Raw genomic sequence first — 54,655 nt, 5'->3', positions numbered from 1 at the left:
CACCCCGCCAGCCCGCAGCAATCCTGCCGTTGCCGTTGCCGTTGCTGTTGCTGTTGCCTCTGCAGGTGCAGGGCTGCAAGCCCTGCAAAGCAACTACGTCACCCAGCCTGCAATCACCAGCAGGGCCAGGATCGCCAGCCACAGCAGCAGCATCCGCCACACCAGGCTCATCGCATCCCGCAGGTCCGGCAACCGCTGCCACACCGGCAACAGCCCCGCCTCGGTGTAATCGTGCGCATCCTCGCGCAGCTCGGCATTGACGCTGGCCCGCGCCACCGCGCCGAGGAAGCCGATGTTGCCGGCCAGGCGCTCGCCGTGGGCCTGGCGCCAGGCCTTCCACGCCGTATCGAAGTTGCCCACCAGCGCCATCGAAAATGCCATCAGCTGCGCCACCGGCCACTCGATCCAGCCCAGCAGGCGCTGCGCCAGCGCCAGCGGCTCCACCGGCACGCGGGCACGCATCGGGCTTTCCGCCATCAGCGCCAGCAGCCGGTAACCGAGAGCACCGGCCGGGCCCAGCAGCAGGAACCAGAACAGCACCGCGAACCAGCGCCGCAAGGCGTTGAGCACGGTTGCCTCGACCAGTGACGGAATGTCCTCGCGCAGGCTGCCACCGGCCGCCTGCAGGTTACGCACCGCGGCCTGGCGCGTCGCCGCGTCATCGGCATCGATGATCGCTTCGATATCGCGGTCCAGATCGCGCGGGCCCCAGCACCACGCCAGCACCGCCACGCCCAGCAGCAGCGACGGCAGGCCGAACAGCACCCCACGCAGCAACCACGCCAGCAGCGCCATCAGCAGCAGCGGCGGCAGCAGTGCCAGGGCAACGCCGGCCGGCCCCTGCCAGGCCTTGCCACCGCGCGCGTCCAGCCAGCCCAGCCAACGCCGGAAGCCGTCGAAACGGCGCAGCGAGGCGGCAGCGGCCGGGGCAACATGGCCCAGGGCCAGTGCCACCAGCACGGCGGCCAGAGTGGTGAACATGGCAGGTCTCCCTACGAAACAGAACGCTCGGCGTCGCTACCTTACCTGTCGCAGCGGCGCCCTCAGCGGTGAACCGGACTGTAACCCGGGCCGTGTTCAGGTGGCGGCAATACAGGCGCCACCGTCAGCCCCGCTCAGCCCTTCTGCTGCCGGTACCAGTGTTCGATCAGGCCGCGCGAAATCGAGATCGGCGGCGACAGGCGGATGCCCTGGCCATCGTCCTCCACATCGCGTGCCAGTGCCGCGCCGACCTCGTCGGCACTGAACCAACGCGCATCTTCCAGCTCGCCATCCACGGTCGGCAGGTCATCCTGCGCCTGTGCACGGAAACCGATCATCAGCGCACCCGGGAACGGCCACGGCTGCGAACCGAGGTACTGGCAGGCGGTCACCCGTACCTTGCTCTCCTCGTGCACTTCACGCACCACGGTCTGCTCGAAGGTCTCGCCGGGTTCGACGAAGCCGGCCAGCACCGAGTAACGCCGCGGTGCCCAGTTCGACTGCCGGCCCAGCAGCAGCCGGCCCTGGTTTTCCACGGCGACGATCACGGCGGGATCGACACGCGGGTAGTGCTCGGTGGCGCACTGCGCGCAGCGACCGACGAAGCCGCCACGGGCAAACGCCACGGCACCGCCGCACACGCCGCAGAAGCGGGTGCGCGAGTGCCAGTAGGACATGCCCCGGGCATAACTGAAGGCGGTCGCATCGGCCATCGGCCACAGCAGTGCGGCCTGGCGCAGGTCGAGGCGGCGCGGGGCCGTGACGGTAACGTTGGCGGCTTCGACCGAGAACCAGGCCTGCTCGCCACGCAGGCCAAGGAAGATCGCGGCACCGGGGCCGCCGCCGATGTCGGCGCCGGTCAGCGCCAGCGGCTGGTCGTCATCGCCGGTGAAGGCGCTGCCGTCCTGATCGAGCACGAGAATGCGCGCGCCCGGCCACAGGCGCGCCAGTGCATCGGCATCGTCGCGCAGGGCATCGGCGCGCTCCAGCGGTTCGCCAACGAAAGCGAAACCGGAAAGCGGCGAAGGAGTATTGGGCATCCGGCAAGCGTGCCGCCAATCGATGCAGGTGGCAAGTTCGGCGCTGTGCGCAATCTGCCGGTGTGGGCGTGCAGGCACAGCATCCACGCATGGCGTGGATCTACTGAGGTGCCAACCTTGGTTGGCACATTCCGGCCACAGGCCTCTTACATGCTGAAGCTGCTGCCGCAGCCGCAGGTGGTCTTGGCGTTCGGGTTGCGGATCACGAACTGGGCACCGGTCAGGCTCTCGGTGTAGTCCACCTCGGCGCCCATCAGGTACTGCAGGCTCAGCGGGTCGACCAGCAGGGTCACCCCGCTGGTCTGTACCGCCAGGTCATCCTCGGCACGGTTCTCGTCGAACTCGAACCCGTACTGGAAGCCCGAACAGCCACCGCCTTCGATGTACACGCGCAGGGCCAGGTCGGGGTTGCCCTCTTCCTGGATCAGGGATTTGACCTTGGCGGCCGCCGACTCGGTGAAGTTCAGCGGGCGCTCCAGCGACTGGTAATCGGGCGCGGCAACCGGGGTGGCGCCGGGCAGGGAGACTAGCGTGCTCATGGTGTCAGCATGGGGGTGCCGACGATGGCTTTCAAGCCATCGCCTCGGCCAGCTTGCGGCGTGCGGCGGTGTCACCCTTGCCGCCATTGGCCTCATCACCTTCCGGGGCCGGCAGGGCCGCCATCGGGGCGCTGGCATGGATCAGGCGGCCGTTCAGCTGGGCACCCGCATTCATCTCCACCACCTGGTAATGGACGTTGCCATTGACCCGCGCGCTCGGGGTCAGTTCGACCTTCTCGGTGGCATGCACGTCGCCGTCCAGGCGGCCACTGATGACCACCACCTGGGCACGGATCTCACCTTCGATCACGCCATGCTCGGCGACCGTCAGGGTCGCGCCGCTGGCGCCTTCGGCGGCGATCACCTTGCCGTGGATGCGGCCTTCCACATACAGGCCACCACTGAATTCCACATCACCGCGGATCACCACCTGGTTGCCGATCAGGGCATCCACCACCAGCTGGCCTTCACGGTTGGATTTGCTGCTTCCGAACATCTGCCTACTCCCCTTTGGCGGCCGGCGCACCGGCCTGTTTCCAGTCGAATACCTGGGTGGTACCCCCCGTACCACTCCCCAATGTCACCCGCACGCGTTGCGGGGTGAAGTCAGCCGGCAGCATCACGCTGCCGGTGAGCTGCTGGAAGTACCGGAACGAGTAATCCTGTCCCGGTACCTTGCTGCGCTGGTGCAGATCATCCCAGCTGATCGTGGCCAGCTTGCCGTTCTTGACGCCTTCCACGGTGAAACGCATCTGCCCCTGGCTGATGGCGCCGCGGTTGAGGTTCTGTGTCAGCACGGCGGTGTACTGCCAGGTGCCGGCCGCTTCCGGGCTGAACTCGATCGAATGGGTGTTCAGGCCCTTGCGCTGGCTGGTCGAACCCACCAGGCGCTCATAGAAGGCAACGTCGGCACGCAGGCCGGCGATTTCCTCATCGCGTTCGGCCAGCGAGGACTGCACCTCGGTGTTGGCGGCGCGGCTGATGCGGTCGGAGGCTTCCAGCGTGGCCTGCTTCTGGCGCAGTTCGGTCAGCTGCGCCTGCAACGTCTCGGCGCGCTTCTCGGCGGCCTGCAGGCGCTGGCCCTGTGCATCGCGCGGCGTGGCCATCCAGCAGCCACCCAGCACGGCCAGCACCAGGCTGAGCAGCCAGATGCCGCCGATCACCAGCAGGCGGCGACGGTCGGCCGGCGGTTGCGGCGCGCCGGGCAGGCGCACCTGCACGCGCATGGGAGGACGGTTGGTCATGGGTGGATTCCGGGGCATCGCGAGGGCGACACCGGTACGGCCCCTGTGGCAAACGACGGGCTAGTGTATGACAGGACGGGTGGGTTTCCTGCGCAGTGGCGAGCCACCGTCTGTGGCGTTCAGGCATGCCATCGTCGATAGTGTGGTCCCCTGCACAGTTCCGTCGCCGGAGCATCGCCATGACCGAAGCCCACCTGTTCGTGATCGGCATCCTGCTGGCCTGGCTGGCCGGCATCCGCGTCTACCTCACCGTGTTCGGTGTCGGCCTGGCCGGCCTGCTCGGCTGGGTCGACCTGCCGCCGGCCCTGCAGGCCACGGAATCGTGGTGGGTGCTGGGCACCTCGGCAGCGCTGGCGGTGACCGAATTCTTCGCCGACAAGATTCCCGGCGTCGACTCGGCGTGGGATCTGGTGCAGACCCTGGCACGCGTACCCGCAGGGGCCTTCCTTGCCGCAGCCACGCTGTCGCCGGATGGGCAGCTGGGCACCGGCGCACTTGCTGCCGGTGCCGGTGTCGCGCTGGCCAGCCATGGCCTGAAGGCCGGCACCCGCGCCCTGCTCAATACATCGCCCGAGCCTGCCAGCAACTGGGTGGCCTCCGCCGCCGAGGACACCGTGGTGGTCGGTGGCCTGGCCATGGCCCTGGCACACCCGTGGATCGCGCTGATCGTGGTGCTGGCCTGCAGCCTGGCCGGCGCGCTGCTGGTGTGGCTGGTCTGGCGCACCTTGTGGAAGGGCGTGCGCTGGCTGGCACGCAGTGCGTCGCCCGACAGTCCACGCCAGCCCGGTACCGGTTGATCGCCGGGCTTGTCGCATAATGGACGCGAACACCAGGAGCACCGATGGCCGCAAACGAATCCCCCGCGGGCGCCCGCCCGGGACGCGCTGAAACCCCTCCGGCCGATCATTGGCAACGCTGGACCGCTGAACCGGCGAGCGCGGTCGCCGCAGCGCCGGCCGCGGTTCCGCCGCTGGCCGCCTCCGACGCACCCGCATCGATCGGCAGCGCACCGCCGCCGTTGCCGGCCCCGGCCGTGCTGGCCGAGGCTGGCAACAACGACCAGGCGCCGCCGCCCTCCGATTCGCCCTACCGCGTGCTGATCGTCGAGGACGACCGCGCGCAGGCCCTGTTCGCACAGAGCGTGCTGCATGGCGCCGGCATGCAGGCGATCGTGCACAGCGATGCCGACGGCGCGCTGCAGGCGATCAAGGAGCATCGGCCCGACCTGATTCTGATGGACCTGCACCTGCCCGGCCTGGACGGCATGCGCCTGACCGCGCTGATCCGCCAGCAGCCTGGCCTGCAGTTGCTGCCGATCGTGTTCCTGAGCGGCGATCCGGACCCGGAACGCCAGTTCGAGGTGCTCGACAGCGGCGCCGACGATTATCTGAGCAAGCCGATCCGCCCCCGCCACCTGATCGCCGCCGTGGCCAACCGCATCCGCCGCGCACGTGCGCAGGCAGCGACCCTGCCTGGTGCTACCGGCGCACCGGCCACCAGCAATCCGGAAACCGGCCTGCCGACACGTCACCACGTGCTGCAGCAACTCAACGCCACCCTCACCCATCGCGACCGGGGCGGCGTGTTCTTCATTGAAGTGGCCAGCGCGCTGGGCCTGCGCGAACGCTATGGCTACGCCGCCTTCGAGCGCCTGATGGTGCAGGCCGGGCAGCGCCTGGCCGAGGCCGGCCATCCGCACCTGCTGGCACGCCTGAACGACAACAGCTTCCTGCTGCTGGCCCGCAATACCGATGAAGACAGCCTGGAAAGCATCGCCGCGACCCTGCGTGAGCAGCTCTCGGCACGCGCCTTCGTGATCCGTGATGATGAATCGGTGCATCTGCGCGGCGTGGTGGGTTACGCGCCGCTGTCGCCGGGCTTCGACGATGCCAACGCTGCACTGGAAGCGGTCGAGCGCACCACCCTGCAGGCACGCCTGCTCAGCGCCGGCGTGGCGGGCCACGTGCATCGCCAGGCCGTCACCGAACAGGAACACCTGGCACTGCTGGAAGGCCAGCTGGAGCTGGCCTATCAGCCGATCGTCGCCGTCGCCGGTGGCAACACCGCGCAGTACCAGCTGCTGCTGCGCCTGCGCCAGGCCGACGGCACGGTGCTGGCGGCCGGCCAGGTGATTCCCGCCGCCGAAGCGGCAGGCCGCATCGCCGACCTCGACCAGCAGGTGATGGACCATGCGCTGGGCCTGCTGGACCTGTACCGGCACGCAACGCAACCGCTGAACCTGTTCGTTTCGCAGTCGCTGCGCACCCTGCAGCGCGATGCCTTTGGCGACTGGCTGCTGGAATCGCTGCAGCAGCGTGACCTGCCCGGCAGTGCGCTGGTGATCGACGTGCGCCTGCCCGACGCGCTGATCCACACCGTGCCGCTGCAGCAGTTCTGCCAGCGCATGGCCGGCGCCGGCGTGCGCTTCTGCCTGAGCCAGTTCGAACCCAGTGGCGAAGCCGATGCACTGCTGACCCACCTGCCGCTGTCGTTCGTGCGCATGGCCGCGCGGTTCTCCAGCAGCCATTCCAACCCGGCCACGCGCGAGGAACTGCGCAAGGCGATCGAACAGGCGCATGCCGCCGGGCTGCAGATCATCGGCCAGCAGATCGAGGACCCGCAGGCCGCGGCAGCGATGTGGGTCGGCGGCGTCGATTACATCCAGGGCAACATGGTGCAGTCGGCCGGCAGTGACCTGAACTTCGACTTCCACAACGCGGTGCTCTGAGGTGCCGCTGTGGGGCGTGCTGCTGGTTGCCCTTGCTGCGGCCGTCGCACTGCTGCTGTTGGGCCTGCGCCTGCGCGCGCGCAGCCGGGCACTGGCCCAGCTGCAGCGCGAGCACAGCGCGCTGGCCGCCGAGCGCGACCAGCTGCGCCATACCACCGAACGCCAGGGCCAGCTGGAACAGCAGCTGCTGCAGGCCAAGCAGGCCGCCGAAGCGGCCGTGCTGGCCAAGGGCGAGTTCCTGGCCACGATGAGCCACGAGATCCGCACGCCGCTCAACGGCATCCTGCCGATGCTGGAGCTGATCGCGCGCGGGCCGCTGGGTGAAGACCAGCGGCAGATGCTGGCCACCGCTTCGGCCAGTTCACAGCAGCTGCTGCGCATCGTCGACGACATCCTCGACTACTCCCGGCTGGAAGCGCAGGCGCTGGAACTGGAGATCACCAGCTTCAACCTGCGCGACCTGCTCGATGGCGTGGTGCAGCTGATGCAGCGCGCCGCCGATGCCAAGGGCCTGTCCCTGGCCCTGCAGCTTGACCCATCGGTGCGCCTGCCGGTGCGCGGCGACCCGGTACGCCTGCGCCAGGTGCTGAGCAACCTGCTGGCCAATGCCATCAAGTTCACCGCCCGCGGCCAGGTGCAGCTGCGCGTGCAGCGCCTGGGCGAAGGTGCGGCCCAGCACCAGCTGCGCTTCGAGATCATCGACACCGGCATCGGCATCGATGAGGCACTGCAGGCACGCCTGTTCCAGTCCTTCAGCCAGGCCGATGCCTCGACCACGCGCATCTACGGTGGCACCGGCCTGGGCCTGGCCATCTGCAAGCGCATCATCGACCTGATGCACGGGCAGATCGGCGTGCAGTCCACGCCCGGCCAGGGCGCAACGTTCTGGTTCGAGATCCCGCTGCTGAAAGTACCCGGCGACCTGCCTGCGATGGCGCGCGCCCCCGCAGCGCTACTGTTGTTCAGCGCCGATGCAACGCTGCAGGCACGCATCGAGCGCATCGCCGCCCATCATGGGCTGCAGGTGCAGGTGCTGGCACAGCTGGATGCCGTGGTCGAGCGCCTGCGCGCTCCCGCGCGGCCCGGACAACCAGCACCGGCATGGCTGATTGTCGATTCCCGCACCCGCCGCAACGGCGAGGTCACGCTGCAGCAGGCGCTGGCCGAGCGCGGCGACGATGATGCACTGCAGGTACTGTGGCTGCAGGAAGACACGCCTGCACAACGCCCGCGCCAACGCCAGCTGCTCCCGCATTTCGATGATGCAGCCCTGCATGCACTGCTGGCGGCGCCCGCCACGCCTGCCCGCCCTGCCGCCCTGCTGGCCAATGCCGAAGACGGCTTGCCCGCACCGACGCTGCCGCCACTGCACCTGCGCGTGCTGCTGGTGGAAGACAACACGGTCAACCGGATGGTGGCCGAGCATCTGCTGCGCGTGTTCCAGTGCGAGGTGCGCAACGCCGCCGACGGCGAGCAGGCACTGGCCGCCCTGCGCGAGGGCGGCGTGGACGTGGTGCTGATGGATTGCCAGATGCCGGTGCTGGACGGCTACGCCGCCACGCGCCGCTGGCGTGCGGAAGAAACGGAAACAGGGCGCTCGCGGTTGCCGATCATCGCGATGACGGCCAACGCCATGGCCGGTGACCGCGAACGCTGCCTGCAGGCCGGCATGGACGACTACCTGTCCAAGCCGATCGCACGCGCCACCTTGCATGCGCTGTTGAGGCGCTGGGGGCAGCGATCACGCAATGTCGTAGCGTCGAGCTTGCTCTACGGCGATGCATCCGGGGCCAGTGGGATCCCGCCAGCCGAGCATGGCCCGGCTCTACAAGAGACGAAAAGCCAATCGGTGACGCAACCGGTGCTGGACCGTGATGTGCTGGACGAACTGCAGGCGGTGATCGGCGATACCGCCCTCCAGATCGTCTCGGTGTTCCTGGAGGATGCGCCGGCGATGGTGCAGCAGCTGCAGCAGGCCGCGCAGAGCAGCGACGAGCCGCGACTGCAGGCAATCGCCCACAGCCTTAAATCATCGAGTGCGAACGTGGGGGCGTTGTCGCTGTCGGCAATCGCGCAGCGGATCGAGCACGAAGCCCGTAGTGGCAGCCTGCAGCGCCCCGCGGTGGCGGTGGCGCTGCTGGTTGCCGAATTCGCCCGGGCGCGCGTGGCGCTGACGGGCTACCTGGCACAGCATCGGTAGCGTCGAGCTTGCTCGACCATCGCCATGCTGATCACAGTCGAGCAAGCTCGACGCTACGTCACTCTTCCAGCTTGCTGAGCAGGTACTTCGGCTCGCCGATACGCTCGATCAGGTCGAGCTGGGTTTCCAGCCAGTCGATGTGCTCTTCTTCCGAGTCGAGGATCTTCACGAACAGCTGGCGGCTGACGTAGTCGCCTACCGAATCGGAGTAGGCCACGGCCTCGCGCAGGGTCACCACGCCGTCGCGCTCCAGCGACAGGTCGCACTGCAGGATCTCGGTCGGGTTCTCGCCGATGCGCAGCTTGCCCAGCGCCTGGAAATTCGGCAGGCCTTCGAGGAACAGGATGCGGTCGGCAAGCATGTCGGCATGCTTCATCTCGTCGATCGATTCCTTGTACTCGTGTTCGGCCAGCTCCTTGATGCCCCAGTTCTTCAGCATCTTGGCGTGCAGGAAGTACTGGTTGATCGCGGTCAGCTCGTTGTAGAGGACCTTGTTGAGGAATTCGATGACCTTGGTGTCGCCCTTCATGGGGGTGCTCCTGCACGCTGAAAACGCAGGCACTTTAACGCCTTGCGCGCGGCCGTGAAGGAACGCGAATCGTGCGCATTGGCCTGTGCGGCCGCACGTGAAGGATGCGAAAGCGCGGCGTCAACGCGCCGCGAAAGAGACGATCAGGCGACCTGGGCCAGACCGAGGACCGGCAGCGGCAGATCGTGGGTGGCACGCGCCTTGGCCAGCAGATCGCCGGCCATGTCCAGGCAGGAACCGCAGGTGGCACCACAACCGGTACGCATGGTCAGTTCGGCCACCGTGCTGACGCCATGGCTGGCGGCTTCGCGGATCTGGTGGTCGGTGACTCCGTTGCAGATGCAGACGTACACAGGCGTGAACCGGGCTGACAGGCCAAGAGTGGCCTGTTGGCTATTCCAATGGAAACGAGAATGGTTGTCAATCAGAGACCTGAACCATTCTCGATACGGTTCAGCCGGTCACGTGGCCGGACCATCGCCGGTGGCCTTCTTCGGCCAGTAGCCGCGGGTCCGTGGGCGCTTGCGTGGGCGGTCATGCCCGGCGGTATGGCCCGGCATCCAGGCCTCCGCAGCGCTCTTGGGCATGGCGGTCACGCCCTGCCCGGCCACCCCGCGCGCCAACGGCGCCAGATGTCGCAAGGCGCGCGCATAGACGCCACGCTTGAACATCACCACGTGCTCCACCGGGTACCAGAAGTCCACCCAGCGCCAGTGGTCAAACTCGGGTGAGTCGGTGTGGTCCAGCTTCACGTGGGACTCGTCGCCGGTCAGGCGCAGCAGGAACCAGACCTGCTTCTGGCCGATGCAGACCTGCCGCTCGTTGCGGCGGATGGCCCGCGCCGGCAGCTTGTAGCGCAGCCAGCCGGGCGTTGCCCCGAGCACTTCCACGTGCTCAGGCAGCAGGCCGGTCTCTTCCTGCAGTTCACGATACATGGCCTCGACAGGCGTCTCGTCGGTATTCATGCCACCCTGCGGGAACTGCCAGCCGTCCCGGCGCACACGTCGTGCCCAGAACACCTGGCCGTCCTGCCGCATCAGCACAATGCCGACGTTCGGTCGATAGCCGTCCGGATCGATCACGATGCGGACTCCTAAAAAATCTACTGGTCGGGACTATCCCATGCCGCCTGTCGGCCCACAAGCACGATACAAAAGTGTTGACAGGGGCGATACACATCCGCAGAATAGCGGGCTCACCAAGGCTATGTAGCTCAGCCGGTTAGAGCACAGCACTCATAATGCTGGGGTCGGTGGTTCGAGTCCACCCATAGCCACCACACTGAAAATCAAGTTGTTTTTCAGCGTGAAAAGTGAGAAAATAGTTGCACGTTTTGCCCCGTCGCCAAGCGGTAAGGCACCTGACTCTGACTCAGGCATTCGGTGGTTCGAATCCATCCGGGGCAGCCAAATTAAAAGCAAAAGGCCAGATCGAAAGATCTGGCCTTTTGCTTTTAATTTGGTCGCGCATTCCACCTTATCCCCGCGCCTGTCGGCGCACCCCCTTGAACAACAAGGGGGCTCTTCTCCAGACAGAGACCGTGGTCAGGCATGCGGACCACGGGTAGTGCCGGCCGCTGGCCGGCAACCAGGAAATCCACGACCCCAGAACGACAAAAGCCCGGCCGAAGCCGGGCTTTTGCTTGTCCAACCAGCGGGCTCCCGAAGGAGCCCAACCAGGCGCGGTAGATCAGCGCTTGGAGAACTGGGTGGCGCGGCGGGCCTTGTGCAGACCGACCTTCTTACGCTCGACTTCACGGGCGTCACGGGTCATGAAGCCAGCCTTGCGCAGCTCGGACTTCAGGGTTTCGTCGTACTCGACCAGAGCACGGGCGATGCCCAGACGGATCGCACCGGCCTGGCCGGTGGTGCCGCCGCCAGCGGCGGTGACCAGGATGTCGAAGCTTTCGGTGTTCTTGGTCAGCTCGAGCGGCTGGCGCACGATCATGCGCGCGGTCTCACGACCGAAGAACTCGTCCAGCGGACGGCCATTGACGGTGATGTTGCCCGAACCCTTGCGCAGGAACACGCGAGCGGTGGAGGACTTGCGGCGGCCAGTGCCGTAGTTTTGAGTGATAGCCATGATTAGATATCCAGAACCTGCGGCTGCTGTGCGGCGTGCGGATGCTCAGTGCCGGCGTAGACCTTGAGCTTGCGGTACATCTGGCGACCCAGCGGGCCCTTCGGCAGCATGCCCTTCACGGCGATCTCGATCACGCGCTCCGGGTGGCGCTCCAGCGCCTGTGCCAGGGATTCGGTCTTCAGGTTGCCGATGTAACCGGTGAAACGGTGATACATCTTGTCCTGCAGCTTCTTGCCGGTGACGGCAATCTTTTCTGCATTGATGACGACCAGGTAGTCGCCGGTATCAACGTGCGGGGTGTAGACCGGCTTGTGCTTGCCACGCAGACGGCGGGCCAGCTCGGTGGCGAGACGGCCCAGGGTCTTGCCCTCGGCGTCGACGAGGTACCAGTCGCGCTGGACGGTCTCGTTCTTGGCAGTGAAAGTGCTCATGAAGAACTCTAGGTTAGGTCGGGCTCATTGCGGCGAAAGGCTCGCCGGAACTCTGCCACGCGTTGTGAAAAGGTGAAGCGTAAGAGGCGGGATTGTACGCAGGTCAGCCCCCCGTTGCAAGCCGTCCCTTGACCGGGTTGGCAGGGGGACGGGGTCGGGCGAGAATCGCGGGGTCTTCCGCCCCACCGTGTACCGCCATGACCGTGCTCCGCCAGATCACCCCGCTGGACCACCTGCTGACCGAGGCGCAGCGCGCCCTGGACACGGTGTTCGGCAACCCGCCGGCGGCCCGCCCCTATCCGGCTGCGGACACCGACGAGCCGGGCATGGACAGCACCGAACGCCGCCACGCGGCCGGCCTGATGCGGATCAACCACGTTGGCGAGGTCTGCGCACAGGGCCTTTACTTCGGCCAGGCGGCCGTGGCCCGCGACCCGGCCACGCGTGAACACCTGCTGGAAGCGGCCCAGGAAGAAACCGACCACCTGGCCTGGTGCGCCACCCGCCTGGGCGAACTGGACAGCCGTCCGAGCCTGTTCAACCCGCTCTGGTACGCCGGCAGCTACACCATCGGCACCCTGGCCGGGCTGCGCGGCGACGGCTGGAACCTGGGCTTCGTGGTCGAGACCGAGCGCCAGGTGGAAGCCCATCTGGACGAGCACCTGGTCGACCTGCCGGCCGGCGACCTGCGCAGCCGCGCGGTCATCGCCGTGATGAAAGAAGACGAGGCCCGCCATGCGGACCACGCCGAGCAGGCCGGCGCACGCCGCCTGCCGTTCCCGATCCCGGGCGCGATGGCGCTGGCTTCAAAGGTCATGAAGACCATCGCTTACCGGCTGTGACCGCCAGGTAGTGCCGGCCGCTGGCCGGCAACCACGCAGACGCCGCAGAAGATCCGGAGGTTGCTGGCCAGCGGCCGGCACTACCAGTTAATTGGGCGAGACCAGCTTCAGGCCGATCACACCGGCCACGATCAGGCCCACGCAGGCCAGGCGGGCCGGCGATGCGCTGTCGTTGAACAGGTAGATGCCCAGCACCGCCACGCCCATGGCGCCGATACCGGTCCATATCGCGTAGGCGGTACCGACCGGGATGCTCTTCATCGCCTGGCTCATCAGGTACAGGCTGATCAGCGCGGACACGACCGTGGCAGCGGTGGGAAGGGGTTTGCTGAAGCCTTCGGAGTACTTCATTCCGAGGGCGAAACCGATCTCGAACAGGCCGGCCAGCAGCAGGTAGATCCAGGGCATGGGTGGGGGCTCCTTACCTTTTTTGAGAAAAACGAAACGGCCCGGTGTTTTCACACCGGGCCGTGGGTCGGTACATCACCGTGGAACTGTAACGCGTGCGGGGCACTGGTTCCACGGGGCGGGTCGTCCCGCCTGGGCGGCGATGCCTGCGGGCATCGCACATGGGGCTTACTCGGACAGGTTCCGGCCGTGGAACAGCTCTTCGATCTCGCGCTTGAGCAGCGCTTCGATCTTCATGCGTTCCTTGAACGACAGGTTCTTGGCCTTTTCCTCGAACAGGTACTGGTCCAGGTCGAAGTCCTTCAGGTGCATCTTCGTGTGGAAGATGTTTTCCTGATAGACGTTGACGTCGAACATCTCGTAACGCGACTTGATGTTCTTGGCCAGGAAGTTCTGGATCGAGTTGATCTTGTGATCGATGTAGTGCTTCTTGCCCTTCACATCGCGGGTGAAGCCACGGACGCGGTAGTCCATGATCACGATGTCCGACTCGAGGCTTTCGATCAGGTAGTTCAACGCCTTCAACGGCGAAATGACGCCGCAGGTGGCCACGTCGATGTCGGCGCGGAAGGTGGCGATACCTTCCTGCGGGTGCGTTTCCGGATAGGTGTGCACGGTGATGTGCGACTTGTCCATGTGCGCGACCACGGCATCGGAGATCAGCTCCTTGCCGGCCTGCTTCTTGTCGATCACCGGTTCTTCGGAGATCAGGATGGTCACCGAGGCACCCTGCGGATCGTAGTCCTGGCGGGCCACGTTCAGGATGTTGGCGCCGATGATCTCGGCGACATCGGTCAAGATTTGAGTCAGCCTGTCGGCGTTGTACTCTTCATCGATGTATTCAATGTAACGCTGACGCTCCTCTTCGGTGCGCGCGTAACACACGTCATAGATGTTGAAGCTCAGCGCCTTGGTGAGGTTGTTGAAACCCTGCAGCCTCAGGCGAGGCAACGGCTTGACCACGGCGGTCGATTCCTGTGTAAGAAGGGAAAGGGGGAATTATGGGGCAAACTGTCCCCGGGGGGAACGTGAAGAGCGCTCACATCTGGCACACTGTTTGCCCTTAACAATTGCGCTGGTTAAGCTCCGCTATCGACCCCGTGAATCCGTTCATGCGCAGAGGGAGCGCTCCTATCGTGTCAACCGTGCGCCTAGCTAGCAGTCCACTGGCCCTGGATATCGCCACAATCGATCGTTTCCTGGCGCACAGCCACAGGCGGCGATACCCCACCCGTACCGACGTCTTCCGACCCGGTGACCCGGCGGGAACCCTGTATTACGTCATCAGCGGCTCGGTTTCGATCATGGCCGAGGAAGATGACGATCGCGAGCTGGTGCTGGGCTACTTCGGTGCCGGCGAGTTCGTCGGCGAGATGGGCCTGTTCGTTGAATCGGACCGCCGCGAGGTGATCCTGAGGACCCGTACCGCCTGCGAGCTGGCCGAAATCAGCTACGAGCGCCTCCACCAGCTGTTCCTCGGCCCGCTGTCGGCCGACGCCCCGCGCCTGCTGTACGCGCTGGGCCAGCAGATCTCCAAGCGCCTGCTCGACACCAGCCGCAAGGCCAGCCGCCTGGCATTCCTGGACGTTACCGACCGGATCGTGCGCACCCTGCACGACCTGGCGCAGGAGCCGGAGGCGATGAGCCATCCGCAGGGCAGCCAGCTGCGCGTCTCGCGCCAGGAGCTGGCCCGCCTGGTCGGCTGCTCGCGTGAAATGGCCGGCCGTGTGCTGAAGAAGCTGCAGACCGACGGCCTGCTGCATGCCCGCGGCAAGACCGTGGTGCTGTACGGCACCCGTTGACCGTTGAGCACCCGGTGGGTGCGGACCTTGGTCCGCACTCTTTCACGCGCTAGGCTCGGTACATGGAACTGAGCAGCGCATTCTGGTGGTTCATCCTCATCGGCCTGGGCGCCCAGCTGGTGGACGGCGCGCTGGGCATGGCGTTCGGCCTGGTGTCGTCGTCAGTGATGCTGGCCATGGGCATTCCGCCCGCGCAGGCCAGTGCAGCCATCCACACCGCCGAGGTGTTCACTACTGGCGCCTCCGGCGTGTCGCATCTGGTCGCCGGCAATGTCGACAAGCGCCTGTTCCTGCGCCTGGCGCTGCCCGGCGCCGTGGGCGGCGCCGTGGGTGCCTACGGCCTGACCCAGCTGCCCGGCGAGGTGATCCGCCCGCTCATCTACCTGTACCTGCTGGTGCTGGCCATCATCATCCTGGCACGTGCCGCCGGCCGCCTGATGCCCAAGGGCGAGGTCAAGCGGGTGCCCGTGCTGGGCTTCGTGGCCGGCTTCCTGGATGCCAGCGGCGGGGGCGGCTGGGGGCCGGTGGCCACCTCCACCCTGCTGGCCCGCGGCGGCCAGGCACGCACCACCATCGGCACGGTGAACGCGGCCGAGTTTGTGGTCACCCTGACAGTTTCAGCAACGTTCCTGCTGTCGATGGGGCTGCATCACCTGCAGATCGTGGCCGGCCTGCTGATCGGCGGCATGATGGCCGCGCCGGTGGCCGCACTGCTGGTGAAGCGCCTGAAGGAGCGCTGGGTGCTGGTGGCCGTGGGCGTGCTGGTGCTGGGCATCAGCCTGTTCCAGATCGGGCATGCGCTGACCGGGTATCTGGCGCGCTGAGCGCTCGCCGGGCGCAGGACCATTTGCCGGCCAGCGGCCGGCACTACCGGGACGGAGAAGGGTAGTGCCGGCCGCTGGCCGGCAGATCCGTCACCGTGCGGCGAGGTCAGGCCTTGTCGCCGCCGCGGTCCACGCAGCCCCAGTTGAGGATGCGGGTGCCGGCCGGCAGCACGCGGCGGAAGAAGTCCACCCTGCCCGGCTTCGGGTTCACCACCACCGGCGCCTTGGCGGCCAGCAGCAGCGGCAGGTCGGCGCTGCTGTCGGAGTAGGCGATATCGATGTCGCCGTAGCCGCGCTCGCGCAGCATGCGCATCTTCTCTTCGTTGTGGCAGTGGCGGGTCGGGCCGACGCCACCCAGCCGTGGGCCGACCTCGGTGCCGATCACCGGTACGTCCTGGTGGGCGACGAAGGCCAGGATCGCGCGTGCCAGCTCTGGTGGCGCGCCCGTGGCAACCACCACGCGGTCACCCTTGGCCCGATGCGCGGCGAACACCTCGAGCGCCTGTGGCAACAGCTTGGCGCGCATCTGCGCCTCGTTGCGCAGCACATAGGCGTCGATGACCTTGTTGAAATCGCGCGCACGGTGCAGGCCGAAGCTGCCGATCCACACATAGACCGAAATGCCGGTACGGCGGGTCGGCAGCAGCGCCACCATCGGCCCGGCGATCGGCGTGACCAGCAGCGCCGCCAGCATGCGCAGCGGGTTGCGCTTGATCAGCGAAGCGAACAGGTGAGTACCCGAATCGCCGTCGTAGAGGGTGTGGTCGAAATCGAAGACCACCAGCGGCGCATCGTCGCGCGGCGTCGGATAGTGCGTTTTCATGCCGCGAAGAATAGCTGACGCAGGCCCTCGCCCGGCTCTTCCACGCGCATGAAGGCTTCGCCCACCAGGAACGAGTGGATGCCGGCATCGCGCATCAGCGCCACGTCCTGCGGGCCGAGGATGCCGCTCTCGGTGACCAGCAGGCGATCGCGCGGCACCGCCTTCTGCATGTCCAGCGTGGTCTGCAGCGACACCTCGAAGGTGCGCAGGTTGCGGTTGTTGATGCCGATCATCGGTGCCGGTACCTGCAGCGCACGCTCCAGCTCGTCGATGTCGTGCACTTCCACCAGTACGTCCATGCCCAGCGACATCGCCAGTTCGGACAGCGTGGCCAACTGCGTGTCGTCCAGCGCAGCGACGATCAGCAGGATGCAGTCGGCACCCAGCACGCGCGCCTCGTACACCTGGTAGGCGTCGATCACGAAGTCCTTGCGCAGCACCGGCAGCGTGCAGGCCTCACGGGCCTGCTGCAGGTAGGCATCGGCACCCTGGAAGAAGTCCACATCGGTCAGCACCGACAGGCAGCTGGCGCCGCCGAACTCATAGCTGACGGCGATGTCGGCCGGGCGGAAATCCGGGCGGATCACACCCTTGGACGGGCTGGCCTTCTTCACCTCGGCGATCACCGCCGGATCGCCGTTGGCCACTGCCGCCTGCAGCGCGCGCACGAAGCCACGTACCGGCGGGGCGCTGGCCACGGCGGCCTGCAGGTCCTCGAGGGGACGCTGGGCACGGCGCTGGGCCACTTCTTCGGCCTTGCGGGCCAGGATCGTCTGCAGGATGTCGCTCATCGTCTTCGATTCGGTGCGGGGGCGGTGAGGACGGCCATTATCGGCCATCAAGAGGGTCAGACTGAACCGCGCGCTCAGGCAACCAGCGCGCGGGTGGTCTCTACATACTGCTGCAGGCGCTGGCGGGCGCTGCCGTTGGCGATGGCGGCACGGGCACGGGCCAGGCCGTCGCCGATGTCGCTGGCCACGCCGGCCACGTACAGCGCGGCGCCGGCGTTCAGGGCCACGATGTCCAGCGCCGGACCGGGCTGGTTGTCCAGCACGGCGCGCAGCATGGCAATGGACTGCTCCGGGCCATCCACGCGCAGGTTGCGGCTGGCCGACATGGCGATGCCGAAGTCTTCCGGGTGGATCTCGTACTCGCGTACCTTGCCGTCGCGCAGCTCGCCCACCAGGGTACCGGCGCCCAGCGAGATCTCGTCCATGTTGTCGCGGCCCCAGACCACCATGGCGCGCTCGGTGCCCAGCTCGCGCAGCACGCGTGCCTGGATACCCACTAAATCCGGGTGAAACACGCCCATCAGCACCGACGGTGCGCTGGCCGGGTTGGTCAGCGGGCCAAGGATGTTGAAGATGGTACGTACACCCATCTCGCGGCGGACCGGCGCGACGACCTTCATCGACGGGTGATGGATCGGCGCGAACATGAAACCGATGCCGGTCTGTTCGATGGCCGCGGCGACCTGCGCCGGCTGCAGCTCGATGGCCGCACCCAGTGCTTCGACTGCATCGGCGCTGCCGGACTTGGACGACACGCTGCGGTTGCCATGTTTGGCCACGCGCGCACCGGCCGCAGCGGCGACGAACATCGCGCAGGTAGAGATGTTGAAGGTGTGCGAGCCATCGCCGCCGGTGCCGACGATGTCGACCAGGTGGGTGCTGTCGGCCACCGGCACCGCCAGCGCGAATTCGCGCATCACCGTGGCCGCCGCGGCAATCTCGTCGATGGTTTCCTTCTTCACGCGCAGGCCGGTGAGGATGGCGGCGGTCATCATCGGCGACACGTCGCCGCGCATGATCTGCCGCATCAGGTCGACCATTTCGTCGAAGAAGATTTCGCGGTGTTCGATGGTGCGTTGCAGGGCTTCCTGGGGGGAGAAGCTCATGGGAATGCTCCTTGGATCAGGCCGCCGGACGCTGCAGGAAATTGCGCAGCAGGGCGTGGCCATGTTCGGTGAGGATGGATTCGGGATGGAACTGCACGCCTTCCACCGGGAACTGGCGGTGGCGCAGGCCCATGATCTCTTCGATCGAGCCGTCGTCGTTCTCGGTCCAGGCGGTCACTTCCAGCACATCGGGCAGGCTGTTCTTGTCCACCACCAGCGAGTGGTAGCGGGTGGCCTGGTAACGGTCCGGCAGGCCGGCGAACACGCCCTTGCCTTGATGGCGGATGGGCGAGGTCTTGCCATGCATGATGTTGCCGGCGCGGATGACCGTACCGCCGTAGACCTGGCCGATGCCCTGGTGGCCCAGGCACACGCCGAGGATCGGCGTGGTCGGGCCCAGGCGCTGGATGAGTTCCAGCGACACGCCCGCTTCGTTGGGCGTGCACGGGCCGGGCGAGATGACGATGCGCTCAGGCTTCTGCGCGGCGATCTCGTCCACGCTCATCGCATCGTTGCGCACCACCTTGACCTCGGCGCCCAGCGTCTGCAGGTACTGCACGAGGTTGTAGGTGAAGCTGTCGTAGTTGTCGATCATCCACAACATGGTCAGGTTCCGTCGCTTATCAGGAAAATGGCGTACACGTTTTCGGTGTAGGTGATGGGGCCGGCTTCGATGGATTCGCGCAGGCGTGAGCCAGTGGTCTCGATCATGTCCATCTGCGCCGCAGGTGACGGCGGCGATGGCGGTGTCACCATGTCGTCGCTTCTGGGCCAATTGCCCGCCTGCACGCCATAGGCGAAGTTCGGCGCCACATCGGAGATGCTGTACAGCCCGCGCAGCTTCGTGCCGTAGGCATTGGCAAGGCCCTGCGCGGATTGGCGCGTCGACGCGGCGGCCTCACCCTTGAGTTCGCGCCGCAGCGCCACTTCGCCCGAGTAGGTCGGGGCCACGCTGCTGACCTGCAGGTTCTCGTTGGCCTTCAGTGCACCCAGCACGTCCTGCATCGCCTTCACGCTGGCGAAGCTGGCACGCAGCTGGCGCGACACGCGGGTGCCGACGAAGACCTGCCGGTTCTGCTCATAGCGCGTGGCCGGGCCGATCCGCAGATTGTCCGCACGCACGCTGCCCTCCACCGCCTTGTGCTGCTTGAACAGCGCCAGCACGCGCGCGACGTTGTCCTGCACGCGGCGGCGCGCGGCGTCGGCATCCATGTCGGTCTCTTCGATGTTCAACTGCAGGCCGAACCGGTCCGGCATCACCTCGCGGCGCGCCTCGCCCTTCACCAGCAGGTGCGGCTGCGAGGGAATGGTATTGGCCTGCGCCCACGCAGACGGGGCCATCGTGGCCAGCAGTGACGACCACAGCAATGCGCTCAGCAGCTTCATGCGGTACTCCTTGTCTTGAACGGGAACGGCGGAACGACCACGGCGCAGCGACCGTGGCGAGGCAGGCTTACAGGCCCTTGGCGGCCTGGGCGACGGCGCGGAACAGCGCGCGGCCCTTGTTCATCGTCTCGTCCCATTCCTTGTCCGGGTCCGAGTCGTAGACGATGCCGGCGCCGGCCTGCACATACAGGCGGCCGTCCTTGATCACGGCGGTGCGGATCGCGATCGCGGTATCGGCATCGCCGTGCCAGCCGATGTAGCCGATGCTGCCGGCGTAGACATTACGCTTGATCGGTTCCAGCTCGCGGATCACTTCCAGCGCGCGGATCTTCGGCGCACCGCTGACCGTACCGGCCGGGAAGGTGGCACGCAGCACGTCGGCATAGCTCAGGCCCGGCTGCAGCTGCCCGGTCACTTCGCTGACGATGTGCATGACGTGGCTGTAGCGCTCGATCACGAACTGCTCGCCCACTTCCACGGTGCCGGCCTTGGACACGCGACCAGCATCGTTGCGGCCGAGGTCGATCAGCATCAGGTGCTCGGCGCGCTCCTTCGGATCGGCCAGCAGCTCGGCTTCCAGCGCCAGGTCCTGTTCGACAGTGGCACCGCGCGGCCGGGTGCCAGCAATCGGACGCACCGTCACTTCGCCATCCTGCAAACGCACCAGGATTTCCGGCGAGGAACCGACCACCTGCAGGTCGCCGACATCAAGGAAATACATGTAGGGCGACGGGTTCAGTGCACGCAGCGCACGGTACACATCCACCGGGCGCGCTTTGAACGGCACGCTCAGGCGCTGGCTCAGCACCACCTGGAAGATGTCGCCGGCACGGATGTATTCCTTGCTGCGCTGGACCGCATCGACGAAGCCTTCGCGGGTGAACCCGGAGACGAAATCGGACTCGTCCAGCACGTCGCTGTTGAGCGGTGCGGGATAGCCGGCCCCCGGTGCGCGCAGCTTGGCGGTCAACGCATCCAGGCGTGCCTGGGCCTGCTCGAACGCACCCTCGACACGCGGGTCGGCATGCACGATCAGGTACAGCCGGCCCTTGAGGTTGTCGAACACCGCCAGCTCGTTGGAGTCCAGCAGCAGGATGTCCGGCGTGCCCAGCTCGTCGCGGCCTGCCGGCGGAGCCAGGCGCGGTTCGATGTAGCCGATGCACTCGAAACCGAACCAGCCGACCAGGCCGCCGGTGAAGCCCGGCAGGCCTTCCAGCTTGGGCACCGAGTGGGCGCTGCGCAGCGCCTCGACTTCGGCGAACGGGTCGGCCACCTCGCGGGTGTCCACCACCTGGCCGTCTTCGCGCACGGTCAGCGTGTGGCCATGGAAGGCATACACGCGGCGCGCCGGCAGGCCGATGATCGAGTAACGACCAAAGCGCTCGCCGCCTTCGACGGATTCAAACAGGTAGGTATTGGGGCCGTCGGCGAGCTTCAGATAGACCGAAAGCGGCGTGTCCAGGTCGGACAGCACTTCACGGACGACGGGAATATGGGTGTGGCCTTCAGCGGCCTGCAGCTGAAACTGAGCGTGCGAGTTCAAGACGACTTTCCTTCCGGGACACAGCGTTATGGGGGCGGACGACGGCAACGGGCCACCATCGCCACCAACGGCGTGCGGAAGAAAGGGTATGCGGGGTCGTCAGGCTGGACACCCCTTGACTGTATCGCAGCCGGGGCGGGAGGGGAACCCCGTCGCGGCGTCGCGGTTCATTCGGCCATTAGCCCATCCGCCGGGCGTTCTCCTGGGCCTCCAGCCCCTGTTGCTGGGCCAGTCCGGCTGCCGTCGCCTGTTCGCGACCGGTGTTCAGGGCGTCAACCTGCGCCGTACTCACGGCCAGCGGCTGGGCCATGCCGGCCGCCACGTCCACATGCGCATGTCGGCGGTGGGCCGCCTGCAGATCCGGGGTGTCGATCGCGAATGCCCGCGTGCGGTCGTCACTGAGCAGCACATGGGAGATGGCCTGCAACCCTTCGCGCTTGGCCTGCGCAGCCAACGCCCCGGCCAGCTGATCGCTCTGCAGGTTCGGGATGCGGCCATGTGCCACATCGAGGCCGTGCACGCCGGTCTGCGCGCCCTTGAACAGATGGAAATCGATGTGCCCCGGATCGTTCAGCGCGGGCATCTTCGCGCCCCCCTCCTGCAGCTGCGCATGCGGCCGCCCAAGCAGCTTGCGCGCGGCCGCCTCCTGGCTCGCGATTGCCGCGTCGAGACTGGGGTTCATCGTCTCGCTCATGCCATGCCGGTCCACCGACTCCCCCATGGTGGCACTGCCGCGCCCGATCACCCACGACGTCTTGGCCAGGTTGACCAGGTTCTGCGGCAGTGCCGGCGTGGGCAGGTGCGTGGCAATGCCCTTGTTGGCCATCGCGCCCAGCCCGACGGTGCCGGCCAGCACGGCCGGCGCCTGCGAGGTCAGCCCGGTGATCTGATGGCTGCTCCAGTTCATGCCCATGTGGAAAGTCGCGCCGTACACGGCATAGCCGTTGCGCAGCCCATTGGCCACGCCATGCACGCCCTGCTGCAGCTGGCCGCCCAGATGATGGCCGCCGGCACGGATGCGGCCGGCATCCGCCGCCGCTTCACGGGTGGCTTCACGGGCCTTGGTTTCGTGTTGATTGCGCGCCGCATCACCGTGCTCACGCATCTGTCTGGCCATGTCGTCGGCACCGAGCGCACCCAGCACGCTGGCCCCGATGTTCCAGCCGTAACTGCCCTTGGCCTGCACGCGGTGGCTGACCGATTCGACCAGACCCTGCAGCTCGCGACCCTTGGCAATGACCGTCGCACCGCCTTCGATGCCCACCCGCATGCTCTTGCCACCGTAGTCGACCACGGTGCCGATCGCATTTCCCTGCAGGGTCGACGCACGCTCGACGGCCACGCCGGACAAGCTCATGCCCCGGCCCGCCAGCGCGCCGACCTGCTCGACATGTTCACCGGCAACCCGTCCGGCACGCATGCCGCGCGCACCTGCGATCAGCACCTCGGCCAGCGGGCCACCGTATTCGGCAAGCTGGCTTGGCGCTTCTCGATGACGGCGATCCACCACCTTTCCGTTCACTTCGGTCTTGGCGTCCAGCAACAGTTCCATCCTGCCCGCGGCCACCGGAACATTGCGCAATGCCTCTGCCCCGGATTTCGACGCCAGCTGGTCAACCAGCTGGGCCGTGGCCGTCTGCGCACCCGCCGGCATCATCTCCTGCAGCTTGCGGGTAACCATCTGCTGCACGCCGGGCTGACGCAGCAGCTGGCTGGTCTCGCTGGCCAACAGGCCAAAGCCCTGCCGGTGATGCTCGTTGAGCCGCTTCAATCCATTCTGCACATCGTTGAGCACTTCACCCGACGTCTGGTAGGTGTGCACCGTGTCGCGCGTGTTGAATACCGGCAATCCGTGGGATTTCGCGTAGCGATCGGCGGTGGCCGGATGCAGCCCGGCCGAATTGAAGGTGGTCGCACGTACACCGGTAACCGCCGAAGCGGCAGAGGCCATGCCGCCGCCAAGCGAATGACCGGCGAGTTCAAACTGGGTACCAGAGGTCTTCAAGCGACTCGCCAGTGCCATGGCCCGATCGTAGTAGTCACTCTGCATGCCTACGCCCTGGCGTCCATTGTTGAGGAAATCCTCGCCTCCGGATTCACGCCGCCCGCCTTTCGCCCGGGGATCGATGATTTCGCCCGTTGATCCCTTGAACACCAGCACCGGCTTGGCGTCATCACCGAACACCCTTTTGTCCGGAATGTAGATCTCTGCGCGGAAGCCAGAATCGTTCGGCCGCATCAGCTTCTTCAGGTCGGCCGCTCCCAGGCTGATGCCCGCCGCTTTGAGCGTGTCCGGGTCGGTCACGGCACTGGCTCGCGTCCACCCGACCGGCGGCTCACCTTTGCCCTTTGCCGAGGCATACACATCATCAGCAAGCGAACCCAGCTCGCGGGCGTGATAGGTCTCGCGCAAGCGCGCCGCCTCGGTGGCATGTCCACCTCCCTGCAGTTGCTCGACCAGGTGCTGCTGCGCCTGGACGCTCTTGGCGCGGGCCTGCAACAGGCGTTCCTGCTGCTCGGGATCGTGACCGCTCATGGCAGACTCCATTGCTCATCAGTGAAGACACGGTCATCCAGGACCTGCTGGAATGACCACGGCCAACGCTATCATCCCCCGAACGCGTCCATGTCAAGGGATCACATGCACCGTCACCCTCACAGTTCCTTTACGCCATTTTCCTGCCTGGCGCTGATGCTGCTGATGCTGCTGAGCGCCTGCGCGCGCACGTCTTCACATGGCGCGGAGCGCTATTTCGAGGGCAAGGCACTTGAACTGGCCATCGCCGCCGAACAGGGTGATGCAGCGACGATCACGCGCCTGATCAAGACCGAAGGCGTGAACCCCGACAAGGAGTTCTCGAAGCAGGATGGCATTCCGCTCATCGCGTGGCCGTTGCGCGCACAGAACCTGGAAGGCCTGCGCGCGATGCTCGACAACGGCGCCGACCCGAATGCACGGCGTATTGAAACGCTGGACGGCGAGACGTTCCGCCACAACAACGCCATGGTCTATGCCGCGAAGATGGACGATCCGCGCTACCTGGCCCTGCTGCTGGATCATGGCGGCGACCCGGACACGCGCACCTCCAACACCGAAACGCTGCTGTTCCAGGCTTTCATTTCCGGCAACCTGTGGAAGAACATCCAGCTGCTGGTGGAGCGAGGCGCGCACGTCAACGAATCCAACATCGGCCAGGCCGATACCGTTCTCAGCTGGTACACCGGCCGTGGCGGCTTCGAGCAGGCTTACTGGCTGCTTGAGCATGGTGCGGACCCCACGATTGCATCGCCGTCATCGGCGCAACCGGGCGCGCCGGATCGGATGGCCATGGTCGAAGCCATCTACTGGGAAATCACCACACCGGACCTGCTGCCCTGGCAGAAGAAGTGCCAGCAGTGGCTGATCGATCACGGCATTGCCCGGCCGCCGCTGCCGCAGTACATCCGCGAGAAGCGTGAAGCATTCGGGTTCCCGGCGAAGGAGCAGGACATCCCCCCGTTGTAGGACTTCCGGTCCGGCTCAGCGCGGCTCGGACAACAGGGCACAGCCCACGGGCAGGTGCATCCGCACCCTGCCCGGCACGCACGCGATGCGGAACTGGCGCGCCTGTACCGGTTCGCCGTCCAGGTTGAGCGTCAACGGACGCTCGGATTCCACCTGCAGCCACGGCAGGCGCGCGCGCGTCGCCAGTTGTTCCAGCGCGGCCTGGGTGCCGGACTTCAGCATCTGGCCAAGCGTGGCGGTGACTTCACCTTCCAGCTCCGGAAGCACCGTCACGTCCAGCTGCCCATCATCGATCAGCGCCTGCGGGCACAATTGCTGGCCACCACCGGCCTGGCGGCCATTGCCGATGCCGAGCGCGATGAAGTCGCCTTCCCACGCGAAATCCGGGCCCGACAGGCGCGCATGGATCGGCTCGATCCGCCCCAGCTTGGCAATGCCGGTGATCACGTAGGCCAGCCCGCCCAGCATCTTCTTCAGGCCGGCATCGGTCTCCACCGTCACCTGCGTGCCGAAGCCACCGCTGGCGAGGTTGGCGCACCACCATTGCGTGCCATCGGCGTCCACGCGCAGCAGATCGATGGCATGCGGCGTGGCCTGCCCGATCAAGGCCAAGGCCGCCTTCGGCTCGGTCGGGATGCCGGCCGCAGTCGCGAAGTCGTTGGCGGTCCCCATCGGGATCAGCGCCAGCGAGGGCAACGCATCTGCCGGCTCCTCACGATGCGCCAGTGTCTCGGCCACCGCGCTGAGCGTGCCGTCGCCACCGGCGGCCACGATCACGTCCACGCCATGATCGATCGCCTCGGCCACGTAGCGTTCGGCGTCACCGTCTTCCCAGGTCACCCGCACTTCCAGCTGCACGCCCTGCCCACGCCAATGACCGACCGCGTCGCGCAGCTCGTCATTGCCTGCGGATTTTCCGTTGAGGATCAGGCGCCAGCGCGGGGTGGTCATGCGGTGCTTCCAGGACGGGGGTGGCACAGGCTAGCAATGCGCCGTTTGTCCGCAGTGAATGTCACGCAGGTGTCATTCAGCTGCTGGAGAATGGAAGGCCATAGCAGGGACGACGGATGGAGGCAGGATCAGCCTCCCACGCATGCAGCGAGGCCACGCCAGTGATTGGCGTGGCTTTTTTTTGGTGCGTAGGGAGTGCGAACCAAGGTTCGCACCCACCGGGTTGCGGTTCGCGCACACCAGGCTGCGGTTCGCGCACACCAGGTGGGTAGATCCACGCCATGCGTGGATGCACTTCGCCTCAACCGTTGGCGAAATCGTGCAATGCCTGGCCCTGCAGCCGGTACACGGTCCACTCGTCCTGCGGCGTGGCGCCAGCGGCGGTGTAGAACTCGATGGCCGGGGTATTCCAGTCCAGCACCGACCATTCGAAACGACCGCAACCCTCGGCCACGGCCTGGCGTGCGATGTACTTCAGCAGCGCCTTGCCGGCGCCTGCGCCGCGCTTTTCCTGGCTGACATACAGGTCTTCCAGGTAGATGCCCTTGCGGCCCAGCCAGGTGGAGTAGTTGTAGAAATACACGGCGTAACCAATGGGCTCGCCGTCGGCTTCGCAGATCAGCGCGCGCGCCGTGGCATCGGCACCGAACAAGCTCTCGGCGATGCCGATCTCATCGGTCTGCACCGAATGCTCGGCCTTCTCGTAGATGGCCAGTTCGCGGATGAAATGCAGGATCAGGCCGGCATCGGCCACGGTGGCCGGACGGATGTTCAACAGAGCCATGGGCGGAAAAGGGAGACGGAGGGAATCAGGCGAGCTTAATCCCCTCCGTCCCTTTTTTGTCAGCGCGCCGCAGCGACGTTCGCGCGCATCTGCGCGATCACGTCCTGGTAGCTGGTCTTGGCGTTGAAGATGGCCGAACCGGCGACGAAGGTGTCGGCACCGGCCGCAGCGATCTCGCCGATGTTGTCGGCCTTCACGCCACCGTCGATCTCCAGGCGGATGTCCTTGCCGCTGGCATCGATCATCTTGCGCACCACGCGCAGCTTGTCCAGCGCCGAGGGAATGAAGGCCTGGCCGCCGAAGCCCGGGTTGACCGACATCAGCAGCACCAGATCCAGGTCGTCCAGTACCCAGTCGAGGATATCCACCGGGGTGGCCGGATTGAGCACGATGCCCGGCTTGCAGCCCAGCGAGCGGATCAGCTGGATGGTGCGGTGCACGTGGCGGCTCGCTTCCGGGTGGAAGCTGATGTAGGTGGCACCGGCTTCGGCAAAGTCCGGGATGATGCGGTCCACCGGCTCGACCATCAGGTGCACGTCGATCGGCGCGGTCACGCCGTGCTTGCGCAGCGCCTGGCAGACCATCGGGCCGATGGTCAGGTTCGGCACGTAGTGGTTGTCCATCACGTCGAAGTGGACCCAGTCCGCGCCGGCGGCGAGGACGTTGTCGACTTCCTCGCCGAGGCGGGCGAAGTTGGCGGACAGGATGGAGGGGGCGATGAGGCAGTTGGACATGGCCGGGCCTTGCAACGGTAGGAAAGAGGGTCAGCGCTTGCGCAGGGTCTTGATGCGGTCGTAGGCGGAGTTGATCCGCCGCGACTTCTGCTCGGCCTGCTGCTGCAGCTCGGGGGCCGCGCCGCCGAGCTTGTCGGGGTGGTACTGGGAAATCAGCTTGCGGTAGGCGCGCTCGACCTCGGCATCGGTGGCCTCGGAGGTCAGCCCCAGCTCCCGGTACGGGTTTTCCTTGTTCAGGCGGAACCAGTCCGAATCGAAGGCATGGCCGATCAACAGGCCGACCACCGCGCCAAACAGCGGATTGGGCCGGAACAGCAGGGCGCCGGCGATGAATCCGAGCAGTTTTCCGTACCAGCGCATGGCGCTCCGGGGTCGACCGACGAAATGGACGCTCATTTTACGTCACAGCGGGCCCGGACGGCTTTACACTAGGCCGCCCGCTGGTCAGCGGGCCCGCCGGGTCCGTTGGGCAGCAGCCGTATCGACAACGCCCCAGGAGTGCCCGTGCCAACCACGCTGTTGCAATCCGATCTCCCCGGCCTGCCCTTGCGCCATCGCGGCAAGGTGCGTGATGTGTTCGATATCCCGCGCGAGCGGCTGCCAGCAGGGACCCCGCCGGGCGACTACCTGCTGATGGTGGCCACCGATCGCCTGTCGGCGTTCGACGTGGTCCTGCCCGACCCGATCCCGGGCAAGGGCGAGATGCTCTGCCAGGTCTCCAACTTCTGGTTCGCCAAGACCGCGCACCTGATGCCCAACCACCTGACCGGCATCGACGTGGCCAGCGTGCTGCCCGAAGGCGTGGACCCGGCCCTGTACGCCAAGCGCGCGGTGGTCACCCGCAAGCTGAAGCCGGTGCCGGTGGAAGCGATCGCCCGCGGCTACCTGATCGGCAGCGGCTGGAAGGACTACCAGCGCACCGGCAAGGTCAGCGGCATCGACCTGCCCGACGGCCTGCGCCAGGCCGAGCAGCTGCCCGAGCCGATCTTCACCCCCTCGACCAAGGCCGCCGTGGGCGACCATGACGAGAACATCGATTTCGATGCGATGGTGAAGCAGGTCGGTGCCGAGATGGCCGAGCGCGTGCGCGATGCCACCCTGCGCATCTACAAGTTCGCCGCCGAATACGCCCGCGAGCGCGGCATCATCCTGGCCGATACCAAGTTCGAGTTCGGTACCGACGCCGATGGCCGCCTGTACATCATGGACGAGATGCTGACGCCGGATTCCTCGCGTTACTGGCCGGCCGACGAGTACGAAGTGGGCACCAGCCCGCCGAGCTACGACAAGCAGTTCGTGCGCGATTACCTGGAGACGCTGGACTGGGGCAAGACCGCCCCGGGCCCGACCATCCCGGCCGAGATCATCGAGCGCACCCGCGCCAAGTACGCCGAGGCGCTGCAGCGCCTGGCCGGGATCAGCGTCGACTGATGCCCTGCGCCCCACGCCGGTCTGGCTGGGGGCGTTCTGAATGCGGTACTGCCGGCCGCTGGCCGGCAACCTCGCGAACTCGGCTATGCTCTGGATTGCCGGCCAGCGGCCGGCACTACCGTTGTCCGAGGAAGCAACGCAGCATGCAGACATCCACCGAGCTTGCGCGGCCGATCGACCGCTATTTCGCCAGCTACTCCGACGACCACCGCAATGTCATCAACCAGCGCATCCACGTGGTGGCGGTGCCGGCAATCCTGTGGTCGGTGGTGGCCCTGCTGTGGTGCCTGCCGCCGCTGATCACCTGGTTCCAGTACGGCATCTGGTCGGCGTTCGCGATGTTCAGCGCCTGGTGCTTCTACAACAAGCTGTCGCGCCCGCTGGGCATCGGCATGCTCATCCAGTTCTTCGTGTTCGGCTGCCTGTGCAGGCTGCTGGAGGCCGAGATCGGCCTGCATAACCTGTTCTGGCTGGCGGTGGGTGTATTCGTTGTGGCCTGGATCGCCCAGTTCATCGGTCACAAGTTCGAGGGCCGCAAGCCCAGCTTCCTGACCGACCTGACCTACCTGCTGATCGGCCCGGCCTGGGTGATGGCCAAGTTCTACCGCAAGCTCGACTGGCGCTACTGACCTGCCCGTGGCCGACGGTGCCCCTCGTTTCCTGAACGGGCAGATTCCGTCACCCGCACTCCACGACGGCCCTGCCAGCCTGCACCGGTGATCCGTTCCCCACCTCCCGCCCGTCGACGGCAGCCCCTGTGCGACAGGGCCTGCGGTCTCCCTGCGTGGGCGTAGGGTGTCCTCCTAGGGCAACCGGGGAGGGACCGCAGCAACGTGATGCTGCGCTGCAGAAAAAATGAATCAGCGGACGTTACATGCAATTGATCGCTGTTCGATGGGTTTCGGCGACATTTCGCAGCCTGTTATCCTCCCTGACCTGCTCGTGAATCATGGATTCCCTGCATGCTCCCCAGCCTGCCCCTGCTGCTGGCCCTGCCTTTCCTGATGGCAGCGGCTGTTGCGGCCTTCCCCCGTAGTTCGCGCTCGACTGCTGCCTGGCTGGCGGCGCTGGCGCCGTTGGGCGGACTGGCCATCCTCGGCTGGCTGACCCCGTCGGTGCTCGATGGCCAGGTGGTCCGCACCCTGGTGCCCTGGCTGCCGCAGATCGGCCTGGACTTCACCCTGCGCCTGGACGGCCTGGCCTGGATGTTCGCCGGGCTGGTGCTCGGCATCGGCGCGCTGGTGGTGCTGTATGCGCGCTACTACCTGAGCCAGCAGGACAACGCCCACCGCTTCTACTGCTACCTGCTGCTGTTCATGGGCGCCATGCTGGGCATGGTGCTGTCGGGCAACCTGCTGTTGCTGATGATCTTCTGGGAAATGACCAGCATCAGCTCGTTCCTGCTGATCGGCTTCTGGTCGCACCGCCAGGACGCCCGCGAAGGCGCACGCATGGCGCTGGTGATCACCGGCGGCGGTGGCCTGGCCCTGCTCGGTGGCGTGCTGCTGATCGGCCGCATCGTGGGCAGCTTCGACCTGGACGTGGTGCTGGCCGCCGGCGAGCAGATCCGCGCCAGCGCGCTGTACCCGTACGCACTGTTCCTGGTGCTGGCCGGCATCTTCACCAAGAGCGCGCAGTTCCCGTTCCACTTCTGGCTGCCGCACGCGATGGCGGCGCCGACCCCGGTCTCGGCCTACCTGCACTCGGCCACCATGGTGAAGGCCGGTGTGTTCCTGCTGGCGCGGCTGCACCCGGCACTGGCCGGCAGCGACCTGTTCTTCTACACGGTCAGCGGCGTCGGCGCGCTGACCCTGCTGATCGGCGCCTGGAACGCGATCTTCCAGCACGACCTGAAAGGCCTGCTGGCGTACTCGACCATTTCCCATCTGGGCCTGATCACCCTGCTGTTCGGCCTGTCCACGCCGATGGCGGTGGTGGCCGGCGTGTTCCACATCCTCAACCACGCCACCTTCAAGGCCTCGCTGTTCATGGCCGCCGGCATCATCGACCACGAAACCGGCACCCGTGACATGCGCAAGCTGGGTGGCCTGCGCAAACTGATGCCATTCACCAGCGCGCTGGCGATCATCGCCTCGCTGGCGATGGCCGGCATCCCGTTGCTCAACGGCTTCCTGTCCAAGGAAATGCTGTTCGCCGAAGCGCTGACCGCCGGCGGCGGCCCGGGCGCCATGCGCACGGCGGTGTCGATCGCGGCGCTGCTGGCCGGTGTGTTCGGCGTGGCCTACAGCCTGCGCTTCGTGCACGACACCTTCTTCGGCCCCGGCCCGCACGACCTCGACCGCGTGCCGCATGAGCCGCCGCGCTGGATGAAGGTGCCGGTGGAACTGCTGGTGGTGATCTGCGTGGCGGTGGGCATCGCCCCGGCACTGACCGTGGCGCCGGTGCTGCATGCCGCCGCGGCCTCGATCCTCGGCAATGCCATGCCCGAGTACAGCCTGGCGGTATGGCACGGTTTCAACCTGCCGCTGGCAATGAGTGCGATCGGCGTGGTCGGTGGCGTGGCGCTGTACTTCGGCCTGCGCAGGCTGATCAATCTGCACGGCGTGGAAACCCGCACCACCGGCCGCAATGTGTTCCATGCGCAGCTGGATGCGCTTTCCGCGCTGGCCATGCGCCTGACCAACGGCATCGCCAACGGCAGCCTGCAGCGCATGCTGCTGGGCCTGGTGCTGGTGGCGATCGTGGTCGCCGCCGCACCATTCGTGGCCAATCCGGCCTCGCCGAACTGGACCGCGCCGCAGCCGATCCCGCTGCTGGGCTGGGCGCTGTGGCTGGTGATGATGGCCTGTGCGGTCGCCACCCTTCGCGTCTACAAGCAGCGCCTGCTGGCGGTGCTGCTGGTCGGCGGCGTCGGCCTGATGGTGGCGCTGACCTTCGTGTTCCTGTCCGCGCCCGACCTCGCCCTGACCCAGCTGCTGGTGGAGATGGTGACCCTGGTGCTGATGCTGCTGGGCATGAACTACCTGCCCGCGCAGTCCGGGCCGGAGCGGCCACGCTGGCGCAAGCGCCGCGATGCGGTGATCGCGATCATCGCCGGTGCCGGCCTTGGCGCGCTGGCTTACTCCGCGATGACCCTGCCGCCGAACACCATGGCCGGCGAGCTGCTGGGCCGGGCACTGCCCGAGGCCTACGGCCAGAACGTGGTCAACGTGATCCTGGTCGACTTCCGCGGCTTCGATACCTTCGGCGAGATCACCGTGTTCGGCATCGCCGCGCTGGTGGTGCACGCGCTGCTGCGGCGCACCCGCATGGCGCCGGAGCAGATCATGCCCGGCCCGCCAATCAAGCTGCCGGTGCCGGCCGACCTGGCGCAGATCATGTTCCCGCTGACCCTGACCGTATCGATCTTCCTGTTCCTGCGCGGCCACAACGCGCCGGGCGGTGGCTTCATCGCCGGCCTGGTGCTGGCGGTGCCGCTGCTGATCCAGTACGTGATCCAGGGCACCGCGTCGGTGGAATCGCGCTTCGGCTTCGACTACATCCGCTGCATCGGCACGGGCCTGTTGATCGCCCTGCTCAGCGGCAGCGCGTCGATGCTGTTCGGCGTGCCGTTCCTGACCAGCGGCCACCTCGACCTGCACCTGCCGCTGATCGGCGACGTACCGCTGGCGAGTGCGATCGGCTTCGACATCGGCGTCTATCTGGTCGTGTTCGGTGGCGCCATGCTGATGCTGTCGATGATGGGCACGATCAAGCCGTCGCGTACCCGCACTGCCCGCAAGGGTGAGATCGACCTGCAACGCCGTTCGGCACGCACCGGGGAGATGCACTGATGGAACTGGCCCTGGCTACCGCGATCGGCGTACTGACCGCCATCGGCATCTACCTGCTGCTGCGTGCGCGCAGCTTCGATGTGATCCTCGGCATGACCTTCCTGTCCTACGCCACCAACCTGCTGATCTTCGCCGGTGGCCGCGTGGTGCTGGGCAAGGCACCGGTGCTGCAGGAAGGCGTGGACAGTCACCTGGGCAACTACACCGATCCGCTGCCACAGGCGCTGGTGCTGACAGCGATCGTGATCGCCTTCGCGATGACCGCGGTCAGCATCGTGCTGGCCATGCGCAGCCGCAGCGACAACCACAGCGACCACGTGGACGCCCACGAGCCGGATGACGACCTGCAGGATGAGCGCATGCCGCCGCGCCAGGGCGAGGACCGCGCATGAACCACCTGGTGATCCTGCCCATCCTGATTCCGCTGCTGGGTGCTGCACTGTCGCTGTTCGTCGAACACCGCCGCTATGGCCCCAAGGTGCAGCGCGCGGTGGCCTGGACTGCGCTGTCGGCGCTGGCGCTGGCGGTGGGCCTGCTGTTTGCCACCACCGCCACTGGTGAGATCAACGTCTACCTGCTCGGCGACTGGCCGTCGCGTCTGGGCATCGCGCTGGTGGCCGACCGGCTGTCGGCGTGGATGCTGCTGACCACCCTGCTGCTGGCCATTCCCTGCCTGCTGCATGCCTGCTCGGGCTGGGACCGTCGTGCACCACACTTCCATGCACTGTTCCAGTTCCAGCTGGTCGGCCTGAATGGCGCATTCCTGACCGGCGACATCTTCAACCTGTTCGTGTTCTTCGAGGTGATGCTGATCGCCTCCTACGGCCTGCTGCTCAGTGGCGGCCGCGGCCTGCGCATGCGCATCGGCCTGCACTACGTGGTGTTCAACGTCACCGCCTCGACCCTGTTCCTGATCGCACTGGGCCTGCTGTACGCCTCGCTGGGCTCGCTGAACATGGCCGAGCTGTCACAGCGCATTGCCGAGGTGCCGCCGGCGCAGCTGACTCTGGTAAAGGCCACGATGGGCCTGTTGCTGCTGGTGTTCTGCGCCAAGGCTGCACTGATGCCGCTGTACCTGTGGCTGCCGGAAGCCTATTCGCGCGCACCGGCCGCCGTGGCCGCCCTGTTCGCGATCATGACCAAGGTCGGCCTGTACTCGGTGCTGCGCATCCAGATGCTGTGGTTCGGCGACGATGCCGGTGCGATGGCCGGCTATGGCCGCGACTGGCTGCTGTGGGCCGGCGTGGCAACGCTGGTGCTTGGCGGCCTCGGTGCGCTGGCCGCGACCCGCCTGCGCGTGCTGATCTCGTATCTGGTGATCGTCTCGGCAGCCACGCTGTTCATCGCCTTCTCGGTAGGCACGCCGCAGGTGCTGTCCGCCGGCCTGTACTACCTGCCGCACAGCAGCTTCGTCGCCGCCGCACTGTTCCTGATTGCCGACCTGATCCGCCGCCGCCGCGGTGGCGCCAGCGACCGCAAGGAAGTAGTCGCGCCGATGCCGGGCAAGGAAACGCCGGCGGTGCTGTTCCTGATCGGCGCGGTGTCCGTGGCCGGCCTGCCACCGCTGTCCGGCTTCCTGGCCAAGGCCGCACTGCTGGCCGGCATGCCGGCGCAGTACACCGCGCCGGTGTGGACGGCAGTGCTGGTGAGCAGCCTGCTGGTGATCATGGGCCTGACCCGAGGCGGCATCCGCCTGTTCTGGCGCGTGCCGCCGGTCGAGGCCGATGCACCGAAGCCGCGCAAGGCACGCCTGCGCCGGGTCGAGCTGTACGCGGCCTGCATCCTGCTGGCCTGCGGCATCGGCATGACCCTGGCCGCTGCACCGCTGATGCGCTACACCGACGCCACCGCCGCACAGCTGCTGCACCCCAGCGAGTACGTGCAGCAGTTGCGCGCGACCACGCCGGAGATCCGCCAGCCATGACCGCCCAGCGTTCCCTGTTCCGCCGCATCATTCCCTCGCCGATGCTCAGCATCATGGTGGTGGCGTTCTGGCTGCTGATGTCCGACAGCTTCACCCTCGGCCAGTTCGTGCTGGGGCTGGTGCTGGGCGTGGTGGTGCCGCTGTTCGCCGCGCGCCTGGACCGCGAGTTCGCCCGCATCGGTACCCTGCGACCACTGCCCAGGCTGCTGTGCGTGACCCTGTGGGACATCCTGATGTCCAACATCCGCGTCGCCGTGCAGGTGCTGGGCCCGGAGAAGAACATCCATCCGGGCTTCATCTGGCTGCCGCTGGACATCGCCAACATCCACGGCATCGCCGCGCTGACCAGCATGATCACGCTGACCCCGGGCACGGTCTCGGCCGCGCTCAGTGACGACCGCAAGTTCCTGCTGGTGCACGTGCTGCACCTGGAGGACCCGCAGGACCTGATCGATACGATCAAGCGCCGTTACGAGGCGCCGTTGATGGAGATCTTCCCATGACCGGTTTTGAAGTCATCCAGACCACCCTGGTGGTGTGCATGCACGTGGTCGGCCTGGCCATGCTGCTGGCCACCTGGCGCCTGCTGCGCGGGCCGACCGTGCCCGACCGCATCCTCGCGCTGGACACGCTGTCGGTGACCGCGATCGCCGAGCTGATGCTGTTCGGCATGTACCTCAACTCGCCGATCTACTTCGAGGCGGCGCTGATCATCGCCATGCTGGGCTTCGGCAGCACCGTGGTGCTGAGCAAGTTCGTGCTGCGCCGGGACATCGTCGAATGATCACCGCGATCCAGATCGGCCTGTCGATCCTGCTGCTGTTCGGCTGCTTCTTCATCCTGGTCGGTGCATTGGGCCTGGTGAAGCTGTCCACGTTCTTCAAGCGGCTGCACGCACCGACCAAGGCCAGCACGCTGGGCGTGGGCTGCGTGCTGGTGTGCTCGGTGTGCTACCACATCTTCCTCGGCCAGGACCCGCAGCCGCGCGAGCTGCTGATCACCGTGTTCCTGTTCATCACCGCACCGATCAGCGCGCACATGATGGCCAAGGCCGCGCTGTCGCTGCTGATGGAAACCCGCCCCAGCCTGCCCGGCAACGAGCCGGCTGCTGAAGAGCAGCTGCCGCCGCCGGAACCGGTGCGGGAAGAAGAAACCACGCAGAACCGGTGAATCCGGTAGCGGCCGACCTTGGTCAGCGCTTTGTTTCCCTGAGTGCCAACCAAGGTTGGCACCCACCGGGTGATCGGTGGTGGGTGCCGACCGTTGGTCGGCACGGAACCAACCACATCTACGCATGGCGTGGATCTACCGACTGCAATGCCCGGTAGCGGCCGACCTTGGTCGGCGCTTTGTTTCCCCGAGTGCCAACCAAGGTTGGCAGCTACCGCATCATCGGTGGGTGGACCGGTGGGTGCCGACCTTGGTCGGCACGGAACCAACCGCATCCACGCATGCGTGGATCTACCGACTGCAATGCCCGGTAGAGGCCGACCTTGGTCGGCGCTCTGTTTCCCCGAGTGCCAACCAAGGTTGGCAGCTACCGCATCATCGGCGAGGTGGCCGGTAGGTGCCGACCTTGGTCGGCACGGAACCAACCGCATCCACGCGTGGCGTGGATCTACAACGCCGGTGCGCCCACCAACAGCAGCTCCAGCACGAACCAGCCCGCGAACGCGACCAGCAGGATCGCGCCTTCGCCGCGGCTGATCTTCAGGTCGCCGCGGAGCATGGGGTACAGCACCAGTGCGAAGGCCAGCAGCGCCGGCAGTTCCAGGCGCACGAACGAGGCCGGCAGGGCCAGCGGCTGCAGTACGGCCATCGCACCAATCACCAGCAACAGGTTGACCACGCTGGAACCCAGCACGTGGCCCAGCACCATGTCGCCATGGCCACGGCGTGCGGCAGCAATCGCGGTTGCCACCTCCGGCAACGCGGTACCGATCGCGACCGGCAGCAGACCGACCAGCAGCGGCGTCCACCCCAGTGCAACACCGAAGTCCGCCGCCGCACCGACCACCAGGCGGGCGCCCCAGTACAGCGCCAGCGCCGCGATCAGCACCCGCAGCACATTCAACGGCAGGCTGGTGCGGCTCAGTGCGGACTCAGCGATGGCTGCCTGCACCTCCGCACTCTCGCTGCGGCCACGACGCAGCAGCACCACCTGCACGATGATGAAACCAGCCACCAGCACGCCGCCTTCCCAGCGCGCCAGGCCGCCATCAAGACCGAACAGGATCAGCACCACGCCGGCCGCCAGCAGCGACCACCACAGCACCGTCTGCAGGCGCGCGCGCAGCAGCAGTGGCGCAGCCATGGCCGCCACGGCCAGGGTCAGGCCGAGGTTGACGATGCTGCTGCCCACCGCGTTGCCCAGCGCCAGCTCCGGCTGACCGACCGCCAGCGCGCGCGCGTTGACCGCCAGTTCCGGCAGCGAAGTGGTCACCCCGAGCAGCAACAGGCCAGCCGTGAACGGACTGGCCCCGAAGCGTTGCGCCAGGCCGGACACGGCCTTGACGATGGAGTCCCCGCCCAGCGCCAGCAGCAGCAGGCCGAGCAGGAACCAGGCAATGGCAATGGCGATCATCGAGCACTCCCCCAGCGGTCGTGGCGCGATTCTACGCTGGCCCCGCGCGCATGGCTGGGCCGTGGATCAAGGATCAGCCACAGCCTTCCACATAATCGACCTGCGGGGTCTGCCCGACCCGCCACGCGCCGACCCGGCCGTCCGCACCGAGCGCGAAATCGATCACCGCCCCACCCTCCTGCGCCGGACGCACGCGCAGGTGCTGGGCCTTCTCGTCGTACTTGTCGGGGACGACGTCACCGCGCTCGGGATACAGCACCTGCAGCTCGCCCAGGGTCATGCCGACCTTGCCGCCGCCCGGTGCGATGATGGCGGCGCTGCGCACGTCGTAGCGCACCAGCTTGCGGCCCTCGATCATCAGGCGCGGGTCTTCGGCATTCTGCGGTCGCAGGAAATAGCAGCCATCGTTGCTGTCGTCGACCTGCAGCGGTTTGCCACTGGCATCGGTGCCCAGCCCCTGCAACGGCGCGCCGAAGCCACTGCGGACCTCAGCGATGCCGGCACCCAGCTTCGCGCCGGCGAAGCCCTCCAGGTGCGCGGGACTGTCCTCGCGGCGGTCATTGGCTGGACGGGCTGCCAGATCAGGATCCGTCGACTGCGCGGGCCCCGTCGCCGAGGCGGTTTCGGCCGGGGTATCGCTGCCGCTGCCGGCCGCCCCCTGTTTGTCCTGGCCGCCGCAGGCGGTGAGCGAAAGGAGCAACAGACCAGCAAGCGGAAGGTGCTTCATCGGTGCGGTTCCCTGGCACGAAGGTGGCTGCACGCTAGCCCATCCTGTGTGCAGGCGCTGCATTGTCATCGCGGTTTCATCGCCTTCGTTCAGGCTCGGCGAGCACCGACCTGGCCGTCCCTTCCATGCAACCGCGCAAGACCGATCTCGCCCGAACCGCGCTGCAGGCCCACCGCGCGCCGCTGGACATGCGCCAGCGCCGGCTGCTGATCCTGTGCGACGGCCAGCGCACCATTGCCGACCTGACCGGCCTGCTCGGCCAGGACGCACCTGCGATGGTCATCCAGCTTGTGCAGGCGGGGTACCTGAGCACTGGCGTCCCAGCACCGTCGCCCGCAACCGCGGTAGCGCCGGTGCCCACACCGCCGGCAGCCGCACCTGCAGCAATTGCTGCACCCGCGGTCGAACGCCGCCGCTCGCTGGTGGCCGCGCGCATCTATGTGCTGGGCATCCTGGAGATGCAGCGCCACCCGCAGGCGGCTGCACTGTTCCGCGACCTGCAGCAGGCGCGTGCGGAAGACGAGGTGCTGCAGCGGCTGCAGTCGGCGATGCAGATGCTGCCCGGGCTGACCTCGGACGGCTATTGCCAGCGCGTACGCCAGCGCCTGTTGGAAGCCCTGCCGCTGGAGCATTGCGACGCGTTCGCGGAGGTGGCGTAAGCGCAGGTTCCGGCGGAGAACATCCACGCATGGCGTGGATGCGATCAGGATCCGTGCCGACCAAGGTCGGCACCCACCAAGCTAGCGGGACGACCGGAAGTTGTTGCGCAGGCCGTTCCAGCACTGCTGGTAATCGCCCTGGCGGTGGCCGGCGGCCAGCGCCTGTGCGGTCGGGCGGATCACTGCGCGGGTCTCGAACATGAAGGCCATCGTGTCCTTGATCACATCGGCCTTGGACAGGTCCGCATTGGAGGCCTTGTCGAAGGTCGGCGCATCCGGACCGTGACCGCTCATGCAGTTGTGCAGCGACGCGCCGCCGGGCACGAAGCCTTCGGCCTTGGCATCGTAGGCGCCATGCACCAGGCCCATGAACTCGCTGGCGATGTTGCGATGGAACCACGGCGGACGGAACGTGTTCTGCGCCACCAGCCAGCGTGGCGGGAAGATCGCGAAGTCCATGTTGCTGGTGCCGGGCGTGTCGCTGGGCGAATGCAGCACCAGGAAGATCGACGGATCCGGGTGGTCGTAACTGATCGAACCGATGGTGTTGAAGCGGCGCAGGTCGTAGCGGTACGGCGCGTAATTGCCATGCCAGGCCACCACGTCCAGCGGCGAATGGTCGATCGGCGCACGCCACAGGCGGCCCTCGAACTTGGCGATCAGTTCGAAATCACCATCGACATCCTCGAACGCCGCGTGCGGGGTTTCGAAGTCGCGCGGGTTGGCCAGGCCGTTGGACCCGATCGGACCGAGGTCCGGCAGTTTCAGCAGCGCACCGTAGTTTTCGCAGATATAGCCGCGGCTCGGGCCATCGGGCAGTTCGACGCGGAAGCGCACGCCGCGCGGGATCACCGCGATCTGCTGCGGCTCGATCTCGATCACGCCCAGCTCGGTCAGCAGGCGCAGGCCGCCCAGCTGCGGCACGATCAGCAGCTCGCCGTCGGCGTCGTAGAAGTAGCGGCCGACCATGTCGCGGTTGGCAGCGTATAGGTGGATGCCCACGCCGGCATGCGCATCGGGCGAGCCGTTGCCACCCATCGTGTACAGGCCTTCGACAAAATCGGTCGGCAGCTCCGGCAGCGGCAACGGGCTCCAGCGCAGCTGGTTCGGCGAGGCCGGCTGTGAGCCGAAATCACACTGCAACCGCGACTGCGCGAACGGGGTGAACTCGCCATGGGTCACCGCCGGGCGGATCCGGTACAGCCAGCTGCGGCGGTTGCTGCCACGCGGCGCGGTGAAGGCGGTGCCGGTCAACTGTTCGGCGTACAGGCCGTGGGCCACCTTCTGTGGCGAGTTCTGCCCGACCGGCAGCGCGCCGGCGACGGCCTCGGTGGCGAATTCGTTGCCGAAGCCGGACTGGTAGCCGCGGGCGGAGATGGCGGTGGACATGGAAACTCCAGAGATTGCCGGCCAGCGGCCGGCACTACCATTTGGACAGGCAATGTCGGCGAGAGGCCAACATTGCCTGCAGACCTTACAGCACGCCGCGGCGGATCTGGTCGCGCTCGATGCTCTCGAACAGTGCGGTGAAGTTGCCTTCGCCGAAGCCTTCGTTGCCCTTGCGCTGGATGATCTCGAAGAAGATCGGGCCGATGCAGTTCTGGGTGAAGATCTGCAGCAGCTTGCGCTGGTGGGTTTCCGGATCGGCATCGATAAGGATCTTGTTCTTCGCCAGGCGCGGCACGTCTTCACCGTGGTTCGGCACGCGCTGGTCGATCACGTCGAAGTAGGTCTCCGGCGTATCGAGGAAGTCCACGCCCTGCGCGCGCATCGCTTCGACGGTCTCGTAGATGTTCTCGGTGAAGCAGGCGATGTGCTGGATGCCCTCGCCCTTGTACGCGTCCAGGTACTCGTTGATCTGGCTCTTCGGGTCGGACGACTCGTTCAGCGGGATGCGCACGATGCCATCCGGCGCGGTCATCGCCTTGGACACCAGACCGGTCTTCAGGCCCTTGATGTCGAAGTAGCGGATCTCGCGGAAGTTGAACAGGCGCTCGTAGTAGTCCGACCACTGCTGCATGTTGCCGAAGTACAGGTTGTGGGTCAGGTGGTCGATGAAGGTCAGGCCGAAGCCCACCGGGTGCAGGTCGGCACCGGCAATCGGCTCGTAATCGCCATCGAAGATGCTGCCGGCGCTGCCATAGCGATCGACCAGATACAGCATGCAGTCGCCGATGCCCTTGATGACCGGCGCGCTGACCGCCTTGCTCTCCGGCTTGAAGGCGATGGCTTCGGCGCCGTTGCCCAGCGCGGTCTGGTAGACCTCCTGGCCCGGCTTCTTGAAGCGGATGGCGAAGCCGCAGGCGCACGGGCCGTGCTTTTCGGCGAAGTCCGAGGCGAACGAATCCGGGTCTTCATTGACCAGGAAGTTGACGTCGCCCTGGCGATAGACGGTAATCGGACGCTGCTTGTGCTTGAGCACCGCGCTGAAGCCCATCTTCCGGAAGTACTCGTGCAGCTCCTGGCCACGGCCGGCCGGGGCGGCGAATTCGACGAACTCGAAGCCGTCGATGCCCATCGGGTTCTCGAAGGTGGTGACCTGCATGCCGGGGTTGGGGTGCGAGGCGGTCGGGACTGCGGTATTCATGGCGTGGCTCCGAATCGGTACCGCATCGGTACAAACCAGGTGCGGGCAGGTAGGGACCCGGCGAGAATGCAGGGTCTGGACCTACCCCTTATAGTTACACTTGAAACCACCAGCAAGGTGCACCGCAACATGAGCCCCGCCGATCCCGTTTCGACCCGCCTGCGTTCCTCGCACGTCCTGCTCGACCTGGAACAGTTCCTGCCGTACCGGCTGAGCGTGCTGTCCAACCGGGTCAGCGGCAACATCGCCAAGCTATACGGCGATCGTTACGGTCTGGCGATTCCCGAGTGGCGGGTGATCACCATCCTGGCGCTGTACCCGGGCTCCTCAGCCAGCGAGGTCTCCGACCGCACGGCAATGGACAAGGTGGCGGTCAGCCGCGCCGTGGCCCGCCTGCTGGAGCGCGGCTTCATCAAGCGCGAGACCCACGGCGACGACCGCCGCCGCTCGGTGCTGGCGCTGTCGGCGGCCGGCTTCGAGGTCTACGAGACCATCGCGCCGATGGTGATCGAGATCACCCGCAAACTGATGTCGGTGCTGAGCGAAGAGGAAGAGCAGGTGCTGGAAAAACTGATCCTCCGCCTGGCCGGCGAAGGCCTGGAGCGGATGGGCGAAGGGGTCTGAAAGAAAAAAGGGGACGGAGGGGATTAAGCCGCAATCGGCACATATGTGCGTGATACGACTTAATCCCCTCCGTCCCCTTTTTTCAGCTCAGATGCTTGCGCCGCGCATGGATCCACGGCACCGCCAGCGCAGCGATGGCACCGCCGGCGAAGCCCAGCGATGCGGCAACCGTGGCCGCTTCAACCGCGCCCGGCAGCGCCAGCGCGGCAGCCACCAGCAGCAGCGACGGCAGGCCGACGAAGGTGCCCAGGAAGAAGTGCCAACGCGGTGACCAGGTGTTGAGCTGCAGCAGGCTGACCGGCTGCCAGGCGTCAGACGCGGTGTCTTCGGCGATTTTCGCCACGACCTTGCCCAGGTCCACCTCCGGCACCGCACGCCCCTGCCGTGTAGTCGCCAGCAGTTCGGCCACCGCCTCCACCGGCGGGAAACTGGACGGCCACGCAACCGGCGCCGGCACGCCATAGGCGGTCAGCAGCGGCACGCTCAGCCACGGCGCCACCAGTGGGCGCATGCGGCGACGGCCATGCACGCACCAGATCTGCGGCTGGCCGTGCGCGGTGACGCTGTACAGCGCCAGTTCGTTGGCCGGTGGATAGCCGAGCATGGTCACCCGCGCGGCCAGGCTGTCCTGGCCCATCGCGCGCAGGAAGCCAGGACGGCTGCGCCCTTCCTGCATCCACGCCAGACCGAGTGCACCCACCAGATAGGCCTCCGCCACGTCCTTGCTGCCGGCGGTGGCGCGCTCGTCGCTGGCCAGGTACCAGGCCAGCGACTTTGGTTCAGAGACGTCCTCCAGGCCCCAGCGGCTGTCGTCACCCAGCACGTGGCGCACCGGCAGGCGCGCCGACGCGGTTTCACCACGTTCGCCCGGCTGCAGGAACGGCAGCACGCCCTGGATGAACGTGGACAGTTCGATCGCACGCACGCCATGGCCCTGCCATTCCGGCGGCAGCAGCCCGGCCAGCTGGCCGTCGGCGGCCAATGCATCGAGCCGTGACTTCTGCTCGACCAGTTTCTGCACCGCCCCCTTCAGCACCACGTTGTCGGGCAGCGCGATCTGCGGCAGGCGGTGACGCGGCGGTGCCAGTTCAACGGTGTCCTCGCCGGTACCGGCGTCATCCAGCAACGCCTCCTGCGGCGGCAGGGTCACGCCCTCGCCTGCCCCAGCCTCGGCCAGGTCGCTGGCAGGTTCGGGCAGTCGTTCGGCGTGGTCGCTGTGCATGGGCGTTCCGGAAGGTTGCATCGACGGGATGTCGACTGAGGTCCTTGCCGGTAACGGCGTACGTGCGATGAAGTTGAGACGCCGTTTCAGAGAGTGTGACGGCGCGCGCAATCGACCCACTTCATGCGTGGATGTGCCTCAGTGCCGACCAACGGTCGGCACCCACCGGGGGTGGCGGTCAGCGGTCGGCATCCACCGAAGCGGCCGGCCAGCGGCCGGCACTACCCTATTCCGGTTTGTCAGGTGCCCACTGCTTGAGGAACGCGGTCACGCGCGCGGGCTGGAAGGCTTCGCCCTTGCGCAGCTCGCCGGTCGCCTGCGACACCAGCAGTCCGCCATCGGCATCGAGTACCAGCAGGTACGGGTAGTCGCGTTCCATCATCGGGAACTGGGCGAAGAAAGCGGTGTTGGGCTGTTCGTCGCTGGCGTTGACCTTCACCCACACGTAGTGGGCATCGCGGAAGCGGCGCAGGTCGCCGTTGCCTTCCACCACCTCGTCCAGCGCCCGGCAGCGCTCACAGGCGGCGTTGCCGACCTCGAGCAGGATGCGCTTCTTGCCGCGCTGGGCTTCCACCTTGGCGGTGGCCAGATCGTCGGCGGGGTTGCGGGCCGGGTCGAACTGCGCGCCGAGCCCTGCGATGGCGGCGATGTCCGCCGCCACCGGGGTGTTGCCCGAGGCCACCGGTTCGCTGGGGTCAGCGACCGGTGGCTCGGTGGGTCGGGTATCCAGAGGCTGCGTAGGCTCGGCGGCGGCAGGCGGTTGCGGTTGGGAACAGGCGCCGATCAGCGCCGCACAGACCACCACCATTGCACCACCGAGCTTGCTGCGCATGCCTTCTACCCTCTCATCATCATTTGACGCCGTGCATCAGCTTGTTGATCAGCGGGGCGACCAGGAACAGCACCACGCCGGAGCCGATCAGGGCCCAGAACCCGAAGGTATACCCCTTCAGGGCCGACTCGACCGTCATGCCGCCTTCACCACTGACCACGCCAGCGAAGATGCCCGACAGGTTGTTGCCGATGCCGGTGGACAGGAACCAGCCACCCATGCCGAAGCCGACCAGGCGCACCGGGGCCAGCTTGGTCACCATCGACAGGCCGATCGGCGACAGGCACAGCTCACCCACGGACTGGATGACGTAGACCATGAACAGGGTCCAGAACGGGATCTTGCCGTCCACGACCATCTGCGACAGGGCGAACATCAACAGCGCGAACGCGGCGCCGTTGAACAGCAGGCCCAGGCCGAACTTGCGCGGGATGGACGGATTGGCGCGGCCCATGGCCACCCAGATCCAGGCGATGATCGGTGCCAGGGTGATGATGGCCACCGAGTTGACCGACTGGAACCACGCGGTCGGGAAGGTCCAGTCACCCATCTGGCGGTTGACGATGTTCTCGGCCAGGAAGGTGAACGAGCTGCCGGCCTGCTCGAAGAACATCCAGAACATCACGTTGAAGGCGAAGATGATCAGCATGGCGATCACGCGGTCGCGCTGTACCTTGCCCTCGCGGATGCCTTCGACCAGCAGCAGCACGGCCAGCGCGGTGAACATCGCGCCCAGGATCCAGGCCAGCGCGGTGGCGCCGGTGGCCAGCAGGAAGTACGCGACCGGGATGGCGACCACGGCACCGATCAGCACCATGATGATGCGGCCGAAGCCTTCAGCGCCGGCCGGCGGTGCACCGATGCCCTTCAGGCCGGCACGACCGATGTAGAACCACACCAGCGAGATCAGCATGCCCACGCCCGAGGCGATGAACACGACCTTGTAGGACGGCATCGCGTCGGTACCGAAGACCTTGCGGGCCAGGTACTCGGTCAGCACCGGGGCGATCATCGCGCCGATGTTGATGCCCATGTAGAAGATGGTGAAGCCCGAATCGCGGCGCTCATCCTTCAGGCCGTACAGCTTGCCGACCATGGTCGAGATGTTGGGCTTGAACAGGCCGTTGCCGACGATGATCGTGGCCAGGCCGAGCTTGAAGATGTGCTCCTGCGGCAGCGAGATCATGAACAGGCCGGCGGCCATGATGATCGCGCCGGTCAGGATCGATCGCTGGTAACCCAGTACCCGGTCGGCCACGTAGCCACCGAAGATCGCTGCGGCATACACCAGGGCCAGGTAGGCGCCGTAGATGCGGCTGGCGTCGCCTTCACCAGCAGCGCTGCCGTTGTAGAACTGGGCGACGATGTACAGCACCAAGGCCCAGCGGATGCCATAGAACGCAAAGCGCTCCCAGAACTCGGTCATGAACAGCATCCACAACGGGCGCGGGTGGCCCAGCGTGGTCTTGAAGTCCGGCAGCGCCGGCTCTGGGGTGTTCGCAGTGGCGTTTACGCTCATGCGGATTTCCTGGTTCGGTGGATGACGAGCACGTCCGATGTGCAGTTGGAGCAACGCGCGAGGATCACCGACTTCTGGCGTTCACGTCAAATACACGCCGTTTGAGGCAGGTGCCAGCCTGCTCCCTGAACTTGCATCTGAAACGATCCAGCCGCCGGCCGGGATCCAAGCTGAATACGGATCAGCCCTGTTCTGCCGGGGGCCCGGCCTGCAGGCTGGTCCGCACCTGGAACAGTTCAGGGAAGAAGGTCAGTTCCAGCGCCTTGGCCAGGAAGCCCACGCCGGACGAGCCGCCCGTGCCGCGCTTGAAGCCGATCACCCGCATCACGGTGCGCATGTGTCGGAATCGCCACAGCTGGAAGGCGGTCTCCAGGTCCACCAGGTCCTCGCACAGCGAGTACTCGCGCCAGTAGCGGTCGGTGTCCTGGTAGATGCGTTCGAAGACCGGCTGCAGTGCGTCGTCGGCCACGTGCGGCTGGGTCCAGTCATGGGCCTCGTACACCGCCGGCACGGCATGGCCGAAGCGGGCCAGGTACTTCAGGAATTCCTCGTACAGGCTGGGCGCCTCCAGCACGGTGCGCAGCTGCGCCTGCCCGGCCGGGTCGTGCTCGAACACCTGCAGCATCTGCGCGTTCTTGTTGCCCAGCAGGAACTCGATGTAGCGGTACTGCAGCGACTGGAAGCCGGAGGACGGGCCCAGCACGTCGCGGAAGCCCATGTATTCGGACGGGGTCAGGGTTTCCAGCACCGACCACTGCTCGGTCAGCTGGCGCAGCACCTGCTTGCTGCGCGCCAGCACCTTGCGGCACTGCCAGACTTCATCGCGCTGCAGGAAGCCGATTGCGGCACGCAGCTCATGGCCCAGCAGCTTCAGCCACAGCTCCGAGGTCTGGTGCTGGATGATGAAGAGCATCTCGTCATGGTGCGGCGGGCTGGACAGCGGCTGCTGCGCGCTGAGCAGCTGGTCCAGCCGCAGGTAGCCGCCGTAGGTCAGGCGTCCCTGCAGGTCGGTGTGGATGCCGGCTTCGAGATCGCGTTGGTTGTTGTCGACGGACATGGGCGGGACCAGATCGGGGGCGGCAAGGGTAGCGCGTTGCCGCCGCGCTGGCAGCCGCCGGGTCCATACCGGGGCGTGCGGTTGGCCGTGGAGCATCGGCCGATCCCGGGCCTGCGCGTGGAACCGTCCAGGCCGTTGTACTGGCGGTCAGCCAGGGGCGTATTCTGATGCTTTGCAGCAACGACTGAATACGTTGTTGTTATTGGCCCCCCACCCGCCGGCAGGGGTAAAACGGGGAATCCCCGTGTTGCGGCGCAGGAAGGCTATTCCGTACGCGTTCCTTAACATGGCGATTCATATCATTTGTAACTTCTCTGTCGAAGGTGCAGTACGCAATGACGGTTGCCGCTGAATTCAAGATCGAATACCTGCAGTACCTGGATACGGACGGCAAACTCGTCCGCGATGACCTGCCCGCGTCGCTGCGCGACCCCAAGGTCCTGGTACCGCTGTTCAAGCAGATGCTGTTCGTACGTACGTTCGACAGCAAATCCATCGCACTGCAGCGCACCGGCAAGCTGGGCACCTATGCCGCCTGCCTGGGCCACGAAGCCGCACACGTGGGTATCGGCGCTGCAATGCAGAAGGACGACGTGTTCGCGCCTTCGTACCGCGAGTACGGCGCGATGTTCATGCGTGGCGTGCGCCCGCACGACGTGCTGATGTACTGGGGCGGCGACGAACGCGGCAACGATTACGGCGGCAACGCGGCCAAGGACTTCCCGTTCTGCGTGCCGATCTCCACCCAGTGCCTGCATGCCGCAGGCGCGGCGCTGAAGTTCAAGCTCAACAAGGAACCGCAGATCGCGGTGGCGGTGTGCGGCGACGGCGGCAGCTCCAAGACCGACTTCTACGCAGCACTGAATTCGGCCGGCGCCTACAAGCTCCCGCTGATCCTGTGCATCGTCAACAACGGTTGGGCCATCTCGGTTCCGCGTTCGGCCCAGACCGGTGCCGAAACACTGGCGCAGAAGGGCCTGGCCGGCGGCCTGCACTGCCTGCAGGTGGACGGCAACGACCTGATCGCAGTGCTGGCGGCGATGGAGCAGGCGCGCGAACGTGCGCTGGCCGGCAACGGTGGCACCGTGCTGGAACTGATGACCTACCGCCTGTCCGACCACACCACCGCCGATGACGCGCGCCGCTACCGCGACGACGCCGAAGTGAAGGATGCCTGGCAGCGCGAGCCGATGCTGCGCCTGCGCAAGTACCTGATCAACGCCGGTGTGTGGAGCGAAGAAGAGGAAACTGCTTGGGTCGCCGAATGCGGCACGCGCGTGGACGAGGAAGTGAACCTGTACCTCAACACGCCGGTGCAGCCGGTCGAGGCGATGTTCGACTTCCTGTATGCCGATCCGCCGCCGGACCTGCTGGCTCAGCGTGCCCAGGCGATCGCCCTGGAGAAGCGCCATGGATGAGATCAAGAACGGCGCGCCCGGCGCGCACACCAACGCCGCCGACAGCGCTGCGGTCGCGCGCGGAGAAGAGAGCATGACCACCACCCCGATCACCCTCATCGAAGCCATCACCCAGGCGCTGGCCTGGGAGCTGGAACACGACCCGTCGGTGCTGGTGCTGGGCGAGGACGTGGGCGTCAACGGCGGCGTGTTCCGCGCCACTGCCGGTCTGCAGCAGCGCTTCGGCTCGGACCGCATCCTCGACACCCCGCTGGATGAAACCACCATCGCCGGCCTGACGATTGGTCTTGCCGCGCAGGGCATGAAGCCGGTGGCCGAAGCCCAGTTCGATGGCTTCATGTACCCGATGGTCGACCACATCGTCTGCCACGCCGCACGCCTGCGTTACCGCACCCGTGGCCGCCTGCACTGCCCGATGGTGCTGCGCGTGCCGTGGGGCGGTGGCATCCGCGCACCGGAACACCACAGCGAAGCCAACGAGGCGATCTTCACCAACGTGCCGGGCCTGCGCGTGGTGCTGCCGTCGTCGCCGCAGCGTGCCTATGGCCTGCTGCTGGCCGCGATCCGCGAACCGGATCCGGTGATCTACATGGAGCCCAAGCGCATCTACCGCCAGTACAAGGAAGTGGTCGTCAACGACGGCGAAGCCTTGCCGCTGGACGTCTGCTTCGTGCTGCGCGACGGCACCGACGTGACCCTGGTGACCTGGGGCGCGCAGGTGAAGGAAGCGCTGGAAGCGGCCGACAAGCTGGCCGGCGAAGGCATCAGTGCCGAAGTCATCGACGTGGCCACGCTGCGTCCGCTGGACTTCGCCACCATCGCCGAATCGGTGGCCAAGACCGGCCGCTGCGTGATCGTGCAGGAGGCCCCGAAAACCGCGGGCTTCGGCGCCGAGATCGCCGCGCGCCTGGCCGAGGAATCGATCTACGACCTGCTGGCCCCGGTCGAGCGCGTCACTGGCTACGACACCCACATTCCGCTGTTCCGCCTGGAAATGAAGTACCTGCCGAGCGTTGAGCGGATCGTGGCTGCGGCCAAGCGCGCGGTGGCGGCCGGCTGACATGCGGGCCCGCCTTCTGGGGGCTTACCGCAGCCAGTATCCCAACCCGCTCCGGTTCCACACCGGCCAGATCGTCGAAGTAGGTGTCCGTGACGAGGAATGGCCGGCGTTTGCCTGGGTACGCACCAACGATGGGCGCGCTGGATGGGCGCCCATCGCCTGGTTGCAGCTGCTGGACGAGGGTCGCGCCGAAGCCCTGTGCGACTACGACGCCCGCGAGCTGGATGTGGAAAGCGGCGAGATGGTGAAGCTTCATCACGAACACGGCGGGTGGTGGTGGTCCGAGCGCGCCAATGGCGCGACGGGTTGGCTGCCGGCCCGCGAACTGGAACTGCTGGAAGAGAACTGCAAATGAGCCAGACCAAGAACTTCAACCTGCCCGACCTGGGCGAAGGCCTGCCGGACGCGACCATCGTCGAGTGGTTCGTCAAGGAAGGCGATGTGATCAAGCTGGACGAGCCGCTGGTCTCGATGGAGACCGCCAAGGCCGTCGTCGAAGTGCCGTCGCCGTTCTCCGGCAAGGTGCTGAAGCTGTCCGGCGCTGCCGGCGACATCATCCCGACCGGTTCGGTGCTGGCCAGCTTCGAACTGGACCCGAACCTGCCGCAGCGCGCGGATGGCCAGGACACCGGCCACAGCCATGGCCATGCTGCACCGGCCGCAGCACCGCCCCCGCCACCGCTGCCGGCCGCTGCCGCACCGGTGGCCGCCGAAGCCGCCAAGCCCGCCGCCGCCGAGCGTGATGACGCCGGTACCGTGGTCGGCGCGATGCAGAGCTCCAATGCCGTGCACGCCGAACAGGCGCTGGCCGTCGGTGGCGTCAAGGCCGTGCCGGCCGTGCGTGCCACCGCGCGCAAGCTGGGCGTGGACCTGTCCCGCGTGCGCGCCACCGGCGCCGATGGCGCGGTGACCATGGCCGACGTCAAGCAGGCAGCTGCGGATGGCAGCGCAAAGATCGGTGCCGCTCCGGCGCAGGCCGCTGCTGCCGCCTACACCGCGCCGGCCCCGGCGCAGGTGTCTGCCCCGGTGCAGAGCGAAGCCCGCACCCCGCTGTCTGCTGCCGGCAAGCCGATGCGTACCCAGCCGCCGGGCGTGGTCGCCAAGGGCCAGCCGGAACCGCTGAAGGGCGTTCGCCGCAACATGGCGCGCGTGATGGCCGATGCGCACAGCAAGGTCGTGCCGACCACGCTGAACGACGACGCCGACATCCACGCCTGGCTGCCGGGCAACGACGTCACCGCGCGCCTGGTGCGCTCGATCGTGGTCGCCGCACAGAAGGTGCCGGCGATGAACGCCTGGTTCGACGGTGAAGCGCTGACCCGCACCCTGCACGCGCAGGTGGACATCGGCATCGCCGTGGACACCGACGACGGCCTGTTCGTGCCGGCGCTGCGCAATGCCGACATGCTCGATGCACGCGGCATCCGTGAAGGCGTCAACCGCCTGCGCGAGCAGGTGGAATCGCGTTCGATCGCCGCCTCGGAACTCAGCGGCTACACCATCTCGCTGTCCAACTTCGGCATGTTCGCCGGCCGCTACGCGACCCCGGTCGTGGTGCCGCCATGCGTGGCCATCGTCGGTGCCGGCCGTGCCCGCCACCAGATGACCCCGGTGATGGGCGGTGTGGAAGCGCACAAGGTGATCCCGCTGTCGGTCACCTTCGACCACCGCGCGGCCACCGGCGGCGAAGCGGCCCGCTTCCTGCGCGCGATGATGGACGATCTGGCGCTGGCCAGCTGATCAATCACCTGACTGGTGGGTGCCAACCTTGGTTGGCACGTGGAACTGACTGGTGGGTGCCAACCTTGGTTGGCACATGAAGTGGAGAAACGCCGGGCACTGCCCGGCGTTTTTTTGTGCCCGCATCCATGCATGGCGTGGATCTACACAATGCGGGCGATCAATCGCGCGCGACCATGCCTTCGGCGCGGCTGTACACACGCAGGCGGTGGCCATCCGGATCGGCGCCGACGAAGGTATGGCCGAATTCCAAGGTCACCGGTGCCTGCAGGATCTGCACGCCGAGCGCTTGCCACGCATCGTGCATCTGCTGCACGGCCTCCGGGTCGGCGACCAGCATCGCCAGTTCGGCGGCACCGGCCTGCGCGGACACCGGCGGCTGCACGTCATCGCGTTGCCACAGGCCCAGTGCGGCGCCATCGCCGAGCAGGAACAGGGCGAAACCGGGCGACTGCTCGACCGGTGGCTTGCCGAGAATGCCGCTGTAGAACGTGGCGCTGGTGGCGACGTCGCGCACGTACTGCAGCAGGGTGCTGGGCGTGAACATGGGGAAGCTCCGTTGTTGGGAGCGATCATGGTGGTACGGCCCTGCTGACAGATTCTGTCAGTAGCATCGAGCTTGCTCGACTGCTGTTGCCCTTGCCCTGGTAGATGTCGAGCTTGCTCGACTGCTGTTGCCCTTGCCTTGGTAGATGTCGAGCTTGCTCGACTGCTGTTCGCGAAGATCAAAGGCGGTCGAGCAAGCTCGACCTCTACCAGGAGCGAAGAGCGAAGGCCGCCGTCCCCAGGAGCCGGAAGCGATGCACGGAAGCAGTCGAGCACGCTCGACCCTACGAACGGTCCAGCCAGTCCGGTGCGATGCCCTGTGCCTTCTGCCAGCGCCGCAGCAGGGTGGCGCGCGGCACGAGGTAGCGATCCTCCAGCACGCGCACCTGGCGGATGCGGTCCAGCCGGAAATGGCGGAAGTCCTCGCGGCCTTCGCACCACGCCGCCAGCATCGGCACTTCATCGAAGTAGCCCAGTGCGAACGGCCAGACAATGCGCTCGCTGCGCTGGCCCTGTGCATCCTGGTAGCCGAACTTCAGGCGCCGCTGTGAACCCACAGCCTCACGCACGGCCTGCAGGCGTGCCGCCGGCATCTTGGCCGCAGCGCGCGAAGGGCCCACGCGCAGGCCACTGTCACGCAGCGCTTCGCGGCGCGCGGCAGGCAGCACATGCGCGATACGCGCCAGAGCGTCACGTGCGGCCTCGGCCAACGCGGGTTCGGTGCGGGCCGCAACCCAGCGCAGGCCCAGCACCAATGCATCGATCTCTGCGGGTGGCAGGGTCATCGGCGGCAGGGTATCGCTAGGTGCCAGCTGGTAGCCGACGCCAGCCTCACCACGCAGGTCGGCGCCTTGCTCGCGCAGGGTCTCGATATCGCGGTACAGCGTTCGCAAGCTGATGCCCAGCGCTTCGGCCAGCACCTGCCCGGCCACCGGCCGTCGATAGCGGCGCAGCAGCTGTTGAAGCTGGGTCAGGCGCAGCGCGCGCGACATCAGCCGACCAGTGCGCTGGATGCCACCACGTGTTCACCCGGTTGTGGGGCCAGCGCGGCTTCGACCAGTGCCTTGGCGATCTCGCTGGCCGGATTGATCCGCCACGCCCGTGGCAACATCGGCCCCAAAGCACCCAGCACCATCAGTGCCAGGCGCTCGCCACGACGCACCTCGTTGCGCTCGCCCCCGATCAGCCCTGGGCGGACCAGGGTCAACGAATGGAAGCCCAGCGCACGAAGGTCACGCTCCAATTCACCCTTCACCCGGCTGTAGAAGATCGACGACTGCGGGTTGGCACCGGCCGCGGAATTCAGCACGTAAGTCTGCGCACCCTGTGCCTGCGCGAGCCGCGCGAACGCCAGCGGGTAGTCATGATCGATGCGGTGGAAAGCCTCGCGGCTGCCGGCCTGGGCAATGGTGCTGCCCAGCGCGCAGATGACCGCGTCCACGCGCGCCCACTCGGCGGCGGCAGGCAGCGCATTGAAGGCCAGCACCGGGTTCTCCAGCGTCCCGTGAGTTACATCCAACGGGCGGCGGGTGGGCGCCACCACGCCACTGCAGCGCGGGTCGTCCAGCAGGCGGGGCAGGGCCAGCCCACCAACCAGGCCGGTCGCCCCCAGCAACATCACGCGCATCACCAGCTCCACTGCGGCATCCTGTCGCCCATCCTAGCCGTTCAAGCCGTCGGCGGCCGCGCCGATATGCTGGAACCAGTCCCTGCCAGCCCCAGGATTTGCTCGATGACGGACCAGCCCGACCACCGCCCTGCCCCCGGTACCGCCCTTGGGCCGCCGGCACGCGTGCGCGCGGTGGTGGACGATGGCCTGGGTGACCGGGTGGTGCTGCAGGGCGGCGGTGGCGTGGCGCTGCAGCAGCTGTTTGCCGGTGCCGACGCGCCGGAGCCGCTACTGGCCGCGTTCGCCAACGGCATGGCCACCCTGCCCGGCGAACTGGGTGACATGGGTGATCGCCTGCAGTCGGCGCAGGCCAGTGCCGATTGGCCGCGCTACGGGCGCGCGATGCGGCAGCTGATCGACAAGTACATCCGCACCATCGAGCAGCATTCACCGGACGGGCAGCCGGAAAGCCTGCGCCTGTCCGAGCAGCTGCGCCTGCTGCTGGGCGGCGCCGTGGTGGCCCTGCTGCAGCACGACCCGGATCTGCGCGAGCAGGCCCAAGCGCTGGCCACGCGCCTGCGCCAGTGGCAGCCGGGTACCGCACTGGAGCCGATCGAACAGGGTGTGCGCGAACTCGGGCACCAGGTCGGCGTGCGTGCCGAGAGCTGGCAGGAGCAGCAGGCGCTGCTGCTGGAACTGTTCGCGCTGCTGTTGGAAAACGTGAGCGAGCTGCTGGACGACCGCAGCTGGCTGCAGGGCCAGATCGCGGCGGTGCGCCAGCTGCTGGACGGGCCGCTGGAAGCCGAGGCAGTCGAGCGCACCCGTGCCGAACTGCGCGAAGTGATCTACAAGCAGGGCCTGCTGCGCCAGGGCATCGACGATTCGAAGGCGGCGATGCGCGGGTTGATGGGCGAGTTCATCGAGCGCATGGATGGCATGGCCACCAGCACCGGCGAATACCACGACCGCATCGGCAGCTACGCACTGCAGCTGCGCGAGGCGCGTAGCATCGCCGACCTCAACCAGTTGCTGCAGGACGTGATGCGCGACACCGGCAAGGTGCAGCAGCAGGCCGCGCAGGCCCGCGATCACCTGGCCAATGCGCGGCAGGAAGTGGAACGCGCCGAACAGCGCATTGCCGAGCTGGAGCAGGAACTGCGTGCCGCCGGGGACCTGGCGCGTATCGATCCGCTGACCCAGGCGCTGAACCGCCGCGGCCTGGACGAACTGCTGCAGCGCGAGCTGGCGCGCGCCGCGCGCAACAACTCACCACTGGGCGTGGCGGTGATCGACCTGGATGATTTCCACCAGACCAACGATGCACATGGCCATGCCGGTGGCGATGCGCTGCTGCAGCACCTGGTGTCCGTGTGCAAGCTGCTGCTGCGCGCCACCGATGGCATCGCGCGGCTGGGTGGCGACGAGTTCGTGCTGGTGCTGCCGGAGACCCAGGGTGCCGACAGCATGGCCACCGTGCAGCGCCTGCAGCGTTCACTGGCGCACCGCGTGCTGACCGTGCAGGACCAGCGCGTGCCGGTGCACTTCAGTGCCGGGCTGGCGCAATGGCAGCCCGGCGATGACACCGAAGCGCTGCTGCGGCGCGCGGATGACGCGCTGTATGCAGCCAAGCGGCAGGGCAAGAACCGAGTGCAGGCGGGTTGATCGCCCGGCCCACCGCAAACCGCTTCGGTAGGTGGCAACCTTGGTTGGCACACGCGGAAACAATGCGCCGACCAAGGTCGGCCTCTACCAACACCAAGGACAGCGCTTTGGTAGGTGCCAACCTTGGTTGGCACGCGCGGAAACAAAGCGCCGACCAAGGTCGGCCTCTACCAACGCAAAGGACAGCGCTTCGGTAGGTGGCAACCTTGGTTGGCACACGCCGGGGCAAAGCGCCGACCAAGGTCGGCCTCTACCAACGCAAGGGACAGCGCTTTGGTAGGTGCCAACCTTGGTTGGCACACGCCGGAACAAAGCGCCGACCAAGGTCGGCCTCTACCAACGCAAGGGACAGCGCTTTGGTAGGTGCCAACCTTGGTTGGCACACGC

The 54,655-nt window shown here is 66.8% G+C and carries 56 protein-coding genes and 2 tRNA genes; 24 read left to right on the top strand and 34 right to left on the bottom strand.

The window, feature by feature from the left end:
- Positions 1–93 precede the first annotated feature (93 nt).
- From ampE to ACX9OT_RS17195, 5 genes are all read right to left on the bottom strand, one after another.
- On the bottom strand, positions 94–981 hold the full coding sequence (gene ampE / locus ACX9OT_RS17215) for a regulatory signaling modulator protein AmpE (protein ID WP_032127176.1): 888 nt from the start codon (positions 979–981) through the stop codon (positions 94–96).
- Positions 982–1,115: 134 nt separating this feature from the next.
- Positions 1,116–2,021, bottom strand: a complete 906-nt coding sequence (gene nudC / locus ACX9OT_RS17210; protein WP_164081107.1) for an NAD(+) diphosphatase — start codon at positions 2,019–2,021, stop codon at positions 1,116–1,118.
- 146 nt (positions 2,022–2,167) lie between these two features.
- Positions 2,168–2,560, bottom strand: coding sequence for an iron-sulfur cluster insertion protein ErpA (erpA, locus tag ACX9OT_RS17205; protein ID WP_005419789.1), 393 nt, complete (start codon positions 2,558–2,560; stop codon positions 2,168–2,170).
- Between the two features lie 31 nt (positions 2,561–2,591).
- Complete coding sequence (locus ACX9OT_RS17200; RefSeq protein WP_006398829.1) at positions 2,592–3,056, bottom strand: bactofilin family protein; 465 nt, start codon at positions 3,054–3,056, stop codon at positions 2,592–2,594.
- A gap of 4 nt (positions 3,057–3,060) precedes the next feature.
- The gene (locus tag ACX9OT_RS17195) at positions 3,061–3,804 is read right to left on the bottom strand and encodes a DUF6776 family protein (protein ID WP_019336613.1); all 744 of its coding nucleotides are present in this window, start codon (positions 3,802–3,804) and stop codon (positions 3,061–3,063) included.
- 179 nt (positions 3,805–3,983) lie between these two features.
- Here ACX9OT_RS17195 and ACX9OT_RS17190 point away from each other — a divergent pair, with 179 nt between their 5' ends.
- From ACX9OT_RS17190 to ACX9OT_RS17180, 3 genes are read left to right on the top strand one after another with little or no spacing between them, the layout of a single operon-like run.
- Positions 3,984–4,601 (top strand): DUF4126 domain-containing protein, encoded by a 618-nt coding sequence (locus tag ACX9OT_RS17190; protein ID WP_149908980.1) that lies wholly within the window; start codon positions 3,984–3,986, stop codon positions 4,599–4,601.
- Positions 4,602–4,645: 44 nt separating this feature from the next.
- Entirely contained in the window at positions 4,646–6,532 is a 1,887-nt protein-coding gene (locus ACX9OT_RS17185; RefSeq protein ID WP_277779218.1) for an EAL domain-containing protein, read from the top strand.
- Between the two features lies 1 nt (position 6,533).
- Entirely contained in the window at positions 6,534–8,732 is a 2,199-nt protein-coding gene (locus tag ACX9OT_RS17180) for an ATP-binding protein (protein WP_277779217.1), read from the top strand.
- A gap of 58 nt (positions 8,733–8,790) precedes the next feature.
- Here the strand turns inward: ACX9OT_RS17180 and bfr are convergent, their stop codons facing one another.
- The 3 genes from bfr to ACX9OT_RS17165 all read right to left on the bottom strand — a co-directional run bounded on the left by bfr (position 8,791) and on the right by ACX9OT_RS17165 (position 10,343).
- A complete protein-coding gene (gene bfr, locus ACX9OT_RS17175; RefSeq protein WP_005419804.1) occupies positions 8,791–9,261 on the bottom strand; it encodes a bacterioferritin in 471 nt (156 codons plus the stop codon).
- A 143-nt stretch (positions 9,262–9,404) separates the two neighbouring features.
- Positions 9,405–9,614 (bottom strand): (2Fe-2S)-binding protein, encoded by a 210-nt coding sequence (locus ACX9OT_RS17170; RefSeq protein ID WP_005411309.1) that lies wholly within the window; start codon positions 9,612–9,614, stop codon positions 9,405–9,407.
- 108 nt (positions 9,615–9,722) lie between these two features.
- Positions 9,723–10,343, bottom strand: coding sequence for an RNA pyrophosphohydrolase (locus ACX9OT_RS17165; RefSeq protein WP_032127170.1), 621 nt, complete (start codon positions 10,341–10,343; stop codon positions 9,723–9,725).
- 120 nt (positions 10,344–10,463) lie between these two features.
- Between ACX9OT_RS17165 and ACX9OT_RS17160 the strand changes: the two genes are divergently transcribed.
- Both ACX9OT_RS17160 and ACX9OT_RS17155 read left to right on the top strand, forming a co-directional pair.
- Positions 10,464–10,540: transfer RNA gene (locus ACX9OT_RS17160), tRNA-Met, on the top strand.
- Between the two features lie 55 nt (positions 10,541–10,595).
- A tRNA-Gln gene (locus ACX9OT_RS17155) sits at positions 10,596–10,670 on the top strand.
- 280 nt (positions 10,671–10,950) lie between these two features.
- Here ACX9OT_RS17155 and rpsI read toward each other — a convergent pair.
- Together rpsI and rplM are read right to left on the bottom strand one after the other, a co-directional pair.
- The gene (gene rpsI, locus ACX9OT_RS17150) at positions 10,951–11,343 is read right to left on the bottom strand and encodes a 30S ribosomal protein S9 (RefSeq protein WP_005411311.1); all 393 of its coding nucleotides are present in this window, start codon (positions 11,341–11,343) and stop codon (positions 10,951–10,953) included.
- 2 nt (positions 11,344–11,345) lie between these two features.
- The gene (gene rplM / locus ACX9OT_RS17145; protein ID WP_005414692.1) at positions 11,346–11,774 is read right to left on the bottom strand and encodes a 50S ribosomal protein L13; all 429 of its coding nucleotides are present in this window, start codon (positions 11,772–11,774) and stop codon (positions 11,346–11,348) included.
- A 197-nt stretch (positions 11,775–11,971) separates the two neighbouring features.
- Between rplM and coq7 the strand changes: the two genes are divergently transcribed.
- Positions 11,972–12,616, top strand: coding sequence for a 2-polyprenyl-3-methyl-6-methoxy-1,4-benzoquinone monooxygenase (coq7, locus tag ACX9OT_RS17140; protein ID WP_049401665.1), 645 nt, complete (start codon positions 11,972–11,974; stop codon positions 12,614–12,616).
- A gap of 87 nt (positions 12,617–12,703) precedes the next feature.
- Here the strand turns inward: coq7 and ACX9OT_RS17135 are convergent, their stop codons facing one another.
- On the bottom strand, positions 12,704–13,024 hold the full coding sequence (locus ACX9OT_RS17135; protein ID WP_005411314.1) for a DMT family transporter: 321 nt from the start codon (positions 13,022–13,024) through the stop codon (positions 12,704–12,706).
- Positions 13,025–13,192: 168 nt separating this feature from the next.
- Complete coding sequence (gene speD, locus ACX9OT_RS17130) at positions 13,193–13,987, bottom strand: adenosylmethionine decarboxylase (protein ID WP_006473908.1); 795 nt, start codon at positions 13,985–13,987, stop codon at positions 13,193–13,195.
- Between the two features lie 149 nt (positions 13,988–14,136).
- Here speD and crp point away from each other — a divergent pair, with 149 nt between their 5' ends.
- Positions 14,137–14,826 carry a cAMP-activated global transcriptional regulator CRP gene (gene crp, locus ACX9OT_RS17125; RefSeq protein ID WP_010482649.1) on the top strand — a complete coding sequence of 230 codons (690 nt, stop codon included), beginning with the start codon at positions 14,137–14,139 and terminating at the stop codon, positions 14,824–14,826.
- A 62-nt stretch (positions 14,827–14,888) separates the two neighbouring features.
- Positions 14,889–15,650 (top strand): sulfite exporter TauE/SafE family protein, encoded by a 762-nt coding sequence (locus tag ACX9OT_RS17120; RefSeq protein ID WP_014038735.1) that lies wholly within the window; start codon positions 14,889–14,891, stop codon positions 15,648–15,650.
- A gap of 106 nt (positions 15,651–15,756) precedes the next feature.
- Here the strand turns inward: ACX9OT_RS17120 and ACX9OT_RS17115 are convergent, their stop codons facing one another.
- From ACX9OT_RS17115 to ACX9OT_RS17085, 7 genes are all read right to left on the bottom strand, one after another.
- Entirely contained in the window at positions 15,757–16,473 is a 717-nt protein-coding gene (locus tag ACX9OT_RS17115; protein ID WP_277779216.1) for a haloacid dehalogenase-like hydrolase, read from the bottom strand.
- Positions 16,470–17,264: an indole-3-glycerol phosphate synthase TrpC gene (gene trpC / locus ACX9OT_RS17110; RefSeq protein WP_049401666.1), complete on the bottom strand. Its 795-nt coding sequence runs from the start codon at positions 17,262–17,264 to the stop codon at positions 16,470–16,472. Before trpC ends, ACX9OT_RS17115 begins: the two co-directional genes overlap by 4 nt.
- Before the next feature lie 74 nt (positions 17,265–17,338).
- Positions 17,339–18,370 (bottom strand): anthranilate phosphoribosyltransferase, encoded by a 1,032-nt coding sequence (trpD, locus tag ACX9OT_RS17105; RefSeq protein ID WP_182266817.1) that lies wholly within the window; start codon positions 18,368–18,370, stop codon positions 17,339–17,341.
- 16 nt (positions 18,371–18,386) lie between these two features.
- Entirely contained in the window at positions 18,387–18,974 is a 588-nt protein-coding gene (locus tag ACX9OT_RS17100) for an anthranilate synthase component II (RefSeq protein ID WP_049424046.1), read from the bottom strand.
- Between the two features lie 2 nt (positions 18,975–18,976).
- Positions 18,977–19,756, bottom strand: coding sequence for an SIMPL domain-containing protein (locus ACX9OT_RS17095; protein WP_049461246.1), 780 nt, complete (start codon positions 19,754–19,756; stop codon positions 18,977–18,979).
- Between the two features lie 67 nt (positions 19,757–19,823).
- Positions 19,824–21,299, bottom strand: coding sequence for an anthranilate synthase component I (gene trpE, locus ACX9OT_RS17090; protein WP_049424043.1), 1,476 nt, complete (start codon positions 21,297–21,299; stop codon positions 19,824–19,826).
- Positions 21,300–21,477: 178 nt separating this feature from the next.
- Positions 21,478–23,835, bottom strand: a complete 2,358-nt coding sequence (locus ACX9OT_RS17085) for a Tle-like phospholipase domain-containing protein (protein ID WP_277779215.1) — start codon at positions 23,833–23,835, stop codon at positions 21,478–21,480.
- 105 nt (positions 23,836–23,940) lie between these two features.
- Here ACX9OT_RS17085 and ACX9OT_RS17080 point away from each other — a divergent pair, with 105 nt between their 5' ends.
- Positions 23,941–24,804 (top strand): ankyrin repeat domain-containing protein, encoded by an 864-nt coding sequence (locus tag ACX9OT_RS17080; RefSeq protein ID WP_230080636.1) that lies wholly within the window; start codon positions 23,941–23,943, stop codon positions 24,802–24,804.
- 15 nt (positions 24,805–24,819) lie between these two features.
- On the opposite strand, the gene yegS is transcribed toward ACX9OT_RS17080, so the two are convergent.
- The 4 genes from yegS to ACX9OT_RS17060 form a co-directional block, all read right to left on the bottom strand.
- On the bottom strand, positions 24,820–25,755 hold the full coding sequence (yegS, locus tag ACX9OT_RS17075; protein ID WP_032127162.1) for a lipid kinase YegS: 936 nt from the start codon (positions 25,753–25,755) through the stop codon (positions 24,820–24,822).
- A gap of 301 nt (positions 25,756–26,056) precedes the next feature.
- Entirely contained in the window at positions 26,057–26,539 is a 483-nt protein-coding gene (locus tag ACX9OT_RS17070; RefSeq protein ID WP_032127161.1) for a GNAT family N-acetyltransferase, read from the bottom strand.
- A gap of 59 nt (positions 26,540–26,598) precedes the next feature.
- Positions 26,599–27,273 (bottom strand): ribulose-phosphate 3-epimerase, encoded by a 675-nt coding sequence (gene rpe, locus ACX9OT_RS17065; RefSeq protein WP_032127160.1) that lies wholly within the window; start codon positions 27,271–27,273, stop codon positions 26,599–26,601.
- Between the two features lie 30 nt (positions 27,274–27,303).
- A complete protein-coding gene (locus ACX9OT_RS17060; RefSeq protein ID WP_277779214.1) occupies positions 27,304–27,633 on the bottom strand; it encodes a J domain-containing protein in 330 nt (109 codons plus the stop codon).
- A 144-nt stretch (positions 27,634–27,777) separates the two neighbouring features.
- Between ACX9OT_RS17060 and ACX9OT_RS17055 the strand changes: the two genes are divergently transcribed.
- From ACX9OT_RS17055 to ACX9OT_RS17020, 8 genes are all read left to right on the top strand, one after another.
- Positions 27,778–28,704, top strand: coding sequence for a phosphoribosylaminoimidazolesuccinocarboxamide synthase (locus ACX9OT_RS17055; RefSeq protein WP_032127159.1), 927 nt, complete (start codon positions 27,778–27,780; stop codon positions 28,702–28,704).
- Between the two features lie 143 nt (positions 28,705–28,847).
- Positions 28,848–29,333 (top strand): Mpo1 family 2-hydroxy fatty acid dioxygenase, encoded by a 486-nt coding sequence (locus ACX9OT_RS17050; RefSeq protein ID WP_005411329.1) that lies wholly within the window; start codon positions 28,848–28,850, stop codon positions 29,331–29,333.
- Positions 29,334–29,666: 333 nt separating this feature from the next.
- Positions 29,667–32,498: a monovalent cation/H+ antiporter subunit A gene (locus ACX9OT_RS17045; RefSeq protein ID WP_277779213.1), complete on the top strand. Its 2,832-nt coding sequence runs from the start codon at positions 29,667–29,669 to the stop codon at positions 32,496–32,498.
- Positions 32,498–32,890, top strand: coding sequence for a Na+/H+ antiporter subunit C (locus ACX9OT_RS17040; protein WP_049401674.1), 393 nt, complete (start codon positions 32,498–32,500; stop codon positions 32,888–32,890). The genes ACX9OT_RS17045 and ACX9OT_RS17040 overlap by 1 nt, the downstream gene beginning before the upstream one ends.
- Entirely contained in the window at positions 32,887–34,422 is a 1,536-nt protein-coding gene (locus ACX9OT_RS17035; RefSeq protein ID WP_277779212.1) for a monovalent cation/H+ antiporter subunit D, read from the top strand. The genes ACX9OT_RS17040 and ACX9OT_RS17035 overlap by 4 nt, the downstream gene beginning before the upstream one ends.
- Positions 34,419–34,925, top strand: a complete 507-nt coding sequence (locus ACX9OT_RS17030) for a Na+/H+ antiporter subunit E (protein ID WP_071227672.1) — start codon at positions 34,419–34,421, stop codon at positions 34,923–34,925. Before ACX9OT_RS17035 ends, ACX9OT_RS17030 begins: the two co-directional genes overlap by 4 nt.
- Positions 34,922–35,206, top strand: a complete 285-nt coding sequence (locus tag ACX9OT_RS17025) for a K+/H+ antiporter subunit F (protein ID WP_005411334.1) — start codon at positions 34,922–34,924, stop codon at positions 35,204–35,206. Before ACX9OT_RS17030 ends, ACX9OT_RS17025 begins: the two co-directional genes overlap by 4 nt.
- Positions 35,203–35,592 (top strand): Na+/H+ antiporter subunit G, encoded by a 390-nt coding sequence (locus ACX9OT_RS17020; RefSeq protein ID WP_049401677.1) that lies wholly within the window; start codon positions 35,203–35,205, stop codon positions 35,590–35,592. Before ACX9OT_RS17025 ends, ACX9OT_RS17020 begins: the two co-directional genes overlap by 4 nt.
- A gap of 448 nt (positions 35,593–36,040) precedes the next feature.
- Here the strand turns inward: ACX9OT_RS17020 and ACX9OT_RS17015 are convergent, their stop codons facing one another.
- Both ACX9OT_RS17015 and ACX9OT_RS17010 read right to left on the bottom strand, forming a co-directional pair.
- Positions 36,041–37,006: a sodium:calcium antiporter gene (locus ACX9OT_RS17015; protein WP_277779211.1), complete on the bottom strand. Its 966-nt coding sequence runs from the start codon at positions 37,004–37,006 to the stop codon at positions 36,041–36,043.
- 73 nt (positions 37,007–37,079) lie between these two features.
- Positions 37,080–37,733: a hypothetical protein gene (locus ACX9OT_RS17010; RefSeq protein ID WP_277779210.1), complete on the bottom strand. Its 654-nt coding sequence runs from the start codon at positions 37,731–37,733 to the stop codon at positions 37,080–37,082.
- Between the two features lie 125 nt (positions 37,734–37,858).
- Between ACX9OT_RS17010 and ACX9OT_RS17005 the strand changes: the two genes are divergently transcribed.
- Positions 37,859–38,392, top strand: a complete 534-nt coding sequence (locus tag ACX9OT_RS17005; protein WP_049461227.1) for a hypothetical protein — start codon at positions 37,859–37,861, stop codon at positions 38,390–38,392.
- Between the two features lie 81 nt (positions 38,393–38,473).
- On the opposite strand, the gene hmgA is transcribed toward ACX9OT_RS17005, so the two are convergent.
- Positions 38,474–39,781 carry a homogentisate 1,2-dioxygenase gene (gene hmgA, locus ACX9OT_RS17000; RefSeq protein WP_277779209.1) on the bottom strand — a complete coding sequence of 436 codons (1,308 nt, stop codon included), beginning with the start codon at positions 39,779–39,781 and terminating at the stop codon, positions 38,474–38,476.
- 85 nt (positions 39,782–39,866) lie between these two features.
- Positions 39,867–40,979 carry a 4-hydroxyphenylpyruvate dioxygenase gene (gene hppD / locus ACX9OT_RS16995; protein ID WP_277779208.1) on the bottom strand — a complete coding sequence of 371 codons (1,113 nt, stop codon included), beginning with the start codon at positions 40,977–40,979 and terminating at the stop codon, positions 39,867–39,869.
- A gap of 66 nt (positions 40,980–41,045) precedes the next feature.
- Here hppD and ACX9OT_RS16990 point away from each other — a divergent pair, with 66 nt between their 5' ends.
- A complete protein-coding gene (locus tag ACX9OT_RS16990; protein ID WP_005411341.1) occupies positions 41,046–41,603 on the top strand; it encodes a MarR family winged helix-turn-helix transcriptional regulator in 558 nt (185 codons plus the stop codon).
- A gap of 82 nt (positions 41,604–41,685) precedes the next feature.
- Here ACX9OT_RS16990 and ACX9OT_RS16985 read toward each other — a convergent pair whose 3' ends face one another.
- The 4 genes from ACX9OT_RS16985 to ACX9OT_RS16970 all read right to left on the bottom strand — a co-directional run bounded on the left by ACX9OT_RS16985 (position 41,686) and on the right by ACX9OT_RS16970 (position 46,233).
- Positions 41,686–42,825, bottom strand: a complete 1,140-nt coding sequence (locus ACX9OT_RS16985; RefSeq protein ID WP_049461223.1) for a hypothetical protein — start codon at positions 42,823–42,825, stop codon at positions 41,686–41,688.
- A gap of 226 nt (positions 42,826–43,051) precedes the next feature.
- Positions 43,052–43,657 (bottom strand): thioredoxin family protein, encoded by a 606-nt coding sequence (locus tag ACX9OT_RS16980; protein WP_277779207.1) that lies wholly within the window; start codon positions 43,655–43,657, stop codon positions 43,052–43,054.
- Positions 43,658–43,676: 19 nt separating this feature from the next.
- A complete protein-coding gene (locus ACX9OT_RS16975; RefSeq protein WP_134950644.1) occupies positions 43,677–45,176 on the bottom strand; it encodes a peptide MFS transporter in 1,500 nt (499 codons plus the stop codon).
- A 181-nt stretch (positions 45,177–45,357) separates the two neighbouring features.
- Positions 45,358–46,233: a tryptophan 2,3-dioxygenase gene (locus ACX9OT_RS16970; RefSeq protein WP_049422936.1), complete on the bottom strand. Its 876-nt coding sequence runs from the start codon at positions 46,231–46,233 to the stop codon at positions 45,358–45,360.
- A 335-nt stretch (positions 46,234–46,568) separates the two neighbouring features.
- On the opposite strand from ACX9OT_RS16970, the gene pdhA reads away from it, so the two are divergent.
- The 4 genes from pdhA to ACX9OT_RS16950 are packed head-to-tail and all read left to right on the top strand — an operon-like array spanning position 46,569 to position 50,451.
- The gene (pdhA, locus tag ACX9OT_RS16965; RefSeq protein WP_049461216.1) at positions 46,569–47,651 is read left to right on the top strand and encodes a pyruvate dehydrogenase (acetyl-transferring) E1 component subunit alpha; all 1,083 of its coding nucleotides are present in this window, start codon (positions 46,569–46,571) and stop codon (positions 47,649–47,651) included.
- Positions 47,644–48,711 carry an alpha-ketoacid dehydrogenase subunit beta gene (locus tag ACX9OT_RS16960; RefSeq protein ID WP_005414714.1) on the top strand — a complete coding sequence of 356 codons (1,068 nt, stop codon included), beginning with the start codon at positions 47,644–47,646 and terminating at the stop codon, positions 48,709–48,711. The genes pdhA and ACX9OT_RS16960 overlap by 8 nt, the downstream gene beginning before the upstream one ends.
- Position 48,712: 1 nt before the next feature.
- Positions 48,713–49,066, top strand: a complete 354-nt coding sequence (locus ACX9OT_RS16955) for an SH3 domain-containing protein (RefSeq protein ID WP_005411349.1) — start codon at positions 48,713–48,715, stop codon at positions 49,064–49,066.
- Positions 49,063–50,451 carry a dihydrolipoamide acetyltransferase family protein gene (locus tag ACX9OT_RS16950; protein ID WP_277779206.1) on the top strand — a complete coding sequence of 463 codons (1,389 nt, stop codon included), beginning with the start codon at positions 49,063–49,065 and terminating at the stop codon, positions 50,449–50,451. The genes ACX9OT_RS16955 and ACX9OT_RS16950 overlap by 4 nt, the downstream gene beginning before the upstream one ends.
- A gap of 160 nt (positions 50,452–50,611) precedes the next feature.
- Here the strand turns inward: ACX9OT_RS16950 and ACX9OT_RS16945 are convergent, their stop codons facing one another.
- From ACX9OT_RS16945 to ACX9OT_RS16935, 3 genes are all read right to left on the bottom strand, one after another.
- Positions 50,612–50,998, bottom strand: a complete 387-nt coding sequence (locus ACX9OT_RS16945; RefSeq protein ID WP_049461214.1) for a VOC family protein — start codon at positions 50,996–50,998, stop codon at positions 50,612–50,614.
- 283 nt (positions 50,999–51,281) lie between these two features.
- Entirely contained in the window at positions 51,282–51,989 is a 708-nt protein-coding gene (locus ACX9OT_RS16940) for a helix-turn-helix transcriptional regulator (RefSeq protein WP_049460856.1), read from the bottom strand.
- Positions 51,989–52,624, bottom strand: coding sequence for a Rossmann-fold NAD(P)-binding domain-containing protein (locus tag ACX9OT_RS16935; protein ID WP_277779205.1), 636 nt, complete (start codon positions 52,622–52,624; stop codon positions 51,989–51,991). The genes ACX9OT_RS16940 and ACX9OT_RS16935 overlap by 1 nt, the downstream gene beginning before the upstream one ends.
- Before the next feature lie 105 nt (positions 52,625–52,729).
- On the opposite strand from ACX9OT_RS16935, the gene ACX9OT_RS16930 reads away from it, so the two are divergent.
- Entirely contained in the window at positions 52,730–54,268 is a 1,539-nt protein-coding gene (locus ACX9OT_RS16930; protein ID WP_277779204.1) for a GGDEF domain-containing protein, read from the top strand.
- Positions 54,269–54,655 lie beyond the last annotated feature (387 nt).

It is taken from the genome of Stenotrophomonas genospecies 3, from assembly GCF_054473855.1.
Note: the sequence above shows the minus strand (reverse complement) of the source record. Positions and strands in the feature narration are given on the sequence as shown.

Coding starts and splice junctions, on each gene's coding strand:
- ampE (WP_032127176.1), bottom strand. CDS start 981: ATGTTCACCACTCTGGCCGCCGTGCTGGTGGCACTGGCCCTGGGCCAT.
- nudC (WP_164081107.1), bottom strand. CDS start 2,021: ATGCCCAATACTCCTTCGCCGCTTTCCGGTTTCGCTTTCGTTGGCGAA.
- erpA (WP_005419789.1), bottom strand. CDS start 2,560: ATGAGCACGCTAGTCTCCCTGCCCGGCGCCACCCCGGTTGCCGCGCCC.
- ACX9OT_RS17200 (WP_006398829.1), bottom strand. CDS start 3,056: ATGTTCGGAAGCAGCAAATCCAACCGTGAAGGCCAGCTGGTGGTGGAT.
- ACX9OT_RS17195 (WP_019336613.1), bottom strand. CDS start 3,804: ATGACCAACCGTCCTCCCATGCGCGTGCAGGTGCGCCTGCCCGGCGCG.
- ACX9OT_RS17190 (WP_149908980.1), top strand. CDS start 3,984: ATGACCGAAGCCCACCTGTTCGTGATCGGCATCCTGCTGGCCTGGCTG.
- ACX9OT_RS17185 (WP_277779218.1), top strand. CDS start 4,646: ATGGCCGCAAACGAATCCCCCGCGGGCGCCCGCCCGGGACGCGCTGAA.
- bfr (WP_005419804.1), bottom strand. CDS start 9,261: ATGAAGGGCGACACCAAGGTCATCGAATTCCTCAACAAGGTCCTCTAC.
- rpsI (WP_005411311.1), bottom strand. CDS start 11,343: ATGGCTATCACTCAAAACTACGGCACTGGCCGCCGCAAGTCCTCCACC.
- rplM (WP_005414692.1), bottom strand. CDS start 11,774: ATGAGCACTTTCACTGCCAAGAACGAGACCGTCCAGCGCGACTGGTAC.
- coq7 (WP_049401665.1), top strand. CDS start 11,972: ATGACCGTGCTCCGCCAGATCACCCCGCTGGACCACCTGCTGACCGAG.
- ACX9OT_RS17135 (WP_005411314.1), bottom strand. CDS start 13,024: ATGCCCTGGATCTACCTGCTGCTGGCCGGCCTGTTCGAGATCGGTTTC.
- crp (WP_010482649.1), top strand. CDS start 14,137: ATGCGCAGAGGGAGCGCTCCTATCGTGTCAACCGTGCGCCTAGCTAGC.
- ACX9OT_RS17120 (WP_014038735.1), top strand. CDS start 14,889: ATGGAACTGAGCAGCGCATTCTGGTGGTTCATCCTCATCGGCCTGGGC.
- ACX9OT_RS17115 (WP_277779216.1), bottom strand. CDS start 16,473: ATGAAAACGCACTATCCGACGCCGCGCGACGATGCGCCGCTGGTGGTC.
- trpC (WP_049401666.1), bottom strand. CDS start 17,264: ATGAGCGACATCCTGCAGACGATCCTGGCCCGCAAGGCCGAAGAAGTG.
- trpD (WP_182266817.1), bottom strand. CDS start 18,370: ATGAGCTTCTCCCCCCAGGAAGCCCTGCAACGCACCATCGAACACCGC.
- ACX9OT_RS17100 (WP_049424046.1), bottom strand. CDS start 18,974: ATGTTGTGGATGATCGACAACTACGACAGCTTCACCTACAACCTCGTG.
- ACX9OT_RS17095 (WP_049461246.1), bottom strand. CDS start 19,756: ATGAAGCTGCTGAGCGCATTGCTGTGGTCGTCACTGCTGGCCACGATG.
- ACX9OT_RS17085 (WP_277779215.1), bottom strand. CDS start 23,835: ATGAGCGGTCACGATCCCGAGCAGCAGGAACGCCTGTTGCAGGCCCGC.
- ACX9OT_RS17080 (WP_230080636.1), top strand. CDS start 23,941: ATGCACCGTCACCCTCACAGTTCCTTTACGCCATTTTCCTGCCTGGCG.
- yegS (WP_032127162.1), bottom strand. CDS start 25,755: ATGACCACCCCGCGCTGGCGCCTGATCCTCAACGGAAAATCCGCAGGC.
- ACX9OT_RS17070 (WP_032127161.1), bottom strand. CDS start 26,539: ATGGCTCTGTTGAACATCCGTCCGGCCACCGTGGCCGATGCCGGCCTG.
- rpe (WP_032127160.1), bottom strand. CDS start 27,273: ATGTCCAACTGCCTCATCGCCCCCTCCATCCTGTCCGCCAACTTCGCC.
- ACX9OT_RS17060 (WP_277779214.1), bottom strand. CDS start 27,633: ATGCGCTGGTACGGAAAACTGCTCGGATTCATCGCCGGCGCCCTGCTG.
- ACX9OT_RS17050 (WP_005411329.1), top strand. CDS start 28,848: ATGCAGACATCCACCGAGCTTGCGCGGCCGATCGACCGCTATTTCGCC.
- ACX9OT_RS17045 (WP_277779213.1), top strand. CDS start 29,667: ATGCTCCCCAGCCTGCCCCTGCTGCTGGCCCTGCCTTTCCTGATGGCA.
- ACX9OT_RS17040 (WP_049401674.1), top strand. CDS start 32,498: ATGGAACTGGCCCTGGCTACCGCGATCGGCGTACTGACCGCCATCGGC.
- ACX9OT_RS17035 (WP_277779212.1), top strand. CDS start 32,887: ATGAACCACCTGGTGATCCTGCCCATCCTGATTCCGCTGCTGGGTGCT.
- ACX9OT_RS17030 (WP_071227672.1), top strand. CDS start 34,419: ATGACCGCCCAGCGTTCCCTGTTCCGCCGCATCATTCCCTCGCCGATG.
- ACX9OT_RS17025 (WP_005411334.1), top strand. CDS start 34,922: ATGACCGGTTTTGAAGTCATCCAGACCACCCTGGTGGTGTGCATGCAC.
- ACX9OT_RS17020 (WP_049401677.1), top strand. CDS start 35,203: ATGATCACCGCGATCCAGATCGGCCTGTCGATCCTGCTGCTGTTCGGC.
- ACX9OT_RS17015 (WP_277779211.1), bottom strand. CDS start 37,006: ATGATCGCCATTGCCATTGCCTGGTTCCTGCTCGGCCTGCTGCTGCTG.
- ACX9OT_RS17010 (WP_277779210.1), bottom strand. CDS start 37,733: ATGAAGCACCTTCCGCTTGCTGGTCTGTTGCTCCTTTCGCTCACCGCC.
- ACX9OT_RS17005 (WP_049461227.1), top strand. CDS start 37,859: ATGCAACCGCGCAAGACCGATCTCGCCCGAACCGCGCTGCAGGCCCAC.
- hmgA (WP_277779209.1), bottom strand. CDS start 39,781: ATGTCCACCGCCATCTCCGCCCGCGGCTACCAGTCCGGCTTCGGCAAC.
- hppD (WP_277779208.1), bottom strand. CDS start 40,979: ATGAATACCGCAGTCCCGACCGCCTCGCACCCCAACCCCGGCATGCAG.
- ACX9OT_RS16990 (WP_005411341.1), top strand. CDS start 41,046: ATGCAGGGTCTGGACCTACCCCTTATAGTTACACTTGAAACCACCAGC.
- ACX9OT_RS16985 (WP_049461223.1), bottom strand. CDS start 42,825: ATGCACAGCGACCACGCCGAACGACTGCCCGAACCTGCCAGCGACCTG.
- ACX9OT_RS16980 (WP_277779207.1), bottom strand. CDS start 43,657: ATGCGCAGCAAGCTCGGTGGTGCAATGGTGGTGGTCTGTGCGGCGCTG.
- ACX9OT_RS16975 (WP_134950644.1), bottom strand. CDS start 45,176: ATGAGCGTAAACGCCACTGCGAACACCCCAGAGCCGGCGCTGCCGGAC.
- ACX9OT_RS16970 (WP_049422936.1), bottom strand. CDS start 46,233: ATGTCCGTCGACAACAACCAACGCGATCTCGAAGCCGGCATCCACACC.
- pdhA (WP_049461216.1), top strand. CDS start 46,569: ATGACGGTTGCCGCTGAATTCAAGATCGAATACCTGCAGTACCTGGAT.
- ACX9OT_RS16960 (WP_005414714.1), top strand. CDS start 47,644: ATGGATGAGATCAAGAACGGCGCGCCCGGCGCGCACACCAACGCCGCC.
- ACX9OT_RS16955 (WP_005411349.1), top strand. CDS start 48,713: ATGCGGGCCCGCCTTCTGGGGGCTTACCGCAGCCAGTATCCCAACCCG.
- ACX9OT_RS16950 (WP_277779206.1), top strand. CDS start 49,063: ATGAGCCAGACCAAGAACTTCAACCTGCCCGACCTGGGCGAAGGCCTG.
- ACX9OT_RS16945 (WP_049461214.1), bottom strand. CDS start 50,998: ATGTTCACGCCCAGCACCCTGCTGCAGTACGTGCGCGACGTCGCCACC.
- ACX9OT_RS16940 (WP_049460856.1), bottom strand. CDS start 51,989: ATGTCGCGCGCGCTGCGCCTGACCCAGCTTCAACAGCTGCTGCGCCGC.
- ACX9OT_RS16935 (WP_277779205.1), bottom strand. CDS start 52,624: ATGCGCGTGATGTTGCTGGGGGCGACCGGCCTGGTTGGTGGGCTGGCC.
- ACX9OT_RS16930 (WP_277779204.1), top strand. CDS start 52,730: ATGACGGACCAGCCCGACCACCGCCCTGCCCCCGGTACCGCCCTTGGG.